The 56544-nt window shown below is 71.3% G+C and carries 51 protein-coding genes and 3 pseudogenes (1 of these 54 only partly in view); 34 read left to right on the top strand and 20 right to left on the bottom strand.

The window, feature by feature from the left end; genetic code table 11:
* Nucleotides 1-380, bottom strand: a pseudogene (locus JS521_RS01965) (hypothetical protein); the annotation flags it as partial.
* A 9-nt stretch (nt 381-389) separates the two neighbouring features.
* Entirely contained in the window at nt 390-899 is a 510-nt protein-coding gene (locus tag JS521_RS01970) for a SigE family RNA polymerase sigma factor (RefSeq protein ID WP_205081030.1), read from the bottom strand.
* Nucleotides 900-1293: 394 nt separating this feature from the next.
* Here JS521_RS01970 and JS521_RS01975 point away from each other — a divergent pair.
* From JS521_RS01975 to JS521_RS01985, 3 genes and pseudogenes are all read left to right on the top strand, one after another.
* A pseudogene (locus tag JS521_RS01975) lies at nt 1294-1482 on the top strand (ABC transporter ATP-binding protein); the annotation flags it as partial.
* A 32-nt stretch (nt 1483-1514) separates the two neighbouring features.
* The gene (locus JS521_RS01980) at nt 1515-2441 is read left to right on the top strand and encodes a TauD/TfdA dioxygenase family protein (protein ID WP_205080969.1); all 927 of its coding nucleotides are present in this window, start codon (nt 1515-1517) and stop codon (nt 2439-2441) included.
* Between the two features lie 30 nt (nt 2442-2471).
* Nucleotides 2472-3164, top strand: a complete 693-nt coding sequence (locus JS521_RS01985; RefSeq protein WP_205080970.1) for a demethylmenaquinone methyltransferase — start codon at nt 2472-2474, stop codon at nt 3162-3164.
* 15 nt (nt 3165-3179) lie between these two features.
* Here the strand turns inward: JS521_RS01985 and JS521_RS01990 are convergent, their stop codons facing one another.
* On the bottom strand, nt 3180-3707 hold the full coding sequence (locus JS521_RS01990) for a GNAT family N-acetyltransferase (protein WP_205080971.1): 528 nt from the start codon (nt 3705-3707) through the stop codon (nt 3180-3182).
* Between the two features lie 97 nt (nt 3708-3804).
* On the opposite strand from JS521_RS01990, the gene JS521_RS01995 reads away from it, so the two are divergent.
* Complete coding sequence (locus JS521_RS01995) at nt 3805-5088, top strand: geranylgeranyl reductase family protein (RefSeq protein WP_205080972.1); 1284 nt, start codon at nt 3805-3807, stop codon at nt 5086-5088.
* Nucleotides 5089-5112: 24 nt separating this feature from the next.
* On the opposite strand, the gene JS521_RS02000 is transcribed toward JS521_RS01995, so the two are convergent.
* Complete coding sequence (locus JS521_RS02000) at nt 5113-5733, bottom strand: CGNR zinc finger domain-containing protein (RefSeq protein WP_205080973.1); 621 nt, start codon at nt 5731-5733, stop codon at nt 5113-5115.
* A gap of 96 nt (nt 5734-5829) precedes the next feature.
* Here JS521_RS02000 and JS521_RS02005 point away from each other — a divergent pair, with 96 nt between their 5' ends.
* From JS521_RS02005 to JS521_RS02015, 3 genes are all read left to right on the top strand, one after another.
* Nucleotides 5830-6567, top strand: a complete 738-nt coding sequence (locus JS521_RS02005; RefSeq protein ID WP_205080974.1) for a metallophosphoesterase — start codon at nt 5830-5832, stop codon at nt 6565-6567.
* A gap of 251 nt (nt 6568-6818) precedes the next feature.
* Nucleotides 6819-6995: a hypothetical protein gene (locus JS521_RS02010; RefSeq protein ID WP_205080975.1), complete on the top strand. Its 177-nt coding sequence runs from the start codon at nt 6819-6821 to the stop codon at nt 6993-6995.
* Nucleotides 6996-7340: 345 nt separating this feature from the next.
* Nucleotides 7341-8585, top strand: a complete 1245-nt coding sequence (locus JS521_RS02015) for a Cmx/CmrA family chloramphenicol efflux MFS transporter (protein ID WP_205080976.1) — start codon at nt 7341-7343, stop codon at nt 8583-8585.
* Between the two features lies 1 nt (nt 8586).
* Here JS521_RS02015 and JS521_RS02020 read toward each other — a convergent pair whose 3' ends face one another.
* Nucleotides 8587-9447: a C40 family peptidase gene (locus JS521_RS02020; protein WP_205080977.1), complete on the bottom strand. Its 861-nt coding sequence runs from the start codon at nt 9445-9447 to the stop codon at nt 8587-8589.
* Between the two features lie 777 nt (nt 9448-10224).
* Here JS521_RS02020 and JS521_RS02025 point away from each other — a divergent pair.
* From JS521_RS02025 to recQ, 15 genes are all read left to right on the top strand, one after another.
* Nucleotides 10225-10584: an NADH-quinone oxidoreductase subunit A gene (locus JS521_RS02025; protein WP_003967084.1), complete on the top strand. Its 360-nt coding sequence runs from the start codon at nt 10225-10227 to the stop codon at nt 10582-10584.
* 18 nt (nt 10585-10602) lie between these two features.
* Nucleotides 10603-11157, top strand: a complete 555-nt coding sequence (locus tag JS521_RS02030; RefSeq protein ID WP_018490715.1) for a NuoB/complex I 20 kDa subunit family protein — start codon at nt 10603-10605, stop codon at nt 11155-11157.
* Nucleotides 11154-11885: an NADH-quinone oxidoreductase subunit C gene (locus JS521_RS02035; protein WP_205080978.1), complete on the top strand. Its 732-nt coding sequence runs from the start codon at nt 11154-11156 to the stop codon at nt 11883-11885. Before JS521_RS02030 ends, JS521_RS02035 begins: the two co-directional genes overlap by 4 nt.
* The gene (locus tag JS521_RS02040) at nt 11885-13207 is read left to right on the top strand and encodes an NADH-quinone oxidoreductase subunit D (RefSeq protein WP_205080979.1); all 1323 of its coding nucleotides are present in this window, start codon (nt 11885-11887) and stop codon (nt 13205-13207) included. The genes JS521_RS02035 and JS521_RS02040 overlap by 1 nt, the downstream gene beginning before the upstream one ends.
* A gap of 29 nt (nt 13208-13236) precedes the next feature.
* Nucleotides 13237-14091: an NADH-quinone oxidoreductase subunit NuoE gene (nuoE, locus tag JS521_RS02045; protein ID WP_205081031.1), complete on the top strand. Its 855-nt coding sequence runs from the start codon at nt 13237-13239 to the stop codon at nt 14089-14091.
* Nucleotides 14088-15470: an NADH-quinone oxidoreductase subunit NuoF gene (gene nuoF / locus JS521_RS02050; protein WP_205080980.1), complete on the top strand. Its 1383-nt coding sequence runs from the start codon at nt 14088-14090 to the stop codon at nt 15468-15470. The genes nuoE and nuoF overlap by 4 nt, the downstream gene beginning before the upstream one ends.
* The gene (locus JS521_RS02055) at nt 15467-17977 is read left to right on the top strand and encodes an NADH-quinone oxidoreductase subunit G (RefSeq protein WP_205080981.1); all 2511 of its coding nucleotides are present in this window, start codon (nt 15467-15469) and stop codon (nt 17975-17977) included. The genes nuoF and JS521_RS02055 overlap by 4 nt, the downstream gene beginning before the upstream one ends.
* Nucleotides 17974-19377, top strand: coding sequence for an NADH-quinone oxidoreductase subunit NuoH (gene nuoH / locus JS521_RS02060; protein ID WP_205080982.1), 1404 nt, complete (start codon nt 17974-17976; stop codon nt 19375-19377). The genes JS521_RS02055 and nuoH overlap by 4 nt, the downstream gene beginning before the upstream one ends.
* Nucleotides 19370-20059, top strand: coding sequence for an NADH-quinone oxidoreductase subunit NuoI (gene nuoI, locus JS521_RS02065; protein WP_205080983.1), 690 nt, complete (start codon nt 19370-19372; stop codon nt 20057-20059). The genes nuoH and nuoI overlap by 8 nt, the downstream gene beginning before the upstream one ends.
* Nucleotides 20056-20922: an NADH-quinone oxidoreductase subunit J gene (locus JS521_RS02070; protein WP_205080984.1), complete on the top strand. Its 867-nt coding sequence runs from the start codon at nt 20056-20058 to the stop codon at nt 20920-20922. Before nuoI ends, JS521_RS02070 begins: the two co-directional genes overlap by 4 nt.
* Nucleotides 20919-21218, top strand: coding sequence for an NADH-quinone oxidoreductase subunit NuoK (gene nuoK / locus JS521_RS02075; protein WP_205080985.1), 300 nt, complete (start codon nt 20919-20921; stop codon nt 21216-21218). Before JS521_RS02070 ends, nuoK begins: the two co-directional genes overlap by 4 nt.
* 12 nt (nt 21219-21230) lie before the next feature.
* On the top strand, nt 21231-23126 hold the full coding sequence (gene nuoL, locus JS521_RS02080; protein ID WP_205080986.1) for an NADH-quinone oxidoreductase subunit L: 1896 nt from the start codon (nt 21231-21233) through the stop codon (nt 23124-23126).
* A 4-nt stretch (nt 23127-23130) separates the two neighbouring features.
* The gene (locus JS521_RS02085; RefSeq protein WP_205080987.1) at nt 23131-24702 is read left to right on the top strand and encodes an NADH-quinone oxidoreductase subunit M; all 1572 of its coding nucleotides are present in this window, start codon (nt 23131-23133) and stop codon (nt 24700-24702) included.
* Nucleotides 24699-26363, top strand: a complete 1665-nt coding sequence (gene nuoN / locus JS521_RS02090; RefSeq protein WP_205080988.1) for an NADH-quinone oxidoreductase subunit NuoN — start codon at nt 24699-24701, stop codon at nt 26361-26363. The genes JS521_RS02085 and nuoN overlap by 4 nt, the downstream gene beginning before the upstream one ends.
* A gap of 179 nt (nt 26364-26542) precedes the next feature.
* Nucleotides 26543-28597 (top strand): DNA helicase RecQ, encoded by a 2055-nt coding sequence (gene recQ / locus JS521_RS02095; protein WP_205081032.1) that lies wholly within the window; start codon nt 26543-26545, stop codon nt 28595-28597.
* Nucleotides 28598-28637: 40 nt separating this feature from the next.
* On the opposite strand, the gene JS521_RS02100 is transcribed toward recQ, so the two are convergent.
* Together JS521_RS02100 and JS521_RS02105 are read right to left on the bottom strand one after the other, a co-directional pair.
* Nucleotides 28638-29249 carry a Uma2 family endonuclease gene (locus JS521_RS02100; RefSeq protein WP_205080989.1) on the bottom strand — a complete coding sequence of 204 codons (612 nt, stop codon included), beginning with the start codon at nt 29247-29249 and terminating at the stop codon, nt 28638-28640.
* 150 nt (nt 29250-29399) lie between these two features.
* Nucleotides 29400-30857 (bottom strand): alpha/beta hydrolase, encoded by a 1458-nt coding sequence (locus tag JS521_RS02105; protein WP_205080990.1) that lies wholly within the window; start codon nt 30855-30857, stop codon nt 29400-29402.
* A 307-nt stretch (nt 30858-31164) separates the two neighbouring features.
* Here JS521_RS02105 and JS521_RS02110 point away from each other — a divergent pair, with 307 nt between their 5' ends.
* Together JS521_RS02110 and JS521_RS02115 are read left to right on the top strand one after the other, a co-directional pair.
* A complete protein-coding gene (locus JS521_RS02110; protein ID WP_205080991.1) occupies nt 31165-32445 on the top strand; it encodes a sensor histidine kinase in 1281 nt (426 codons plus the stop codon).
* Between the two features lie 62 nt (nt 32446-32507).
* Nucleotides 32508-33140, top strand: coding sequence for a response regulator (locus JS521_RS02115; protein WP_239486680.1), 633 nt, complete (start codon nt 32508-32510; stop codon nt 33138-33140).
* Nucleotides 33141-33200: 60 nt separating this feature from the next.
* Here JS521_RS02115 and JS521_RS02120 read toward each other — a convergent pair whose 3' ends face one another.
* From JS521_RS02120 to JS521_RS02150, 7 genes are all read right to left on the bottom strand, one after another.
* The gene (locus tag JS521_RS02120) at nt 33201-33467 is read right to left on the bottom strand and encodes a DUF4235 domain-containing protein (RefSeq protein WP_205080993.1); all 267 of its coding nucleotides are present in this window, start codon (nt 33465-33467) and stop codon (nt 33201-33203) included.
* The gene (locus tag JS521_RS02125; RefSeq protein ID WP_205080994.1) at nt 33464-34084 is read right to left on the bottom strand and encodes a DUF3618 domain-containing protein; all 621 of its coding nucleotides are present in this window, start codon (nt 34082-34084) and stop codon (nt 33464-33466) included. The genes JS521_RS02120 and JS521_RS02125 overlap by 4 nt, the downstream gene beginning before the upstream one ends.
* Entirely contained in the window at nt 34081-34500 is a 420-nt protein-coding gene (locus JS521_RS02130) for a phage holin family protein (protein ID WP_205080995.1), read from the bottom strand. Before JS521_RS02130 ends, JS521_RS02125 begins: the two co-directional genes overlap by 4 nt.
* A gap of 178 nt (nt 34501-34678) precedes the next feature.
* Nucleotides 34679-35413 (bottom strand): GOLPH3/VPS74 family protein, encoded by a 735-nt coding sequence (locus tag JS521_RS02135; RefSeq protein WP_205080996.1) that lies wholly within the window; start codon nt 35411-35413, stop codon nt 34679-34681.
* Nucleotides 35410-36639, bottom strand: a complete 1230-nt coding sequence (fahA, locus tag JS521_RS02140; protein WP_205080997.1) for a fumarylacetoacetase — start codon at nt 36637-36639, stop codon at nt 35410-35412. The genes JS521_RS02135 and fahA overlap by 4 nt, the downstream gene beginning before the upstream one ends.
* Nucleotides 36640-36801: 162 nt before the next feature.
* Complete coding sequence (locus JS521_RS02145) at nt 36802-38796, bottom strand: CocE/NonD family hydrolase (protein WP_205080998.1); 1995 nt, start codon at nt 38794-38796, stop codon at nt 36802-36804.
* A 45-nt stretch (nt 38797-38841) separates the two neighbouring features.
* Complete coding sequence (locus tag JS521_RS02150) at nt 38842-40341, bottom strand: peptide MFS transporter (protein WP_205080999.1); 1500 nt, start codon at nt 40339-40341, stop codon at nt 38842-38844.
* Nucleotides 40342-40500: 159 nt separating this feature from the next.
* Between JS521_RS02150 and JS521_RS02155 the strand changes: the two genes are divergently transcribed.
* The 6 genes from JS521_RS02155 to JS521_RS02180 all read left to right on the top strand — a co-directional run bounded on the left by JS521_RS02155 (nt 40501) and on the right by JS521_RS02180 (nt 47384).
* Nucleotides 40501-41511, top strand: a complete 1011-nt coding sequence (locus JS521_RS02155) for a polyprenyl synthetase family protein (protein WP_205081000.1) — start codon at nt 40501-40503, stop codon at nt 41509-41511.
* 206 nt (nt 41512-41717) lie between these two features.
* Entirely contained in the window at nt 41718-42989 is a 1272-nt protein-coding gene (locus JS521_RS02160) for a LolA family protein (RefSeq protein WP_205081001.1), read from the top strand.
* 152 nt (nt 42990-43141) lie between these two features.
* Nucleotides 43142-44197, top strand: coding sequence for an ABC transporter ATP-binding protein (locus tag JS521_RS02165; protein WP_239486669.1), 1056 nt, complete (start codon nt 43142-43144; stop codon nt 44195-44197).
* Entirely contained in the window at nt 44184-45110 is a 927-nt protein-coding gene (locus tag JS521_RS02170; RefSeq protein ID WP_205081002.1) for an ABC transporter permease, read from the top strand. Before JS521_RS02165 ends, JS521_RS02170 begins: the two co-directional genes overlap by 14 nt.
* Before the next feature lie 236 nt (nt 45111-45346).
* Nucleotides 45347-45937 carry a TetR/AcrR family transcriptional regulator gene (locus JS521_RS02175; protein ID WP_205081003.1) on the top strand — a complete coding sequence of 197 codons (591 nt, stop codon included), beginning with the start codon at nt 45347-45349 and terminating at the stop codon, nt 45935-45937.
* 142 nt (nt 45938-46079) lie between these two features.
* Complete coding sequence (locus JS521_RS02180; RefSeq protein WP_205081004.1) at nt 46080-47384, top strand: tetratricopeptide repeat protein; 1305 nt, start codon at nt 46080-46082, stop codon at nt 47382-47384.
* Between the two features lie 38 nt (nt 47385-47422).
* On the opposite strand, the gene JS521_RS02185 is transcribed toward JS521_RS02180, so the two are convergent.
* The gene (locus JS521_RS02185) at nt 47423-48685 is read right to left on the bottom strand and encodes a serine/threonine-protein kinase (RefSeq protein ID WP_205081005.1); all 1263 of its coding nucleotides are present in this window, start codon (nt 48683-48685) and stop codon (nt 47423-47425) included.
* A 210-nt stretch (nt 48686-48895) separates the two neighbouring features.
* Between JS521_RS02185 and JS521_RS02190 the strand changes: the two genes are divergently transcribed.
* Both JS521_RS02190 and JS521_RS02195 read left to right on the top strand, forming a co-directional pair.
* The gene (locus JS521_RS02190) at nt 48896-51028 is read left to right on the top strand and encodes a SpoIIE family protein phosphatase (protein WP_205081006.1); all 2133 of its coding nucleotides are present in this window, start codon (nt 48896-48898) and stop codon (nt 51026-51028) included.
* 69 nt (nt 51029-51097) lie between these two features.
* A complete protein-coding gene (locus JS521_RS02195) occupies nt 51098-51847 on the top strand; it encodes a DUF1838 family protein (protein ID WP_205081007.1) in 750 nt (249 codons plus the stop codon).
* Nucleotides 51848-51854: 7 nt separating this feature from the next.
* On the opposite strand, the gene JS521_RS02200 is transcribed toward JS521_RS02195, so the two are convergent.
* The 5 genes and pseudogenes from JS521_RS02200 to JS521_RS02220 form a co-directional block, all read right to left on the bottom strand.
* Entirely contained in the window at nt 51855-52613 is a 759-nt protein-coding gene (locus JS521_RS02200; protein WP_205081034.1) for a calcium-binding protein, read from the bottom strand.
* Nucleotides 52614-52757: 144 nt separating this feature from the next.
* A complete protein-coding gene (locus tag JS521_RS02205; RefSeq protein ID WP_205081008.1) occupies nt 52758-53627 on the bottom strand; it encodes an HAD family hydrolase in 870 nt (289 codons plus the stop codon).
* A gap of 87 nt (nt 53628-53714) precedes the next feature.
* Nucleotides 53715-54012 (bottom strand): annotated as a pseudogene (locus tag JS521_RS02210) (winged helix DNA-binding protein); the annotation flags it as partial.
* A gap of 245 nt (nt 54013-54257) precedes the next feature.
* Nucleotides 54258-54482 carry a DUF397 domain-containing protein gene (locus JS521_RS02215; RefSeq protein ID WP_205081009.1) on the bottom strand — a complete coding sequence of 75 codons (225 nt, stop codon included), beginning with the start codon at nt 54480-54482 and terminating at the stop codon, nt 54258-54260.
* Between the two features lie 164 nt (nt 54483-54646).
* On the bottom strand, nt 54647-55189 hold the full coding sequence (locus JS521_RS02220) for a DUF5753 domain-containing protein (protein ID WP_307847743.1): 543 nt from the start codon (nt 55187-55189) through the stop codon (nt 54647-54649).
* Between the two features lie 336 nt (nt 55190-55525).
* Here JS521_RS02220 and JS521_RS02225 point away from each other — a divergent pair, with 336 nt between their 5' ends.
* A complete protein-coding gene (locus JS521_RS02225; protein ID WP_205081010.1) occupies nt 55526-55933 on the top strand; it encodes a peptidase inhibitor family I36 protein in 408 nt (135 codons plus the stop codon).
* 195 nt (nt 55934-56128) lie between these two features.
* Nucleotides 56129-56544, top strand: partial view of a hypothetical protein gene (locus JS521_RS02230; protein ID WP_205081011.1) — the beginning only. It continues 637 nt past the right edge of the window; 416 of the gene's 1053 nt are visible here — the first part of the coding sequence; its start codon is at nt 56129-56131; its stop codon lies beyond the right edge, outside the window.

Raw genomic sequence — 56544 nt, forward strand, 5'->3', positions numbered from 1 at the left:
GGCGCGGACTCCGTCGGCACGGGGGTGGACGTGGGGCTCGGCATGTCGGGGCGTGGCTCCGTACGTTGGGGAAACGGGGACGAGGTGGCGGCGGGCAGGGAGAGGGACGGTCCGGCGGGCGCGGCGGGTTCCGTGTCCGGCCCCGCCGACAGCCAGGGGCCGAGCACGGAGAGGCCCAGGGTGACGGCGGTGACCGCGACGAAGGCGCCCGCCACCGCGAACGCCCGGGTCCTGGCCCGCCGCCGGTGGCCCTCCCGTACGGCGTCGGGGACCAGATCCGGCTGGAGGGACAGCGGGCCGACGGCCCGGTGCAGGGCGTCCCGGAACAGTTCCTCGTCGGGGGTGCGGGGCGACAGGTGCTCGTGCGGTTCGGGGATCATGACCGGCCCTCAGCTTCCGGTGGAGTAGAGCTGGACGTCGCCCAGCCGGGCGCGCAGGCGGACGAGCGAACGCGAGCACTGGCTCTTCACCGTGGACTCGCTGCACCGCAGCAGCGACGCCACGGTCTCCACGCTCAGGTCGTCCCAGTAGCGCAGGACGACCATCGCCCGTGCTCGGGGCGGGAGTTCGGCGAGGAGGGCGAGCAGCGTGACCCGGAGGTCGGCACCCGGCGCGGGATTGGGGTGCGGGCGGGGCGCGTTGTGGTTGTGGGCGAGCAGATCCCGTACGGAGCGGCGGCGTTCGGCCACGAAGGTGCGTACCAGCACGGTCTTGGCGTAGGCATCGAGGTTGTCCGCCCGGCTCGCCCTGCGCCAGTGCTGGAACAGCTTGGCGAGCGTCGTCTGCGTCAGGTCCTGCGCGCCCTCGACGTCTCCGCACAGCAGGTAGGCCGTCCGGTACAGCCGGCGCTGCCCGGTCCGGGCGTACGCCTCGAACGCGGCGCGCTCGCCGTCCGCCATGGCGGACTGAGCCCCTGCCGGCATCCGCCCTCCTCTCTCCTCGACTCCCACCCCTTACAGAGCACCCGTGTGCCGAAAAGGTTGAAGAGAAGTGAAGATCAGTTCGAGGCGGTGTGCGCATCGGTCCACATGCCGGTCCACGCACCGGTCCGGGGGCGTCTCACCTGTCGGCGGATCCTGGTGCCCGCGCGAAGCGCTGTGCTAGAACAGCGCCCGTGACAGTCGATCGTTTTCTGGTGGAGTGCCTCCACATCGATCTCTGCCGCGTCTCCAGCGCATCCTGTTGATGCCGGCCGCGGCATCCTCGGCGATGCCCACGTGATGCCTGCGCGCGTCCCCGGTACCAGCATCTTGAGCGTATTCCGCGCCATCAGTGCCTGCTGCGCCTTCGGCGTCCGTGGACGAGGCGGTCTTCCTCGGCACCCGCGCGATCGTCCTCACCAACCGTCCGGGGACCGTCGCCCTGGACATCCCGATCGACCTGCCCCGCACCGGCGCCGACCCCGACGAACTGCGCGGGCTGCCCGCGTACGCCGCCCTGCGCGCCGAGATCGGCACGGCCGTGCGCAACGCGGCCCGCTGATCCCGGTCCGTACACCCGAGAGGAGAAGAACCATGACCGCCACCGCGACGACCCCCGTTCTGCGCGAGGCCCGCATCCCCGCCGACGGCCTGTACGAGGGCCCGCGCGAGCTGCGCCGGGTTCCGGAGGGCCGGCCCGACCGCCCGTACGAGCGCTTCCGGCTAATCCCGCTCGGCCGGGTCATCGGCGCGGAGATCCACGGCGTCGACCTGTCCCGCCCGCTGGAGGCGGCCGTGCGCGCCGAGCTGGACCGGGCGCTGCTGGAGTGGAAGGTGCTGTTCTTCCGGGACCAGCACCTCACTTCGCGGCAGCAGCGCGCGTTCGCCGGGCTCTGGGGCGAGCTGGAGACCAACCCGCTGCTCGCCACCGGCGACGACCCGGAGGTGGCCCGGCTCGACCGCACCGCCGTGCCCACCTTCGAGAACGTCTGGCACACCGACGTCACCTTCCGCGAGCGCCCCGCCCTCGGCGCGGTGCTCCAGCTGCGCGAGGTGCCTCCGGTGGGCGGCGACACGCTGTGGGCGGACATGGCGGCCGCGTACGACAATCTCGACCCGGAGGTGAAGGAGCGCATCGAGGGGGCGCGGGCGGTGCACGACTTCATCCCCGGCTTCGCCCGCTTCTACCCGCCGGAGCGGCTGGCGGCCCACCAGGAGGAGTTCCCGCCGGTCGAGCACCCGGTGGTGCGCCGCCACCCGGTCACCGGCCGCCGCACGATCTTCGTCAACGCCTCGTTCACCACCCGGATCGTGGGTTTCGCGCAGGAGGAGAGCGACCGGCTGCTGCGGCTGCTGTTCCAGCAGGCGCACGCCCCGGAGTTCCAGGTGCGGTTCTCCTGGCGGGCGGGCGACGTCGCGTTCTGGGACAACCGGGCCACCCAGCACTACGCGGTCAACGACTACGCCCCGCACCGCCGGGTCGCGGAGCGCGTGGCCATCGCGGGCGACCGCCCTCACTGATCCCGGGGGTGCGGCTGCTTGAATGGAAGGGTGACCCGAGCCTCCCTGGAAAAGCAGCCGCACGAAGTCGCCTCGATGTTCGACGGTGTGGCGGCCAACTACGACCTGACCAACGACGTGATCTCGCTCGGCCAGGCCCGGCTGTGGCGCAAGGCGGTCGCGGCGGCGGTCGACGCCCGCCCCGCGCAGAAGATCCTCGACCTGGCGGCGGGCACCGCGACCTCCTCGCAGCCCTTCGTGCAGGCGGGCGCCTACGTCGTGCCCTGCGACTTCTCGCTCGGCATGCTCAAGGTCGGCAAGGAGCGCCACCCGTGGATGCCGTTCACGGCGGGCGACGGGATGAAGCTGCCGTTCAAGGACGAGACGTTCGACACCGTCACGATCTCCTTCGGGCTGCGCAACATCCAGGACACCGAGGTCGCGCTCCGCGAGCTGTACCGGGTGACGAAGCCCGGCGGCCGCGTCGTGATCTGCGAGTTCTCCCAGCCGACCTGGACCCCGTTCCGCACGGTCTACACGGAGTACCTGATGCGGGCGATCCCGCCGGCCGCCCGCGCGGTGTCGTCCAACCCGGACGCGTACGTCTACCTCGCCGAGTCCATCCGCGACTGGCCCGACCAGCCCGCCCTCGCCGCACTGCTCCAGAAGGCGGGCTGGTCGAAGGTCGCGTGGCGCAACCTCACCGGCGGCGTGGTGGCCCTGCACCGGGCCACCCGCGCCTGAGTCATCTGCGGGGCCTCACAGCTCCAGCCGGAAGCAGACCGCCTCCTGGCCGCGCGGGGTGTCGTACGACTCGGCCCGCCGCATCCCGAGCCGCTCCGCCACCGCCATCGACCGGGCGTTACGGGAGTGGATCATCGCGACCACCTCGCCCACCCCGGCCGCCCGCACCCGCTCCAGCGTGGCGCGGGCGGCGGCGGTGGCGTACCCGCGCCCCCACGCCGTACGCCCCAGGCGCCAGCCGATCTCGATCGCGCCGACCGGCCCGTAGTGGGCGTGCGGCCACGGCTGCGCCCCGGTGAAGCCGAGGACGGTGTCCGCCTCGTCCGTGAGCGTCCACAGGCAATAGCCGAGCTCGGCGTCGTGGCGGCGCTGGCGGGCGGTGAGCTCCTCGTACACGGAGAAGTCGGCCCGGCGGCCGCCGAAGAACTCCATCACCTCGGGGTCGTCGAAGACCCGGTACCAGGTCAGGGCGTCCTCGTCGGTCGGAACACGGAGGCGTACGGCGGGGGCCGAAGCGTGGGGCGTGGCAGGCGCGATCGACATGAGGGAGCCCTTCGGAGGGTTGGTTCGCAGGCCCCCATAGACTGCACGGGACATGTGCCGCGCGGCACGCGAATTCGAGTCTTCGGGAGATCCGACCGTGACCGAGCCCCTCTCCGAGCACAGCGCGGATGTCATCGTCGTCGGAGCGGGCCCTGCCGGCTCCACGACCGCCTACTACCTCGCCAAGGCCGGACTCGACGTCCTGCTCCTGGAGAAGACGGCCTTCCCCCGTGAGAAGGTCTGCGGCGACGGGCTCACGCCCCGCGCCACGAAACAGCTCGTCTCCATGGGGATCGACATCTCCGAGGAGGCGGGCTGGCTGCGCAACAAGGGCCTGCGCATCATCGGCGGCGGCGTCCGCCTCCAGCTGGACTGGCCGGAGCTGGCCTCCTACCCGGACTACGGGCTGGTCCGTAAACGCGACGACTTCGACGAGCAGCTGGCCCGCCAGGCGCAGAAGGCCGGCGCCCGCCTCTACGAGCGCTGCAACGTGGGCGCGCCCATCCGCGACGAGCGCACCGGCCGCATCACCGGCGTCGAGGCGAAGGTCGGCGAGGAGAAGACCCCGCTCACCTTCCACGCCCCGCTCGTCGTCGCCGCCGACGGCAACTCCACCCGCCTCTCCCTGGCGATGGGCCTGCACCGCCGCGAGGACCGCCCGATGGGCGTCGCCGTGCGGACGTACTTCACCTCGCCCCGCCACGACGACGACTACCTGGAGTCCTGGCTGGAGCTGTGGGACAAGCGCGGCGCCGAGGACCGGCTGCTGCCCGGCTACGGCTGGATCTTCGGCATGGGCGACGGCACCTCCAACGTCGGCCTCGGCATCCTCAACTCCTCCTCCGCCTTCAAGGAGCTGGACTGGCGCGAGGTCCTCAAGGCCTGGTGCGCCTCGATGCCGGAGGACTGGGGCTACACCCCGGAGAACATGACGATGCCGATCCGCGGCGCGGCCCTCCCGATGGCCTTCAACCGCCAGCCGCACTACACCAAGGGCCTCCTGCTGGTCGGCGACGCGGGCGGCATGGTCAACCCGTTCAACGGCGAGGGCATCGCGTACGCCATGGAGTCCGGCCAGATCGCCGCCGACGTCATCGTCCAGGCCCACGCCCGCGCCACCCCCGCTCAGCGCGAACTGGCCCTGAACAACTACCCGAAGGTGCTCAAGGAGACCTACGGCGGCTACTACACGATGGGCCGCGCCTTCGTGAAGCTGATCGGCAACCCGAAGATCATGAAGATCGCCACGGAACGCGGCCTGACCCACCCGCTGCTGATGAAGTTCACGCTCAAGATGCTGGCCAACCTGACCGACCCGCAGGGCGGCGACGCGATGGACCGCATCATCAACGGGCTGTCGAAGGTGGCCCCGAAGGCCTGAGGCCGCCCGGGAAGCCCACGCGGCTCAGGAAGGGTCCGCCGCACGCGTACGTTCATAGTGGCGGGCCACCCGCGCCCGGTTGCCGCAGGACGGCTTGCACCACTCCTGGCGGCCGTGGCTCCTGATGAAGTACCGGACGCAGCGCGGCGCGTGACAGGCCCGCAGGTGCTCGCGCTGCGGTCCGCTCAGGAAGTCGACGGCGTCGCGTGCCAGGGCCGCGACCAGCCGTACGCCAGGGTCGCCCTCGGCCGACAACAGGCCTGCTGTGGGCGGCCCTTCGGCGGGCCAGTGCAGTTGGGGAGCCACCGGCTCCCGGGCCGCCGCCGCGTTGAGCAGTCGCATGGCCTCGTCGACGGGCAGCAGGCGGTGGGCGTCGGCCGGGCTCGGAGGGGCCGGGCTGACCACCCGCGCGAACAGGGCCCGGACGGCCCGCCGGACGTCGACGACCGCCTCTCTCAGCTCCTCGTCGAGGACCAGGTCCCCGGTGGCCGTGGCCGTGGCGGTGGCGGTGGCGGTGGCCAGGATGCCGGGGCGGCGCTGAAGCCAGCGACGCGCTCCCCGGACCGTGTCCAGATCGTCGAGGACCCCGCCGTCGCCGTCGTGGCGGATGGTGCTCGCCAGTTCCATCACAGGACGCTCGGTCATCGCCCTCTCCTTCCGGGTCTCTTGAACGTCTGCGCTCTCCAGCTTAGGGTTCTAATGGAATAAGGCGAATAAGCGTTAGTCGGGGGAGTGCTGCTCATGTTGCTTGCTCAGATCAGCGATCTGCACCTGGACGGCAGTGAACGCGCGACGCACCGGGCGGCCCGCGTGATGGAGTACCTGCGGGCCCTGCCCCGCCCGGTCGACGCGCTGCTGGTCACCGGGGACATCGCCGACCACGCGACCGAGGCCGAGTACGGGGAGGCCGTACGCCTGCTGGACGCGCCGTTCCCCGTGCTCGCCTGCCCGGGCAACCACGACGCCCGCCCCGCCTACCGCAAGGCCTTCCTCGGGGAGGCGCCGGACACCGCACCGGTCAACCGGGTGCACCGTGTCGCCGGGTGCGCCGTCCTGATGTGCGACTCCACGATCCCCGGCCGCGACGAGGGGCGCCTCGACGCGGAGACGCTGGCCTGGATCGACACCACGCTCACCGGACTGCCCGACGACGTCCCCGCGCTGATCGCCTTCCACCAGCCGCCCGTCGAGGTCCATCACCCGCTGCCGGACGCCGGGATGCTCCAGGAGCCCGAGCGGCTCGCCGCCCTGCTCGACGCCCAGCCCGGGGTCGTCGCCGTCCTCACCGGGCACGCCCACACGGCCGCCGCCTCGACCTTCGCCGGCCGCCCCCTGATCGTCGGCCCCGCCGTCACCTGGACCCTGCGCCTGCCCTGGGAGGGCGACCGGCCCGCGGACCGGGACCAGCCGCCCGGCCTGGCGTTTCACGTCCTGGGCGAGGACCGGCGGCTGACCACCCACTTCCGCGTCGTCCTCTGACCGCCCCGCACCCCGTCGCCGAATCCGGCACTCCGCTTCACGCCCGGGTTAATCCGCAGCCCGGCGGGTGATCGTGTGCGATGATTTGCGCGCCTGACGGGCCCAAGACCCGGACCGGCCGACGCCCGCCCACCCACGGTGGCGACGCGCGGCGCGTTTCACCTTCTTTGACGCACTCTCACATTGAACGCAGGCCGGCGGGGTACAGAAAAAGCCGCTACAGCGCTGCTCGACCCCAAGGACACACAGCCATGACCATCGCTTCCCTGCCCCAGCACCAGGACCTCTTCCTGGAGCCCCGGTTCACCGTGGACCTGACCACGCCGGACGAGGACGAGGACTTCGACGCCGCGTACGAAGCGCTCCCCGCGCCCACCACGTCGGCCCGCGAGCAGGAGCGGCCCAACCGCCGCCCACGCCGGCGGTAGGCTCTCCTCCATGGCCAGCCCCGAGTCGGACAGACTCCGGCCACCGGTGCGCCGGTGGCCGTGTCCGTGCTGAGCACCGCCGACTGACCCCTCCCGGGTCACCGGTCCCTCCGTGACGGTTCCACGCCCGCCAGGGATCACGGGACAGCCCTTACGGGCCGTTCCCTTTCGCGTACGCGCTGAAGCACCGCCGTACGCGGAATCCGTGCACCGGCCGATCACCGCCGGGCACTTCTTCGCGCCATGCCGCCGCCGGATCTCCGGCGCGGCCGTCCGCGCGGCCCGTATCCCCGCACACCGGTCTGTCTGTCCATCCGACGGTTCCGTCCAAGGGGCTACTCACCCATGCCATTCGCCGTCTACGTCCTCGGGCTCGCGGTCTTCGCCCAGGGCACTTCCGAGTTCATGCTGTCCGGGCTGCTCTCCGGCATCGCCGCCGACCTCGGCGTCTCCCTCTCCGCCGCCGGCCTCCTCACCTCCGCCTTCGCCATCGGGATGGTCGTCGGCGCACCCCTCATGGCGCTCGCCGGCCGGAACTGGCCGCGCCGCCGCGCCCTGCTGCTCTTCCTCGCGGTGTTCATCGCCGTTCATGTCGTCGGGGCTCTCACTCCGCACTACGGCGTGCTGCTCGCGACCCGTTTCGTCGGAGCCCTCGCCAACGCGGGCTTCTGGGCGGTCGCCCTGAGCACCGCCGTCGCGATGGTCCCCGACCGGCTCAAGGGCCGAGCCACCGCCGTGGTGGTCGGCGGCGTGACGATCGCCTGCGTGGTGGGCGTACCGGCCGGCGCGGTGCTGGGGGAGCGGTGGGGGTGGCGGTCGGCCTTCTGGGCGGTCGCGGTCGTCTCGCTGCCGGCCGTCCTCGCGGTCCTGCGCTCCATCCCGGGCGGGCGGGGTACGGGCGTGGCCGCCGTTCCCGTACCCGTACGGGACGAACTGCGCGCGCTGACCGGGCCCCTGCTGCGGCCGGTCCTGCTCACGATGGCCCTGGTGCAGGGGGCGACCTTCTGCGCGTTCTCCTACCTGGAGCCGCTCCTCACCCGGGAGGCGGGCCTCGGCGCGGGGTGGGTGCCGGTGGGCCTGGCGCTCTTCGGGGCGGGCGCGTTCGCCGGGGTCACGGTGGCGGGCCGGTTCGCCGACGCCCGCCCGGTGGCCGTCGTGGGCACGGGCATGGCCGCCCTCGCCCTCGGCTGGGCCGCGCTCGCCCTGGCGGCGGGCAGCCCGGTGTCCGCCCTGGTGCTGCTCGCGCTCCTCGGCCTCTTCGCCTGCGGTACGGGCACCGCGCTGATCACCCGGGTCCTGGGCCTCGCCCCCGGGGCCCCGACGCTGGCCGGGGCCTTCTCGACGACCGCGTTCAACCTGGGGGCGGCGGTGGGCCCGTGGGCGGGAGGCCTGGCCCTGGACGCCGGGTTCGGCTACCGGGCGCCGGTCTGGGTGAGCGCCCTGCTGATGGTCCTGGCGCTGCTCGTCGCCGCGACGACGACGGCGAAGGGGGGCCGCCCCCGAGCGGGGGAGCGGCGGCCCTCAGCCGTGCACCGGTGCGCCCGGAGGCGCGGCGGGTCGCCGGGCGGACACCCGGGGAACCGCTTGTGAATCAGAGAACGCGGACCGCGCCGGTCGGCCGGTCGTAGTCCATGGAGCGCTGCACCGTGCCGGTGCTGGAGTTCTGCGCACCGACGAACTCGCCGCCGCCGACGTAGATCGCCACGTGGTACGCGCTGCCCGCGCCGCCCCAGTACAGGATGTCGCCGGGCTGGAGGTTGTCCAGGGAGACCTGGGTGCCGGCGGTCGACTGCGACTGCGAGACGCGCGGCAGGTCGATGCCCGCCGTGCGGTAGGCGGCCTGGACCAGGCCCGAGCAGTCCCACGCGTTCGGGCCGGTGCCGCCGGAGACGTACGCGTCGCCGACCTGGGCCTTGGCGAACGCCACGATGGAGGCGGCGGAACCGCTCACGTTCGAGGAGGAGGAGGAGGAGGAGGAGGACGGGGCGGAGGCGGAGCTGCCGCAGCCCGAGGAGCCGGCGGAGCCGCTGAGCGTCGTGCGCTCGGAGGTCCGGGAGGCGCGCTCGGCGCGCTCCTCGGCCTCCGCCTCGGCCTTGGCCTTGGCGGCGGCTTCGGCCTTCTTCTTGGCCTCCGCCTTGCGAACGGCCTCGGCGTGGGCCTTCTTGGCCGCCTTGGCGGCCTTCTCGGCCGCGGCGTCCTCGTTGGCCTGCGTCTCCAGGTCGAGGGCGACCTGTTGCGTGGCCTGTGCGGAGGCGGCCACAGCGGTGGAGATGCCGGACGTGATGGTGGGCATCTCGATCGTCTGGGTCACCGGCTCGGCCTGGGCCGGACCGGCGGCACCCGCGACCGCGATGGTGCTGAGGACGCCACCGGCAACTCCGGCCCGCAGCGCCGACTTCGAGGCGCGCTGACGGGGCTTCCGGTGGCTGGGTATGTGAGCGGTGTGGGACATGGGTACTAGCGCTATCAGGGCTGTAGGGCTCCCATCAAGAAACGTGTGTTGCGACACAGTTACGTTCGGAATCTGTGAATCCGCTTTTTGGGCGCCTTTATTGACGCCGTAACGGGCAAAACGGGCAGCGGCGATCAGGCCCGTGATCACTGCCTTTCGGTAATACGCCCGAATTGCCCGTCGCTTACCATCCGTTCACACCGATGGCCAAGCCCGGTTCCCTGGGGTGCGGGACTCAGTGGCGCAGGTCACAGTGTGGGCACATCCGGACAGGCAACCCTCGCGGCCGCGTCGCGCGTGGGGGTGCGAGGCCGGACCGGAGTGCGGGGCGTCGCCGAGGCGCCCGATCCGGAAGTTCGTGAATGCGCGCACATGTCCCCATCGGTCCTCGCCGCCCCTCGTCCGGGTGACCGCCGAGGCCGGCCGACGCCCATATCACCTCGGGGGAGTCCACCGCCAATTTGCTTGTAGGGGCCTTCGATTGATACCGCCGCACGCCTTTGACCAGCGGTAACACCATCGAATGTCACGTCTCGTGATCACTCGGCCGCTTCGCGTGCGAAGATCACCGCTCATACGACTTCATGATCCTTCGTCAGGTGGTGGAGATCACAAAGACGTTGTCGTACCCCGTGTCGCAGATCACAGGGGACCAGGCATAGGATGCGGGGCAGTCGGGCTTGTGAACTGCCTCACATGTGCACGATCTTGGTGAGGTGGCGAGCCGGTCGCCCGATGCGGTCCAAAGGTCAAGGACGACTGGAAGGAGCGAGGAGCGTGAATGCCTACGCGCCCATCCTCGTGCTCGGCGCCCTCGGGGCAGGGTTTGCGATCTTCTCCGTGGTCATGGCCACGCTTATCGGCCCCAAGCGCTACAACCGGGCAAAGCTCGAAGCGTACGAGTGCGGTATCGAACCCACCCCGACTCCGGCCGGTGGCGGCCGCTTTCCCATCAAGTACTACCTGACGGCGATGCTGTTCATCGTCTTCGACATCGAGATCGTCTTCCTCTATCCCTGGGCGGTCTCCTTCGACGCCCTGGGGATCTTCGGGCTCGTGGAGATGCTGCTCTTCGTGCTCACCGTCTTCGTCGCCTACGCGTATGTATGGCGTCGCGGCGGCCTGGAATGGGACTGAGGGGCTGAGGGGCACACCATGGGACTCGAAGAAAAACTGCCGAGCGGCTTCGTTCTGACCACGGTCGAGCAGGCCGCGGGCTGGGTGCGGAAGTCCTCCGTCTTCCCGGCCACGTTCGGACTGGCCTGCTGCGCCATCGAGATGATGACGACCGGCGCGGGGCGCTACGACCTGGCCCGGTTCGGGATGGAGGTCTTCCGCGGATCGCCGCGGCAGGCGGACCTGATGATCGTCGCGGGCCGGGTGAGCCAGAAGATGGCGCCCGTCCTGCGGCAGGTCTACGACCAGATGCCGAATCCCAAGTGGGTCATTTCCATGGGGGTTTGCGCGTCATCGGGTGGAATGTTCAACAATTACGCCATTGTGCAGGGTGTTGATCACATTGTCCCGGTCGATATCTATTTGCCGGGTTGTCCGCCCCGCCCCGAGATGCTGCTGGACGCCATCCTCAAGCTCCACCAGAAGATCCAGGACGGCAAGCTCGGGGTCAACGCGGAGGAGGCCGCCCGCGAGGCGGAGGAAGCGGCCCTCAAGGCACTGCCCCTGATCGAGATGAAGGGGCTCCTGCGGTGACCGAGAACCCCAAGGCCAACGGCGGCGAGCAGAACGGCAACGCCGTACCCGCCCCGCGCGACACCGGCGGCGAGGTCATCCGCGTCCGCAAGGGCATGTTCGGCGCCAACAACGGCGGCGACACCTCCGGCTACGGCGGCCTCGTCCGCACCGTCACCCTGCCGGGAGCCGCCTCCCGGCCGTACGGCGGCTGGTTCGACGAGGTGGCCGACGAGCTCGAAGGGGCCCTGGAGGAACAGGACCTGCTCCCCTCCAACGCCATCGAGAAGACCGTCGTCGACCGCGACGAGCTGACCTTCCACATCGCCCGCGAGCACCTGGTCCAGGTCGCCCGCACCCTGCGCGACGACCCCGCCCTGCGCTTCGAACTCTGTACGGGCGTGAGCGGCGTCCACTTCCTCGGCGACAAGGGCCGCGAGCTGCACGCCGTCTACCACCTGCGCTCGCTCACCCACGGCCGGCTGATCCGGCTGGAGGTGTCCGCACCGGACAGCGACCCGCACATCCCGTCGCTCGTCGAGATCTACCCGACCAACGACTGGCACGAGCGCGAGGCGTACGACTTCTTCGGGCTCGTCTTCGACGGGCACCCGGCCCTGACCCGGATCATGATGCCGGACGACTGGCAGGGCTTCCCGCAGCGCAAGGACTACCCGCTCGGCGGCATCGCCGTCGAGTACAAGGGCGCCCAGATCCCGGCTCCGGACCAGCGGAGGTCGTACTCCTGATGACCACTCCCCACGCGACACCCCGAGCGACCACCGAGGGGACTGTATATACGGTCACCGGCGGCGACTGGGACGAGGTCGTCGAATCCGCCGTCAAGTCCGACGACGAACGCATCATCGTCAACATGGGCCCCCAGCACCCGTCCACGCACGGCGTGCTCCGCCTCATCCTGGAGATCGACGGCGAGACCGTCACCGAGGCCCGCTGCGGCATCGGCTACCTCCACACCGGCATCGAGAAGAACCTCGAATTCCGCAACTGGACACAGGGCACCACCTTCGTCACGCGCATGGACTACCTGACGCCGTTCTTCAACGAGACGGCGTACTGCCTGGGCGTCGAGAAGCTGCTCGGCATCGAGGACCAGGTCCCCGACCGGGCCACCGTCATCCGCGTCCTGCTGATGGAGCTCAACCGGCTCGCCTCGCACCTCGTGTGCATCGCCACCGGCGGCATGGAGCTCGGCGCGACCACGATCATGATCTACGGCTTCCGCGATCGTGAACTGGTTCTCGACCTCTTCGAGCTCTTCACCGGACTGCGCATGAACCACGCGTTCGTCCGCCCCGGCGGCCTCGCCCAGGACCTGCCCCCGGGCGCGGTCGACCAGCTGCGCGAGTTCATCAAGACCATGAAGAAGAACCTGCCGGAGTACGACAAGCTCGCCACCGGCAACCCCATCTTCAAGGCCCGGATGAAGGACGTCGGCTACCTCGACCTCACCGGCTGCATGGCGCTCGGCGCCACCGGCCCGGTGCTGCGCTCCGCCGGCCTCCCGCACGACCTGCGCAAGTCCGACCCGTACTGCGGCTACGAGACCTACGACTTCGAGGTCCCGACCGCCGACACCTGCGACTCCTACGGACGCTTCCTCATCCGGCTGGAGGAGATGCGCCAGTCGCTGCGGATCATCGAGCAGTGCATCGAGCGCCTGGAGCCGGGGCCGGTCATGGTGGCCGACAAGAAGATCGCCTGGCCCGCCCAGCTCGCGCTCGGTCCGGACGGACTCGGCAACTCGCTCGACCACATCCGCAACATCATGGGCACCTCCATGGAAGCCCTGATCCACCACTTCAAGCTGGTGACCGAGGGCTTCCGGGTGCCCGCCGGACAGACGTACACCGCCGTCGAGTCCCCCAAGGGCGAACTCGGCGTGCACGTCGTCTCCGACGGCGGCACCCGCCCCTACCGGGTCCACTTCCGCGACCCGTCCTTCACCAACCTGCAGGCCATGGCGGCGATGTGCGAAGGCGGCCAGGTCGCCGACGTCATCGTCGCCGTCGCGTCCATCGACCCCGTGATGGGAGGCGTCGACCGGTGACCACCTCACGCCAAGACGTCAGTCTGGGGATGCCGCAGCTCCCCGCCACCCCCTACCCGGCCGAGGTACGCGCCCGGCTCGACGCGGACGCCAAGGAGGTGGTCGCCCGCTACCCCGGCAGCCGCTCCGCCCTCCTGCCGCTGCTGCACCTCGTGCAGTCCGAGGAGGGATACGTCTCCCGTACGGGCATGGCCTTCTGCGCCGAGACGCTCGACCTCACCACCGCCGAGGTCACCGCCGTCGCCACCTTCTACTCCATGTACCGGCGCAGGCCGAGCGGGGACTACCAGGTCGGCGTCTGCACCAACACCCTGTGCGCGGTCATGGGCGGCGACGCCATCTTCGACACGCTCAAGGAGCACCTCGGCGTCGGCAACAACGAGACCACCGAGGACGGCAAGGTCACCCTCGAACACATCGAGTGCAACGCCGCCTGCGACTTCGCACCCGTCGTGATGGTCAACTGGGAGTTCTTCGACAACCAGACGCCCGAGAGCGCCACGCAACTCGTGGACGACCTGATCGCCGGCCGCACCGTCGAGCCCACCCGCGGCGCTCCCCTCTGCTCGTACAAGGACACCGCCCGCATCCTGGCCGGCTTCCCCGACGAGCGCCCCGGCGCCGTCGAGGCCACCGGCGGCGCGGGCCCCGCCTCGCTGATCGGGCTGAAGCTCGCCAAGGGCGAGGCGCTCCCGAAGGCGCGCGTGGTCTCCCCGCGTGCCGGACAGCCCGAGGACGCGCGACCCCAGGACGGGCAGCCGCACGACGCGCAGGTCCACGATCCTTCGCCGACCGAGCGCCTCAGCTCGCACGACGCACCGCAGCAGACCTCGGCCTCCGACCCGGAGCACCCGGCCGGGCCCGCAGCCGAGGAGGGGGAGTGATGACCTTGGCCGCCGAGATCGACCACAACGGGACGAGCCCCGAGAAGCTGCTCGCCCCCGTCCTCTCGTCCTTCTGGGACCAGCCCGAGTCCTGGACGCTGGACACCTACCGCCGCCACGAGGGCTACGAGGGCCTGCGCAAGGCGCTGGCCATGGACCCCGACGACCTCATCGCGTACGTCAAGGACTCCGGTCTGCGCGGCCGCGGTGGCGCGGGCTTCCCCACCGGGATGAAGTGGCAGTTCATCCCGCAGGGCGATGGCAAACCGCACTATCTGGTGGTCAACGCCGACGAGTCGGAGCCGGGGACCTGCAAGGACATCCCGCTCCTCTTCGCGAACCCGCACAGCCTCATCGAGGGCATCGTGATCGCCTGTTACGCGATCCGTTCGTCTCACGCGTTCATCTATCTGCGCGGTGAGGTCGTCCCCGTGCTGCGACGACTGCACGAGGCCGTACGAGAGGCGTACGAGGCGGGTTATCTGGGGACGAACATCCTGGGTTCAGGACTCGATCTGGAACTCACGGTGCACGCGGGCGCAGGTGCGTACATCTGTGGTGAGGAAACCGCGCTGCTCGACTCTCTCGAAGGACGGCGTGGCCAGCCCCGGCTGCGGCCCCCCTTCCCTGCGGTCGCCGGTCTGTACGCCTGTCCCACTGTGGTGAACAACGTCGAGTCCATCGCGTCGGTTCCCGCGATTCTGAACAAGGGCAAGGACTGGTTCAAGTCGATGGGCAGCGAGAAGTCCCCGGGCTTCACGCTCTACTCGCTCAGCGGCCACGTCACCAGCCCCGGCCAGTACGAGGCCCCGCTCGGCATCACGCTCCGCCAGCTCCTCGACATGAGCGGCGGCATGCGGGCAGGCCACCGGCTGAAGTTCTGGACGCCGGGCGGCTCCTCCACCCCGATGTTCACCGAGGAGCACCTCGACGTCCCCCTCGACTACGAGGGCGTCGGCGCCGCCGGATCCATGCTCGGCACCAAGGCGCTCCAGTGCTTCGACGAGACGACCTGCGTCGTGCGGGCCGTCACCCGCTGGACCGAGTTCTACGCCCACGAGTCCTGCGGCAAGTGCACACCCTGCCGCGAAGGCACGTACTGGCTGGTCCAGTTGCTCCGCGACATCGAGGCCGGCAAGGGCGAGATGGCCGACCTCGACAAGCTCAACGACATCGCCGACAACATCAACGGCAAGTCGTTCTGCGCGCTCGGCGACGGCGCGGCCTCGCCGATCTTCTCCTCGCTCAAGTACTTCCGCGAGGAGTACGAGCAGCACATCACCGGCAAGGGCTGCCCCTTCGACCCCGCCCGGTCCACGGCCTGGGCCGACGACAAGAACACCGACGGCAAGAACGCTCACCGGGGGGTGAACGCATGACAGTCACCACGAGTGCGCCCTCCGGGGGCGGCGAGGCGGCGGTTCCGCCCGAGGACCTGGTCACGCTGACCATCGACGGCATCGAGATCAGCGTCCCCAAGGGGACCTTGGTCATCCGGGCCGCCGAACTCCTCGGCATCGAGATCCCGCGCTTCTGCGACCACCCGCTCCTCGACCCGGCCGGCGCCTGCCGCCAGTGCATCGTCGAGGTCGAGGGCCAGCGCAAGCCGATGGCCTCCTGCACCATCACCTGCACCGACGGCATGGTCGTCAAGTCGCAGATCACCTCTCCTGTCGCCGAGAAGGCGCAGAAGGGCGTGATGGAGCTGCTGCTGATCAACCACCCGCTGGACTGCCCCGTCTGCGACAAGGGCGGCGAGTGCCCGCTCCAGAACCAGGCGATGTCGCACGGCGACGCCGACTCCCGCTTCGACGGCAAGAAGCGGACCTTCGAGAAGCCCGTCCCGATCTCCACCCAGGTGCTGCTGGACCGTGAGCGGTGCGTGCTCTGCGCGCGCTGCACCCGGTTCTCCAACCAGGTGGCGGGCGACCCGATGATCGAGCTGATCGAGCGCGGCGCGCTCCAGCAGGTCGGCACCGGCGAGGGCGACCCCTTCGAGTCGTACTTCTCCGGCAACACCATCCAGATCTGCCCGGTCGGCGCGCTGACCTCGGCGGCGTACCGGTTCCGCTCCCGCCCCTTCGACCTGGTCTCCACCCCCTCGGTGTGCGAGCAGTGCTCGGGCGGCTGCGGGACGCGCACCGACCACCGGCGCGGCAAGGTCATGCGGCGCCTCGCGGCCAACGAGCCCGAGGTCAACGAGGAGTGGATCTGCGACAAGGGGAGGTTCGGCTTCCGTTACGCCCAGCAGCGTGACCGGCTCACCACCCCGCTGGTCCGCAACGCCGACGGCGAGCTGGAGCCGGCGAGCTGGCCCGAGGCGCTGGAAGCCGCGGCGGCCGGACTCCTCGCCGCCCGCGGCCGTACCGGCGTCCTCACCGGTGGCCGGCTGACCGTCGAGGACTCCTACGCGTACAGCAAGTTCGCCCGGGTCGCCCTCGACACCAACGACATCGACTTCCGCTCCCGCGTCCACAGCGCCGAGGAGGCCGACTTCCTGGCCGCCCGCGTCGCCGGACGCGGCCGGGACCTCGACGGCGAGGGCGTCACGTACACCGCGCTGGAGAAGGCCCCCGCGGTCCTCCTCGTCGGGTTCGAGTCCGAGGAGGAGGCCCCCGGCGTCTTCCTCCGGCTGCGCAAGGCCCACCGCAAGAGCGGCCAGAAGACCTTCGCGCTCGCCTCGCACGCCACCCGGGGCCTGGTGAAGGCGGGCGGCACCCTGCTGCCCGCCGCCCCCGGCACCGAGACCGAATGGCTCGACGCGCTCGCGGGCGGCGTCGGCCTGGAAGCCGAAGGAGCCGCGGCCGCCGAGGCGTTGCGCGCCGAGCACTCCCTGATCATCGTCGGGGAACGGCTCGCGGGCGTGCCCGGAGCACTGTCCGCCGCGATCCGCACCGCCACCGCCACCGGCGCACGCCTGGTGTGGATTCCGCGCCGGGCGGGCGACCGGGGCGCGATCGAGGCGGGCGCGCTCCCCTCGCTGCTGCCCGGCGGCCGTCCGGCCACCGACCCGCGCGCCCGCGACGAGGTCGCGGAGCTGTGGCGGCTGGCCGAACTGCCCTCCCGGCACGGCCGCGACACCGGCCAGATCGTCGAGGCCGCGGCCACCGGCGAACTGGGCGCGCTGCTCGTCGCCGGGGTCGGCGTCGAGGACCTGCCCGACCCCGACCGTGCCCTCCAGGCGCTGAACGAGGTCGGCTTCCTGGTCTCCCTGGAGCTGCGGCCGAGCGCGGTCACCGCCCGTGCGGACGTGGTCTTCCCGGTCGCCGCCGTCGCGGAGAAGTCCGGCACCTTCCTCAACTGGGAGGGCCGGGTCCGGATGTTCCAGGCCGCGCTGAAGCCCGAGCAGATGCCCCGGACGCTCGCGCCGACCGACTCCCGGGTGCTGCACATGCTGGCCGACGCCATGGACGTGCACTTCGCGCTTCCGGACCTGACCGCCGCCCGCCGCGAGCTGGACCGGCTCGGCGGCTGGGAGGGCGGCCACGCGGAGGACCCGCGCGCGGGCGCACAGCCGCTGCCCCGGCCCGGCGACGGCGAGGCGGTCCTCGCGGGCCACCGCATGCTGCTCGACCTCGGCCGGCTCCAGGAGGGCGACACCGCCCTCGCCGGAACCCGGCACGCGGCCGTCGCCCGGCTCTCGGCGGTCACCGCCGCCGAGTCCGGCGTCAAGGACGGCGACCTGCTCGCCGTCACCGGACCCGCCGGCACCGTCGAACTGCCCCTCGCGGTCACCGACATGCCGGACCGGGTGGTCTGGGTGCCGCTGAACTCGGTGGGACGCGGCATCCCCGCCGACACCGGCGTGAACCCGGGCAGCCTGGTACGGATCGGCCCCGCCGCCCCACCGGGAGCACCCGTCGAACCATCGGAGGTACGAGCGTGACTGGCCTCGCCGCACTCACGACGGCGCCCGAGCGCGTCGTCCTCGCCGCCGAGGATCTCTCGATGTTCGGCACCGACCCCTGGTGGCTCGTCGTCATCAAGGCGGTCTTCTGCTTCGCGTTCCTGATGCTGATCGTGCTGTTCTCCATCGTGTGGGAACGCAAGGTCGTCGCCTGGATGCAGCTGCGCATCGGCCCCAACCGGCACGGGCCCTGGGGCCTGCTCCAGTCGCTGGCCGACGGCATCAAGCTGATGCTGAAGGAAGACGTGATCGTCAAGCGCGCGGACAAGGCGGTCTACGTCCTCGCGCCGATCCTCGCCGCGATCCCCGCCTTCATGGCGATCGCCGTGATCCCCTTCGGCCCGGCGGGCAACGAGGTCTCCATCTTCGGGCAGCGCACCACGATGCAGCTCACCGACCTCCCGATCGCCGCGCTCTACATCCTGGCCGTCGGCGCGGTCGGGGTGTACGGATTCGTCCTCGGCGGCTGGTCCTCGGGCTCGACGTACCCCCTGCTCGGCGGAATCCGTTCGTCCGCCCAGATGATCTCGTACGAGATCGCCATGGGCGCCGCCTTCGCCTCGGTCTTCCTCTACTCCGGGTCGATGTCCACCTCGACGATCGTGGAGGCGCAGGCGGACCGCTGGTACATCATGCTGCTGCCGGTCTCCTTCATCATCTACATGGTGACGATGGTCGGTGAGGCCAGCCGGGCCCCGTTCGACATGCCGGAGTCCGAAGGCGACCTGGTCGGCGGCTTCAACACCGAGTACAGCTCCATCAAGTTCGCGATGTTCATGCTCGCCGAGTACATCCACATGGTCACCGTGTCGATGATCGCGGTGACGCTGTTCCTCGGCGGCTGGCGCGCCCCGTACCCGATCTCCGCGTTCTGGGAGGGGGCGAACCACGGCTGGTGGCCGATGCTCTGGTTCTTCCTGAAGCTCCAGTGCCTGATCTTCTTCTTCATCTGGCTGCGCGGCACGCTTCCCCGCGTGCGCTACGACCAGTTGATGAAGCTCGGCTGGAAGGTCCTCATCCCGGTCTCGATCGTCTGGCTGATGCTCGTGGCCACCGTCCGCGCCCTGCGCAACGAGGGTTACGACTTCTCCCGGATCGTGCTGTACGTGGGCGCCGCCGTGATCGCGATCCTGCTGATCTCCTTCGTCGTCGACATGTTCCGCGACCGCAGGAACCGGGCCGAGGCGGAAGCGGCCGAACCGGAACCCGCCTTCGACCCGATGGCGGGCGGGTTCCCGGTGCCTCCGCTGCCCGGACAGACACTGCCGCCCGTGCCCAGGCGCCGGCCACGACGGGAGCGCGAGCTCGTCGTCAGTGGCGGGGCGGATACTCAGAGTGACGACAGCGCGAGTGACGGAAAGGAGGCCGGCGGTGTCTGAGAAACCAGAACTCACGGGCTCATCGGGATCCGCCGAGCCCTCGGGGGGCTCGGGCGAGAAGTTCCAGAACCCCGTGGCCGGCTTCGGCGTGACCTTCAAGGCCATGTTCAAGAAGCGGCTCACCGAGCAGTATCCGGAGACGCCGAAGGTGACGGCGCCCCGCTTCCACGGCCGCCACCAGCTCAACCGGCACCCGGACGGCCTGGAGAAGTGCGTCGGCTGCGAGCTGTGCGCCTGGGCCTGTCCGGCGGACGCGATCTACGTGGAGGGCGCGGACAACACCGAGGAGGAGCGCTACTCCCCGGGCGAGCGCTACGGCCGCGTCTACCAGATCAACTACGCGCGCTGCATCCTGTGCGGACTCTGCATCGAGGCCTGCCCCACCCGGGCACTGACGATGACGAACGAGTTCGAGCTGGCCAACACCACCCGCGAGAGCCTCATCTACACCAAGGACGAGCTGCTCGCGGGCCTGGAGGAAGGCATGGTCGACAGCCCGCACGCGATCTTCCCCGGCATGGACGAACAGGACTACTACCGGGGCGTGGTCACCGAGGCCGCCCCCGGCACCGTCCGGCAGACGGCCGTCTCCAAGGGCGAGGGCGACAAGCCCGACGAGGACCCCATCGAGTCCACCCGGGCCGCCGACGCCACCCGGCACGACAAGGGGGTGGACGCGTGAACGCGCTGGCCGCAGCCACCACCACCTCGACCGGCGAGGCCATCCAGTTCTGGATCCTGGGCACCGTCGCCGTGATCGGCGCGCTCGCCACGGTGCTGATGAAGAAGTCCGTGCACAGCGCCCTTTCGCTCGCCGGGACCATGATCATCCTGGCGGTCTTCTACCTCGCCAACGGCGCGTACTTCCTCGGCATCGTCCAGATCGTCGTCTACACCGGCGCGATCATGATGCTGTTCCTCTTCGTCGTCATGCTCGTCGGCGTCACCGCGGCGGACTCCCTCAAGGAGACCCTCAAGGGCCAGCGCTGGCTGGCCCTCGGATGCGCCCTCGGCTTCGCCGTGCTGCTGATCGCGGGCATCGGCAACGCCTCGCTGAGCACCTTCAACGGGCTCGGCGCGGCCAACACCCGGCACGGCGGCAACGTCGAGGGAATCGCCAACCTCATCTTCACCAAGTACGTCTTCGCCTTCGAGATCACCGGCGCCCTGCTGATCACCGCGACGGTCGGCGCGATGGTGCTCACCCACCGCGAGCGCACCGAACGGGCCAAGACCCAGCGGGAGATGTCGGAGGAGCGCGTACGCGGCAAGCACCTCCCGCCGCTCCCCGCCCCCGGCGTCTACGCCCGGCACAACGCGGTCGACATCCCCGGTCTGCTCCCGGACGGCACGCCGTCCGAGCTCACCGTCATGCAGACGCTGCGTCAGCGCGGCCAGATCCGGGACGTCTCGCAGGAGTCCCTCGCCGATCTCAAGGCCCTGGAGCAGCGCTCCGGGGAGCGGCTCGGACGTGAGGACGCGGACGCCGTGGCGCGCGGAGCCGATCCCGCGTCCGCGGCGGAGAATTCGGAGGCCGCCAAGTGAACCCGGTCAACTACCTCTACCTCGCGGCCCTGCTGTTCGCGATCGGTGCCTCCGGGGTGCTGATCCGGCGGAACGCGATCGTGTTGTTCATGTGCGTCGAGCTGATGCTCAACGCCTGCAATCTGGCGCTCGTGACGTTCTCCCGGATGCACGGCAACCTCGACGGGCAGATCGTCGCGTTCTTCACGATGGTCGTCGCCGCCGCGGAAGTCGTCGTCGGACTCGCGATCATCGTGTCGTTGTTCCGCTCCCGCCACTCGGCCTCGGTCGACGACGCCAGCCTGATGAAGCTGTAAGGGGTCGGAAACGTGGAGAACCTGATTGCGCTGCTCGTCGCGGCGCCCCTGCTCGGAGCAGCGGTCCTGCTCTGCGGCGGACGCCGGCTGGACAAGACGGGCCACTGGCTCGGCACCGCGCTCGCCGGCGCCTCGTTCGTCGTCGGACTGATCCTGTTCACCGACATGCTGGGGAAGGGCGCCGAGGACCGGGCCCTGCACCAGCACCTGTTCAGCTGGATTCCGGTGGAGGGCTTCCAGGCCGACATCGCCTTCCAGCTCGACCAGTTGTCGATGACGTTCGTCCTGCTCATCACCGGTGTGGGCACGCTGATCCACATCTACTCCATCGGCTACATGGAGCACGACGAGCGCAGGCGCCGCTTCTTCGGCTATCTGAACCTGTTCCTCGCGGCGATGCTCATCCTGGTCATCGCCGACAACTACCTGCTGCTGTACGTCGGGTGGGAGGGCGTCGGTCTGGCGTCGTTCCTGCTCATCGGCTTCTGGCAGCACAAGCCCACCGCGGCCACCGCCGCGAAGAAGGCCTTCCTGGTCAACCGGGTCGGCGACATGGGTCTGTCGATCGCCATCATGCTGATGTTCACCACCTTCGGCACCTTCGCCTTCGGGCCGGTGCTGGAGTCGGCGGACGAGACGAGCCAGGGCAAGCTGACGGCCATCGGGCTGATGCTGCTGCTGGCCGCCTGTGGCAAGTCGGCCCAGGTGCCGCTGCAGTCCTGGCTCGGTGACGCGATGGAGGGCCCGACCCCGGTCTCGGCCCTCATCCACGCCGCGACCATGGTCACCGCCGGTGTCTATCTGATCGTCCGCTCCGGCGCGATCTTCAACGCCGCCCCGGACGCCCAGTTGGTCGTCGTCATCGTCGGCGCGGTCACGCTGATCTTCGGTGCGATCGTCGGTTGCGCGAAGGACGACATCAAGAAGGCGCTCGCCGGCTCCACGATGTCGCAGATCGGCTACATGATCCTGGCCGCGGGCCTCGGCCCCATCGGCTACATCTTCGCGATCATGCACCTGGTGACGCACGGCTTCTTCAAGGCCGGGCTGTTCCTCGGCGCGGGCTCCGTCATGCACGGCATGAACGACGAGGTCGACATGCGCAAGTACGGCGGCCTGCGGAAGTACATGCCGGTCACCTTCGTCACCTTCGGCCTCGGCTATCTGGCCATCATCGGCTTCCCCGGCCTGTCCGGCTTCTTCTCCAAGGACAAGATCATCGAGGCGGCCTTCGCCAAGGGCGGTGCCGAGGGCTGGATCCTCGGCTCGGTCGCCCTGCTGGGCGCCGCGATCACCGCGTTCTACATGACGCGCGTGATGCTGATGACGTTCTTCGGCGAGAAGCGCTGGCAGCCGGACGCGGAAGGCCACGAGCCGCATCCGCACGAGTCCCCGAAGTCGATGACCATCCCGATGATCGTGCTGGCCTTCGGCTCGGTCTTCGCGGGCGGGTTCTTCGCGATCGGCGACCGGTTCGTCAACTGGCTGGAGCCGGTCACCGGTTACGACCACGGGCACTCCCCGCTGAGCGCGGCCACGGTCACCGGAGCCACCGTGGTGGCCCTGGTCATCGGCGTCGGCATCGCCTGGGGGATGTACGGCCGCAAGCCGGTCCCCGTGCTCGCCCCGCGCGGCTCGGTCCTCACCCGGGCCGCCCGCCGCGATCTCCTCCAGGACGACTTCAACCACGTGGTCCTGGTCCGCGGCGGCGAGCACCTCACCCGCTCGCTGGTCTACGTGGACCACTCCCTGGTCGACGGCGTCGTCAACGGCACGGCCGCTTCGGTCGGCGGGCTCTCCGGCCGGCTGCGCAAGCTCCAGAACGGCTACGCCCGCACCTACGCGGTCTCGATGTTCGGCGGTACGGCGGTCGTCATCGCCGCGACCCTGCTGATGAGGGCGGTCTGATCACATGTCCTTTCCCCTCCTGACCGCGACGGCGGCGCTCCCGGCGATCGGCGCGATCGCCACCGCCGCCGTCCCCGCCGCGCGGCGCACCGCGGCCAAATGGCTCGCGCTGCTCTTCTCGCTCGGCACGCTCGTCCTGGCGGCGGTCGTCTTCCTCCGCTTCGAGCCGGGCGGCGACCGCTACCAGCTCACCGAGTCCCGGGCCTGGATCGCCGACTTCGGCGTCCGCTACGAACTGGGTGTCGACGGCATCGGGGTGGCGCTCCTCGGCCTCACCGCGCTGCTGATCCCGTTCGTCATCGCCGCAGGCTGGCACGACGCGGACCCCCTGGAGACGAAGTCCTCGCGCTGGCGTCCGACGCAGGGCTTCTTCGCCCTGATCCTCATGGTCGAGGCCATGGTGATCCTGTCGTTCGTCGCGACGGACGTCTTCCTCTTCTACATCCTGTTCGAAGCCATGCTCATCCCGATGTACTTCCTCATCGGCGGCTTCGGCGACCGGGCCCACGCGGGCACCGACGAGAACGCCGCGGCCCAGCGTTCCTACGCGGCGGTCAAGTTCCTCCTCTACAACCTGGCCGGCGGCCTGATCATGCTGGCCGCCGTCATCGGCCTGTACGTGGTCGCGGGCAGCTTCTCGCTCTCCGAGATCGCCGAGGCACGCGCCAACGGCTCCCTGGAGATGGCGACCAGCACCGAGCGGTGGCTGTTCCTCGGGTTCTTCCTCGCCTTCGCGATCAAGGCCCCGCTGTGGCCGCTGCACACCTGGCTGCCCAACGCCATGGGTGAGGCCACCGCCCCGGTCGCCGTGCTGATCACCGCGATCGTCGACAAGGTCGGCACCTTCGCGATGCTCCGCTTCTGCCTCGGGCTCTTCCCGGAGGCCAGCAAGTGGGCGACGCCGGTGGTCATCACCCTGGCGCTGGTCTCCATCGTGTACGGGGCGCTCCTCGCGGTCGGCCAGCGCGACATCAAGCGGCTCATCGCCTACGCCTCGATCTCGCACTTCGGCTTCATCATCCTGGGCATCTTCGCGATGACCAGCCAGGGCCAGTCGGGCGCCACGCTCTACATGGTCAACCACGGCATCTCGACGGCCGCACTGCTGCTGGTCGCCGGCTTCCTGATCACCCGGCGCGGCTCGCGGCTCATCGCGGACTACGGCGGGGTGCAGAAGGTCGCCCCGGTGCTGGCCGGGACGTTCCTCATCGGCGGGCTCGCCACCCTGTCGCTGCCCGGACTCGCCCCGTTCGTCAGCGAGTTCCTGGTCCTGGTCGGCACGTTCAGCGCCTATCCGGTGGCCGGGATCATCGCCACCTCCGGCATCGTGCTCGCCGCGCTCTACGTCCTGGTCCTCTATCAGCGCACGATGACCGGACCAGTGCAGGAATCGGTCCGCTCCATGCCGGATCTCAAGGCCCGTGAGCTGGCGGTCGCGGTTCCGCTGATCGCCGTGCTGATCTTCCTGGGCGTCTTCCCGAAGCCGCTCACCGAGGTCGTCAACCCGGCGGTGGAGCACACCATGTCCGACGTACAGAAGAAGGACCCCCAGCCCGAGGTGGAGGCCGCCAAGTGAGCGCAACAGCTGTCCACAGTCTGTGGACGACGGCGAGCGGGGTGACATCGGCGGCACCGGGCGACTCGTTCACCATGCCGAAGATCGAGTACACCCAGCTGATGCCGGTCCTGATCATCCTGGTCGCCGCCGTGCTGGGCATCCTGGTCGAGGCCTTCGTGCCGCGCCGGGCCCGCTACCACACCCAGCTCTTCCTGACCGTGGTGGCGGCCGCCGCCTCGTTCGCCGCGATCGTCGGCCTCGCGGCCGGCGGATACGGCACCACGAAGGCCATGATCGCGGCCGAGGGCGCCATTGCGGTCGACGGCCCCACCCTGTTCCTCCAGGGCACCATTCTCCTGGTCGCCATGGTGGCGGTGTTCACGTTTGCCGAGCGGCGCCTCGACCCCACCGCCCACGGCAACCGGGTCGACTCCTTCGCCGCCCAGGCCGGAGCCGTACCGGGCGGCGAGGGCGAGAAGGCCGCCGTGCGGGCCGGGTTCACCACCACCGAGGTCTTTCCGCTGCTCCTCTTCTCGGTGGCGGGGCTGCTGGTCTTCCCGGCCGCCAACGACCTGCTGACCCTGTTCATCGCGCTGGAGGTCTTCTCCCTCCCGCTCTACCTCCTGTGCGCCGTGGCCCGCCGCAAGCGGCTGCTGTCGCAGGAAGCGGCCGTGAAGTACTTCCTGCTCGGCGCGTTCTCCTCGGCGTTCTTCCTCTTCGGGATCGCCCTCCTCTACGGCTACGCGGGCTCCCTGTCGTACGCCGACATCGCCAACGTCGTCGACGGCTCGGTCCTGGAGATCGACCCGGCCCTCGCCGACACCATGGGCAACGACGCGCTGCTGCTCATCGGCGGCGCGATGATCCTGGTCGGCCTGCTCTTCAAGGTCGGCGCGATCCCGTTCCACATGTGGACCCCGGACGTCTACCAGGGCGCGCCGACCCCGGTGACCGGCTTCATGGCCGCCGCCACGAAGGTCGCCGCGTTCGGCGCGATGCTGCGCCTGCTGTACGTGGCACTCCCGGGGCTCACCTGGGACCTGCGGCCGGTCATGTGGGCGGTCGCCATCATCACGATGCTGGGCGGCGCGATCGTCGCGATCACCCAGACCGACATCAAGCGGCTGCTGGCCTACTCCTCGATCGCGCACGCGGGCTTCATCCTCGCCGGCGTCGTCGCGGCCAGCCCGGAGGGCATCTCCTCGGTCCTCTTCTACCTGCTGGCCTACTCCTTCGTGACGGTCGGAGCGTTCGCCGTCGTCACGCTGGTGCGGGACGCGGGCGGCGAGGCCACCCACCTGTCGAAGTGGGCCGGGCTCGGCCGCCGCTCGCCGCTGGTCGCCGCGGTCTTCGCGGTGTTCCTGCTGGCCTTCGCGGGCATCCCGCTGACCTCCGGGTTCTCCGGGAAGTTCGCGGTGTTCAAGGCGGCCGCCGAGGGCGGGGCCGGCGCGCTGGTGGTCGTCGGTGTGCTCTCCTCGGCCGTCGCGGCGTTCTTCTACATCCGCGTGATCGTCCTGATGTTCTTCAGCGAGCCGAAGGCGGACGGCCCCACGGTCGCCGTCCCGTCCCCGCTGACCATGACCACGATCGCGGTCGGCGTCGCCGTCACCCTGGTGCTGGGCCTGGCCCCGCAGTATTTCCTGGACCTGGCGAGCCAGGCGGGAGTCTTCGTGCGGTAGCCCGCGCGGAAGCTCCGCAGTATGCACGTCGGCAGCGCCGGACGGTCGGTTATCCACAGACCGTCCGGCGTTGTCGTTGCCTCCGCCTATCGTGGACGGGGACGAGAGCAGGACGGGACAGGGCCGGGCGAGCGGACACCCTCGGCGGACCCTCGGGGGACAGAGCATTGGGCGTGACCATGGATGAGACCACCGGGACGGTGACCGGCACCGACACCGACACGGGCGGCGAGAGCGAGGCGCGGCGGACGCTGCACCGCGTCTTCGGGTACGAGTCGTTCCGCGGCGAGCAGGGCGCGATCATCGAGCATGTGGTGGCGGGCGGCGACGCGGTCGTGCTCATGCCCACCGGCGGCGGAAAGTCCCTCTGCTACCAGATCCCGTCCCTGGTCCGGCGCGGCACCGGCGTCGTCGTCTCCCCGCTGATCGCCCTCATGCAGGACCAGGTCGACGCCCTGCGGGCGCTCGGCGTCCGGGCCGGCTTCATGAACTCCACGCAGGACTTCGACGAGCGCCGCTCGATGGAGGCGCAGTTCCTAGCGGGCGAGCTGGACATCCTCTACCTGGCCCCCGAGCGGCTGCGCCTGGACTCCACGCTCTCCCTGCTGGCCCGGGGCGAGATCTCCGTCTTCGCGATCGACGAGGCGCACTGCGTCGCCCAGTGGGGCCACGACTTCCGCCCGGACTATCTGGCGCTGTCCGTGCTCGGCGAGCGCTGGCCGGACGTGCCGCGCATCGCCCTGACGGCGACCGCGACGAACGCCACCCACGAGGAGATCACCCGTCGGCTCTCCATGCCGGACGCGAAGCACTTCGTGGCGAGCTTCGACCGGCCGAACATCCAGTACCGGATCGTCCCGAAGTCCGAGCCCAAGAAGCAGCTCCTGACCTTCCTCAAGGAGGAGCACGCCGGGGACGCGGGCATCGTCTACTGCCTCTCGCGCAACTCCACCGAGAAGATCGCGGAGTATCTAAGCGGCAATGGCGTGCAGGCCGTTCCGTACCACGCGGGCCTGGACGCCTCCACGCGCGCCGCCCACCAGTCGCGGTTCCTCCGTGAGGAGGGGCTCGTCGTCGTCGCGACGATCGCGTTCGGCATGGGCATCGACAAGCCGGACGTCCGCTTCGTCGCCCACGTCGACCTCCCCAAGTCCGTCGAGGGCTACTACCAGGAGACCGGCCGCGCGGGCCGTGACGGGGAGCCGTCGACGGCCTGGATGGCGTACGGACTCCAGGACGTCGTCCAGCAGCGCAAGCTCATCCAGGGCGGGGACGGCGACGAGGCCCACCGCCGCCGGGCCGCCGCCCACCTCGACTCGATGCTGGCGCTCTGCGAGACGGTCCAGTGCCGCCGGTCCCAGCTCCTCACCTACTTCGGCCAGGAGCCCACGGCCGCCGCCTGCGGCAACTGCGACACCTGCCTGACCCCGCCGGAGACCTGGGACGGCACGGTCGTCTCGCAGAAGCTGCTCTCCACGGTGGTGCGGCTGAAGCGCGAGCGGAACCAGAAGTTCGGCGCGGGCCAGATCATCGACATCCTGCTCGGCCGCAAGACCGCCAAGGTCATCCAGTTCGACCACGACCAGCTCTCGGTCTTCGGCATCGGCGAGGAGCTGGCCGAGGCGGAGTGGCGCGGCGTGGTCCGCCAGCTGCTGGCCCAGGGCCTGCTGGCGGTCGAGGGGGAGTACGGCACGCTCGTCCTGACCGACGAGAGCGCGACGGTGCTCGGCCGGGAGCGGGAGGTGCTGCTCCGCAAGGAGCCGAAGAAGCCGACGTCCCGCTCGTCGTCCTCGGCGGGCGGCGGCAGGGGCGGCAAGGGCAAGGCGGCCGCCGCCGACCTCCCCGAGTCCGCCGTCCCGGTCTTCGAGGCGCTGCGCGCCTGGCGCGGGGCGACGGCGAAGGAGCAGGGCGTCCCGGCGTACGTGATCTTCCACGACGCGACGCTGAGGGAGATCGCGACCGTCCACCCGACGACGGTCGGGGAGCTGGGAGGCATCAGCGGCCTGGGCGAGAAGAAGCTCGCGACGTACGGGGAGGGCGTGCTGGAGGTCCTGGCCGAGGTGTCCCCGGGAGCGGCCCCGGAGACACCGGCGGCCCCGGAGACACCGGCGGCCCCGGCGCCCGCACCCCGTGCGGCGGCCCCGGCTCCGGCTCGTACGCAAGCTCCGGCCGCGGCCTCGCAGCACAGCGACCCCGAGTTCGGCTGGGACGAGGAACCGCCCGAGTACGAGTGAGGGACGTACCGGGCGGGTGAGAGTGACCGGGCGGTGGGGCCTACTCCGGGTCCGCCGCCCGGCTGCGGCGGGCCGTGATCGCCGTGAGGTCCAGGTCCACGGTGAACGGCACCGACACCTTCATCCGGTCGTGGAAGATCCCGGTCGAGGTGTACGCGCCGGTGGCCGGCTCCCGCTCGAAGACGTACACCACGGCGCGCCCGTCGTGGTTCTCCACCCGCCAGTAGTGGGGGATGGTCGCGCGGGCGTACTTCACGGGCTTGGTCTCCCGGTCGCGCGCCCGGGACTCGGGCGAGACCACCTCGATGGCCAGTCGGACGGCCTCGGCGGGGAACCGGGTCTGATTCGGGTCATCGACGACATCGCCGTCGATGACGATCACATCAGGCTCGGGCCGGTTGTAGCGGTCGATGTCGATGGTGAACTCGCGCACGACCTCCAGCTCGGGCGGCACCAAGGACTGCAGCTGCCACTCGAAGAAGCTGACCGCTCGCGAATGGAAAAGGGTCTGCGGACTCACGAAAACGAGGCTCCCGTCGATCAGCTCCGTGTGCGGAGGCAGATTCGGGAGTGTGTCCAGGTCATCGGCGGTCCAGCCGCCCTCGGGCGGGACCGCCCACCGCGGCTCGGAGGCCTCGGGTTCGATGCTCATCATTGCTCCCATGGGGAGGAGTCTCGCGGGCCCGACCAGCGTATCCGCCGGGAACCGGATCCGGATGACCCGAACGTGGGAACGCCTGCCGCGAGGCTGACCGAGGCTGCGACGGTCCAGGCGTTCCCACGTTCGGGGACGTCCCGCCGGTTACTCCGCGGCGCAGCGCAGATCGCGGACCGGGCGCTTGCCCGTGGTGAGGAACGTGGTCGTCACCTCGTTGGCGCAGGTGTTGGTGCCGAAGGGGTAGACGCCGTGGCCGCCCTGGTCGGCGGTGACCATCCTGGCCCGCTGGCCCAGTGCCTGCCGGAGCTTCAGGGCTCCCGCCAGCGGGGTGCCCGGGTCGCGTTCGTTCTGGACCAGCAGGATGTTCGACGGGCCCCGGTCGCCGATGCGCACCGGCCGCTCGCGGTGCTCGGACGGCCAGAACGCGCAGGGGGTGATGCCCGCCGTCGAGGCGCCGAGCTTCGGATACCGCGCGCGGTCGACCGCGACGTTCAGCTGGTAGGCGAGCTGGTGGCGGGGCCAGCGGGAGTCCGCGCACAGGACGTGGAGGCGGGAGGCGGCGGAGTTCTCCTGGTCCGGAGTCGGCTCGAAGGGGTAGGGGTTCCCCGCCTTCAGGGTCTGCCACATCTTCGCCAGCTCCGGAAGCTGTGTGTCCGCGTAGAGCAGTTCCAGGGTCAGCCCGCGGAACAGGGTTCCGGTGATGTTGCCTTGCGGCTCGGCGTCCAGGCGGCGGGCGAGGGCGGCGTACGTGGCCTCCACCTCTGCGGGGGTGGTGCCGAGGCCGTACTCGGGGTGGGCGGACGCGTAGGCCGCGAAGTCGGGGAAGCGGTCCTCCATGCCGCGTGCCAGCAGCCGGAACGCGGTGACGTCGTAGCCGCGCGGGCCGAGGGCGCTGTCGAGAACGATCCGGTCGCCGCGCTCGGGGAACAGCTGGGCGTAGGCGGCGCCGAGCTGGGTGCCGTACGAGGCGCCGAGGTAGGAGATCTTGGACTCGCCGATGGCGGCCCGGAGGCGGTCCATGTCCCGTGCGGTGTTCGCCGTCGTGGTGTGCGGCAGCATCCACGCGGTGTCCGACGCGGCGCACTGCCGGGCGATGGTGCGCGCGTACCGCGCCTCGCGCACCACGTCGCCCGGGTTGTGGGCGTACGTGGGGTACGCGCCGCGCTTCAGCTGGGCCGGCGTCAGGTCGCAGGTCACCGGGGTGCTGCGGCCCACCCCGCGCGGGTCCATGCCGATGATGTCGTAGGTGTCCAGCACCTGTTGGGGCAGTTGCGCCGCGAGACCCAACGGGTAGCCGAGGCCGGCGCCACCGGGCCCGCCCGGGTTGGTGAGCAGCGCACCGCGGCGCTGCGCGGGCTTCTGGCTCGGCAGCCGGGAGACCGCGATCTTGATCTGGCGGCCCTCGGGATCGCGGTAGTCCAGCGGAACCTTCAGCGTGCCGCACTGGAGCTGTTTCGGGGGGTTCGCCCCCGGACAGGGCCCCCACTTCAGCGGTGCCGGTGCGGTGGCCGCCGCGTCCGGTGTCGCGCCCGAGGCCGGGGCGACCCAGGTCGCGACGACTGCGGTGGCGGCAAGAGCCAGGGCCAGGGGTTTCCGGCGCATACGAAGCCTCCTCGTCGTCCGTGAGAAGCCGTCAGTCTCGCCGCGGCGCGGCCCCTCGCACATCGCCCGCTCGGGCCGTCGTGCCCGGGACCGGGGACGGGTGCGCCGACGCGGACCTTCGACCGGAGTCGAAGGCGGTCCCCTCCCCAGGGCGGACGTCCCGGCCGGGCCGCGTCGCGATAATGAACCGATGGAGACGGACGCCGTGCCACCTCTGAGGGCCGTGTCACCTGGAAGTGCCGTGTCACCCCACGCGCCCGCGCCGCCAGCGGGGACCGCGCCTCCCCGAGGTCCCTGGCGGGAGGCGGTGCGGCTCGGCGCGGCCGCCCTGGTGGGGGTGCTGCTCTGGATGCTCACCGGCGCGATGCTGCCGCGTGGCTGTGCGGCGGACTCCTGCTCCTGGTTCGTCACCGGCGACCCGGTCGTCGCCCTCGGCTGCCTGACGGCGGTGGCCTGGCGGCGGCGGTTCCCCGTCCCCGTGGCGCTCGCCGTCGCCGTCGCGTCCGCCGCCTCCACCCTGGCGTCCGGCGCGGCACTGCTGGCGATCGGCTCCCTGGCGGCCCGTCGGCGGCCGGCTGAGATCGCGCCGGTGGTGGCCGCGTTCGTCGTCGCGCCGCTGTTCACCACGGGCCTGTACCCGGTGGAGCGGCCGCCCGGCGCCCCCTGGATCCAACTCAGCCTGCAGCTGCTGACGGCGGGGTTCGCCGTCGCCACGGGATGGGCCGTGGGAGCCCGCCGCGCCGAAGTCCTCTCGCTCCGGGAACGGGCCCGGAGCGCGGAACGAGAACAGGCAGCCCTGGCGGACCGGGCCCGGGTTCTGGAGCGCAACCGGATCGCCTCCGAGATGCACGACAGCCTCGCCCACCGGATCTCCCTGGTAGCCCTGCAGGCCGGGGCGCTGGACCACCGCCCCGATCTGCCGGACGAGGAGCGGGCCGTGCTGGTACGGGGGATCGCGGACGGTTCGTACCGGGCCCTGGAGGATCTGCGCGATGTGCTCGGCGTGCTCCGGGCCGAGCAGCCGGACCGCCCGGAGCCGCCCCGCCCCTCCTACGGCAGCGTCCCGGCCCTGGTGGACGACGCACGCGCCTCCGGCATGGACGTGACGCTCACCGTCGACACGACCGGCGAACCCCCGGGCGAGGTGGGCGAGGTCTGCTACCGCGTCGTCCGGGAAGCGCTGACCAACGCCGCGAAGCACGCCCCCGGTGCCCCGGTCCTGATCGCCCTGGACGGGGAGCCGGGCGGCACGCTCGGTGTCGCCGTCCGCAACGGTCCGGCCGCCCGGAGGAGGACCGGGCCGCCGGCCTCCGGGTACGGTCTGCAGGGTCTCGCCGAGCGGGTCCGGGCCGTGGGCGGGACCGTCGGCCACGCCCCGGCGCCCGACGGCGGGTTCGCCCTCACCGCCAGGCTGCCCTGGCCGGACGAGGCCGAGCGGCGGGCCGGGCCGGACGAGCCCGAGCGGCAGGTCTGGACGGACGAGCCCGATCGCACGGCCGGGCCGGATGAGCCCGCCCGGCCGCCCCGGCCTGACGGCGAGCCCACCGAACCACCCCGGCCCGAAGACCAGCCCGAGCGGAGGCTCTGAGCGTGGAGTCCGGGAAGCCGCCGGTGCGGGTGGTCGTGGTCGACGACGAGCAGCTGATCCGGATGGCGGTGCGTCTCGTCGTCGACGGCGAGAGCGACCTCACCGTGGTGGGCGAGGCCGCCGACGGGGAGGAGGCTCTCGCGCTCGTACGCGAGGAGACGCCGGACGTCGTGCTCATGGACGTACGGATGCCCGGGCGGGACGGCGTGAGCTGGACCCGGGAACTCCTGGCGCTGGACCGGCCGCCGCGGGTCATCGTCCTGACCGCCTTCGACTCCGACGCGCTGGTCCTCGACGCGCTGCGCGCGGGGGCACTCGGCTTCGTCCTCAAGCACACCCCGCCCGGCCGGATCATCGACGCCGTGCGGACGGTCGCGAACGGCGAACCCGCCCTGTCTCCTCAGGCCACGGCACGGCTCATCGCAGCGGCCACGGCGGTCGAGGGCCCGGCCGTTCGCGGGGCTGTCCGCGATGCCGCCCGAAGGCGGCTGTCCGTCCTGACCCGGCGCGAACTCGACACCGCGCGGGCCATCGCGGACGGGCTCGGCAACCGGGAGATCGCCGAGCGGCTCGGCATCACCGTCGCCACCGTCAAGGCCCACACGAGCAGCCTGTTCAGCAAGCTGGAGGTGGACAACCGGGTGCGGATCGCCCTGCTCGTCCGGGACGCCGAACACCCGGGGCCGGGGAGCTGAGCCGGGGACACCGGGGCGGTTCCGGCCGGCCTGCCGGGCCCGGCCGGAACCGCCCCCGGGTCAGGCCGGCCAGACGCCCGTGACGCGCCGGGTCGCTTTCGCGCCCGAGCGTTCGACGGTGGCCTTGACCACGGCGAAGATCGCGCCCTGTACGGCGGCGGCGAGAAGGATCTGCCGCCACGGACGGTCCTCGTCGAGGGCATCGGGGGCGTCGCCCTCGCCTTCGATGACCTTCCACGTCTGCTTGAAGACGGCGCTCGCGATCATGCCGCTGAGCGCGCCGAGGGCGAACCCCATCGGCTTGTAGGCGATCTTCGAAGCCTTCACTTGTTACGCCCCCGGCTGCGGCGTATCAGCAGGAAGGCGACCAGCACCGCGCCGCCCGCGAGGAGCGGGGTGCGGTTGGCGCGGGCGGCCTTCGCGGCCCGGTCCGCCTTCTCCAGCAGCGGGTCGGGGGTCCGGTCCACCGCGAACTGCCCGGCCCGGGCCGCGCTCTCCCGCACCTGCGTGGCGGCCTGTGCCGCCTTCTCCTGCACGGAGTCCGGCGTCTTGTCCTTCACCGTCTGCGCGGCCTGCGCGCTCTTCTCCCGGATCTGGGCGGTGGCCGTTGCGGCCTGCTCCTTGACCGCCGCCGTCTTCTCGGCCGCCTGCTCCTTCGCGGCCGAGGCCTTCTCGGCCGCCTGCCCCTTCAACTCGGCAGACTTTTCGGCGGCCTGTTCCTTCACCGCCGTCGCCTTCTCCGCGGCCTGTTCCCTCGCCGCCGCCGTCTTCTCGGCGGCTTGTTCCTTGGCCGCCGCGGTCTTCGCCTTCGCCTGTGCCTTGACGTCGGCCTTGCCCGCCAATGCCTCGACGGTCTGGCCGAGTTCGTCACGCGTGCGCTCGACCTGTTGGCGCAGTTCCTCGGGGGTGGGCGAACCCATCTTGTTCTGCGACTCGTCGTTCATCGGTGAGCCCTCTCCTTGACCTCGGCCAGATCGGCCTTGACGCTGTCGATGGTCTGCTCCGGGGCGGGGGTTCCGGCGCGGGCGATCTGCTTCTTCCCCGCGAGGGCGGCTGCTCCCGCCACCGCGGCCAGCACCGCCGTGACGATGAGGGCCGCCGCCCACAGGGGCAGGGCCAGCGCGAGTGCGGCGATGCAGGTCGCCACCAGGGCCTGAGAGGCCAGGATGCCGACGAACCCCGCAGCGCCGAACAGGCCGCCGCCCTTACCGAAGCGCCTGCCCTTCTCCGCCATCTCCGAACGTGCCAGCTGCATTTCCTCGCGGACCAGCTCCGAGATCTGCTGCGAGGCACGTGAGACGAGAACGCCCACCGGTTCATCGCCGGTGGCGGTGGGGGTCTGCCGTCCTGCTGTACTCATGACGCGGTCACCTGGCTCTTCCCTGTCGGTCCCTGTCGGCGTCGGCACGTTCATACGGAGTGCCACGACGGAACCGCCGCATCCGGATGTGTGCTGCTGCCGCCCGGGTACCCGCCAACCGCGTTCGCACCCGTCTCCACCGCGAGGAGCGTGTCCGCCGACAGACGCAGACCCGCCCTCAGTCCCCGCCGCCTCCGCAGCCGCCGCCCCCGCCCCCGTCGCCCCAGCTGCTGCCGCCGTCACTGCTTCCGCCGCCGCTGGACTGGTTCTGGCGGACGTTGTGGTGCACCGCTGCGGCGAACCAGTGGGCGCGGCGCAGGGTCTTCATCGCCGAGCGGCCCTCGCGGCCCGCGGTGGTGAGGGTGCCGGCGAGGCCGGTCGCCGAGACGAGGCCCGCCAGAGCGCGGCTGCGCTGGTCCGGGAAGCCCCGGGCCTCCGCCTGGCCGAAGCGCCACCGGGTCGCGCCGGTCAGGTCGGGGTCGCCCGGGAAGTGCCGCTGGTAGGGGAGCACGCCGAGGAAGCGGCGGGTCTCGCGGCGCAGGAGGCCGCGCTCCACCAGGTGGTCCAGGTGGCGTTCCTCGGCGTTGCGGCCGTACAGCCGGATCCAGCTCTTGGCGCTGGTCCCCGGGCGGAATCGCTTCTTCTTGGCGGACGGCGGGTCGAGCGTGCCCAGCAGCGAGGCGAGCAGCGGGTGGGCCGGGTCCAGGGGGTTGACCACCTGGACCCGGCCGCGCTCCTCGCGTATCCGGCCCTGGAGCTCCAGTTCGGCGAGGACCGCGCCGGCCGTGCCGTACCGCAGATACGTGCGGGCGCAGAGCGGTTTGCCGCGCTCCGGGTCCAGCGTCAGCAGGAGCAGTTCCTCGGGCAGGGTCAGGGCGGACGCCTCGGGGCCGGAAGGCGCGGGAGTCGTCATGGCGCGGTGACGATCCTTCCGGTGACGTCGCCGAGGCCCACGCGGGTGCCGTGCGGGCCGGGCGCCCAGGCGGTCAGCGTGACCGTGTCGCCGTCCTCCAGGAACGTCCGCTTGCCCTCGGTCAGTTCGAGGGCGTCGCGGCCGTTCCAGGTCAGCTCCAGGAGCGAGCCGCGCTGGTGCGTCTCGGGGCCGCTGACCGTGCCGGATCCGTACAGGTCACCGGTGCGCAGCGACGCGCCGTTGACCGTCATGTGGGCGAGCTGCTGGGCCGCCGTCCAGTACATCGAGGCGAACGGGGGCTCGGCGACGGTCTGGCCGTTGATCTCGACGGTGATCCGGATGTCGAAGCCGCCCGGCTCCTCGTCCTCGACGTCGTCGAGGTAGGGGAGGAGGGGGAGGTCCCGGGCCGGGGGTGCGGTGCGGGCGGCCTCCAGGGCCTCCAGCGGGGTGACCCACGCCGATACGGAGGTGGCGAAGGACTTGCCGAGGAACGGGCCGAGCGGCACGTACTCCCAGGCCTGGAGGTCGCGCGCGGACCAGTCGTTGAGGAGCGAGAGCCCGAAGACGTGCTCGCGGAAGTCGGCCAGCGGGACCGGGGCGCCGTGCGCGGAGGGGACGCCGACGACGAAGCCGACCTCGGCCTCGATGTCGAGCTTCACCGAGGGCCCGAAGACGGGGGCCGGGTCGGTGGGGGCCTTGCGCTGGCCGCTGGGGCGCACCACGTCGGTGCCGGAGACCACGACGGTGCCGGAGCGGCCGTGGTAACCGATCGGCAGGTGCTTCCAGTTGGGGGTGAGCGCGTCGCCGTCCGGCCGGAAGATCTTTCCGACGTTGGTGGCGTGGTGCTCGCTGGCGTAGAAGTCGACGTAGTCCGCCACCTCGTACGGCAGGTGCAGGGTGACCGCGTCCACCGGGTGCAGCAGCGGTTCGATGTCCGCGCGGTGGGCGGGGACGGTCAGCCAGGCGGTGAGCGCGCGGCGCACATCGCTCCAGGCGGTGCGGCCCGCCGCGAGCAGCGGTGTCAGGCTCGGCTGCGCCAGCAGCCCCGCGTACGGGGAGCCCAGTGCGTGGGCGGCGGCCCCGGCGTCCAGGACGTGGTTGCCGATGCGGACGCCGACCCGGCGGTCGTCGGGGTGGTCGGGGGTGGAGAACACACCGTACGGAAGGTTGTGCGGGCCGAAGGGGTCGCCCTCGGCCAGATCGAGCGGGCTGCTCTGCTCGGGCATGTGGTGCTGCCTCGCTTTCCAGGTCGCGTTGGGGACACGTTACGTCGGGGCTCCTACCCAGCGGCAGTGCCCTGACCATCCCCAACTGTGCGTATTGCCCGGAAAGTTCACCGGTTACCGGCGGTTCCCCCGGAAACCCGGGGGACCCGCGCCGGAAACACCTCAGCCCGCGGTGCGCGGGATGCGCTTCTCCCAGGTGCGGTGGAAGACGACTTCCTCGCCGTCCTTGCAGACCACCTCGTTGGAGGTGATGAAGTCGTGCTCGTCGGCGGCGATCTCCGAGCGGGTCTCGATCTCCACGTCCCAGGCCGCCTCCGGGCGGTGCAGCCGGATCCGCCAGTCGGAGCGGGTCCGCGCGGAGAGCGGGTCGTCCTGCTGGATCGTGTACGTCTCCAGGGCGTCCTCGGTGAATTCGAGACCGTCCGGGTAGACGCGCGTACCGCCGTAACGGGGGTCGACCTCCAGCCGCCATTCGCCCTTGGCCACATCGCGGACGACGAGGCGTTCGGGGCGCGGCTCCTCCAGGGTGACCGGGTAGACCACGCCGAGCGGTTCGGACTGTTCCGGTTCGCCGAAGGTGATCGCCGGGTCCTCGGTGTGGCGGCGCACCGGCAGTTCGACGAAGCTGCCGTCCGCGTCGAGCGTGAAGCCCGCCGAGCCGGCCTGCGGCCAGATCCAGGGCCAGTACGAGGAGGAGACGGCGAGCCGGATGCGGTGGCCGGGCGGGAAGGTGTGGCCGATGCCGTTGAGGTCGAAGACGACGTCCTCGGTCTCGCCGGGCGGCCAGTCCTCGGTGCGGTCGCGGCCGTGCCGGGCGGCGAGGTTGAGGACGCCCCGGGTGACCAGGGTGGAGGAGCCGTCCGGTGCTACGTCGCAGAGCCGGGCGATGGCCTGGCCGCGCGGGACGTCCATCCGGAGGCGGAGCTTCACCCGGGGGCGGCCCAGGATCTCGATCGGCGCCTCCTCGACGGGGAATTCGAACGACACCGACTTGGCGTCCTCGTCCCGCTGGTCCGGCGGCAGGTCCGCCTCGTTGCCGAACGGGAAGAACCGCCCCGCGTCCAGCCCGGTCTGCTGCGGCGAGGCGACGATCCGCTCACCGCCCTGAAGGGCGTACGCCACCGGGGAGACGTTCTCCGACGGCCAGGACGCGTCCCCGACCCAGCGGCCGGGCAGCGTCTCGTACACCGTGGCGGGCGGGTGCGAACCGCTGATCCAGGACCGCAGCAGCGGCTCCCGCATCACGCCCGTCTCCTTGCCCTTGAGGTGCTGGTCCCACCAGCGCAGCGTCTCCTGGAGGAAGCCGATCGCGGGCCCCGGCGGCAGCCCCCGGTCCGGGTACTGGTGCGACCACGGGCCGATGATCCCGCGCACCTGCGCCGGGTCCAGGTGCTCCACGAGCCGCAGGACGGTGTCGCGGTACGGGTCGTGCCAGCCGCCGACCGCCAGCACGTTCGCCTTGATCGCGCCGTAGTCCTCGCAGACGCTGCCGTGCTTCCAGTAGGCGTCGCGGCTCTGGTGGGCCAGCCAGGTGTGGATGAAGGGGTCGACGGCCTCCAGCCGCTTCAGCCACATCTCCTTCCAGTCGTCGCCGACCTGCGCCGGGTCCGGCGGGCGGCAGACGAAGGCGAGCATGGTGGCCGCCCAGGCGTGCATGTCCACCGCGAGGACCGAGCCGCCCATGTAGTGGACGTCGTTGTCGTAGCGGTCGTCGGCCGAGCAGACCGTGACGATCGCCTTCAGCGGCTCGGGGGCGAGCGCGGCGATCTGGAGCGAGTTGAAGCCGCCCCAGGAGATCCCGAACATCCCGACCCGGCCGGAGCACCACTCCTGCTGGGCCAGCCAGTGGATGACGGCGACCCCGTCCTCCAGCTCCTGCGCGTCGTACTCGTCGCCCGGCAGCCCCTCGCTGTTGCCGTGGCCCCGGACGTCGACCCGTACGGACGCGTAGCCGTGGCCCGCGTACCAGGGGTGGCGCTGCCAGTCGCGCGGCGCGGTCCAGTCGCTCAGCCGGTAGGGCAGGTACTCCAGCAGGGCGGGGACCGGTTCGTCGGTCAGCGGCCGCCAGATCCGGGCGTAGAGCAGGGTGCCGTCGGGCAGCGGGATGCGGACGTCCTCGCGGGTGGTCTCGTACGGGAACTCGGTCGTGATGTTCATGGGTCACCTCGGTGGGGGGCGGGGTGCTTCGAGCGGGCGTACGGGTCAGTGGACGGGGTGCATCGTGCGCTTCAGCCAGGGCGCGGCGAGGATCATCGCCACACCGGCCGCCACCGCGATCGCCCCGTTGACGCCGAAGTACGCGGGGTTGGAGACCTCGCCGTACAGCTTCACGGTCTGGGCCTGGATGCCGTTGGCGACGGCCAGGGAGAGGAACCACAGGGCCATGGTCTGGCTGGCGAACGCCTTCGGGGCGAGCTTGCTGCTGGCCGAGAGGCCGGAGGTCTCCAGCAGGACGTCGCCCAGGCCGAGCAGCAGGTAGGAGCCGACGATCCACCAGACGGCCATCTTGTAGGTGTCGTCCGCGTGCCCGGAGGTCGGCAGCACCATCAGCAGGAACGACAGACCGCCGAGGATCACACCGAAGGCGATCTTGTTGGAGGCGTGCGGCTGGCGGCGGCCCATCCGCACCCAGGTGGCGGCCACCAGCGGCGCGAGCGCCACCTCGAAGGCGCCGAGCGCGGAGGCGTACCAGCTGGCCGGGAAGGTGAAGCCGAAGATCTCGGTCCGGGCGTTGGTCGACGCCAGCAGGATCATCGTCGAGTAGGCCTGGAAGAGGATGAAGTTGAAGAAGACCGAACCCAGGAAGAGCACGACGTACGGCCGCAGCCTGCCGCGCTCCTCGGCGGTGACCCGGGGGCTCCTGAACATCACCACGAAGTAGGTGATCGGGGCGATGATCGAGATCACCGTCAGCACGTCCACGAACCGGTCGATGGTCAGCCATCCCACCAGCGCCAGAACGGTGGCTACGAGGGCTGTCGCGACGGCTCCGCCGATGATCAGGCGCACCGCCCGCCGCATGGCGTCCGGGGCCAGCGCGAATTCCGCGCCCTCCTTGCGGCCGACCAGGTGACGGCGGCCCACGACGTACTGGATCAGGCCGAAGGTCATGCCGATCGCGGCCGCCGAGAAACCCCAGTGCCAGCTCCAGTGCTCGCCGAGCCAGCCGGTGATCAGCGGTCCGGCGAACGCTCCGATGTTGATGCCCATGTAGTAGAGGGCGAAGCCGGCGTCGCGCCGCTCGTCGTCGGTGCGGTAGAGCTTGCCGACCATGGAGGCCACATTGGGTTTGAGCAGGCCCGTTCCGGCGCTGATCAGGCCGAGGCCCACCCAGGTCATGGCGTCGGTGGGGACGGCCATGGAGTAGTGGCCGCAGGCGATGAGGATGCCGCCGTACAGCACCGCCCGGTACGAGCCGAGGATCCGGTCGGCCAGCCAGCCGCCGGCCACGGAGACCAGATAGACCAACGTCCCGTACGCGGCGGAGACGGATGCGGCGGTGCCGGGGTCCATGGCCATGCCGCCGTTCGCCACCGTGTCGGCGAAGAACAGCACCAGGATGGCCTGCATGCCCAGGAACGAGAACCGCTCCCAGACCTCCAGGCCGGACAGGGTCATCAGGCCCCGTGGCTGTCCGAAGAAGGCGTGGTCGTCCTCGGGCGGGGGCTGGGCCGGCTCGGTGGCGGCGGGGCTGTGGGACAAAGCGGAGACTCCTGATCGTATGAGCTGATCCCGAACATACCGGCGGTCATGGGAAGCCGCCCACGGTGATCCATAGCGGACCGGATACGCTGAAGTTGATTCGAGAGACAGCGACACATCGACATTGCGTGTGATCGTCAGCAGACAGGAGATGTCCCCGTGACCGTCGTCGGGCCGTTCGGACTGCACGTGCGGGACCAGGCTCTTGAGGCCGATGTCCAGTCGGGCCTGGCCGCTGTCGAGGCAGGGCTGCTCGAAGCCACCAAGAGCGACGTCCCCTTCATCACGGACGCCGCCCAGCACCTGGTGCGTGCGGGGGGCAAGCGGTTCCGTCCCTTGCTGGTCATGCTCGCGTCACAGTTCGGCGATCCCGACGCCCCGGGAGTCGTCCCCTCGGCCGTTGTCGTCGAGCTGACCCATCTGGCCACGCTGTACCACGACGACGTGATGGACGAGGCCGACGTGCGGCGCGGGGTGCCCAGCGCCAACACCCGCTGGGGCAACTCGGTGGCCGTCCTCACCGGCGACTTCCTCTTCGCCCGCGCCTCCCACATCCTGGCCGACCTCGGCCCCGAGGCCGTCCGCATCCAGGCCGAGGCCTTCGAGCGGCTCGTCACCGGCCAGATCCTGGAGACGGCGGGCCCGCGCGACGGCCGTGACCCGGTCGACCACTACCTGGACGTGCTCAGCGGCAAGACCGGCTCGCTGGTCGCCGTCTCCGGCCGGTTCGGGGCGATGATGTCCGGCGCGGACGAGCGGACCGTGGATGTTCTCACCCAGTACGGGGAACGGCTCGGCATCGCCTTCCAGCTCGCCGACGACGTCCTCGACATCGCCTCCGACTCCCACGAGTCCGGCAAGACCCCCGGCACCGACCTGCGCGAGGGCATCCCGACGCTCCCGGTCCTGCGGCTGCGCGCCCAGGCGGCGGCCGACGGCAAGCCCGACGACCTGGAGCTCGTCGAGCTGCTCGACTCCGACCTGAGCAGCGACGACGCGCTGAACGAGGTGCTGCGCCGGCTGCGCGCCCACCCGGCGCTGGAGCAGGCCCGCCAGGACACCGTGCACTACGCCCAGGCGGCGCGCGCCACGCTCGCCCCGCTGCCCGAGGGGTACGCGAAGGCCGCACTGGAGGAGCTGTGCGACGCGGTGGTGCACCGCGCGGGCTGAGGTCCGGGAGGCCCCCGGTGTGCGGGGGCGGTGACGGTGTGTCACCCGGACGGGGGCGATACCCCTACTGGTTGGCGTACACGCCCCTTCCGGTTGTCATACCGGAGCAGTAGGCGGAGTTGATTCCCCGGGCTGACGCTTCGAACCGCCCGATTTGGTCAGATGGTTAACAACGGAAGCCGCCGACCACGGAGGTAGGGCACACCATGGCACCGAACGACAGCGCAGAGACCACCGGCGAGGCCACGAGCACTGTCGTGGGCCGCCGGAAGGCGGCGCGCTACATCGTCCCCGTCGCGGTCGCGGGGGTGGCGGCCGCGACCATCGGGCTCGTCCCGGCGCTCGCGAGTTCCGGCGACCCGGACCTGCCGAAGATCAGCGCACAGGAACTCGTCGAGAAGATCGCCGCTTCCGACGAGGAGCAGCTCTCCGGCACGTTCAAGATCAGCACCGACCTGGGCCTGCCCCTCGACGGCCTCGCGGGCTCGCTCGCGCCCGGCGGCGAGGGCAAGGACGGGGGCAAGGACGGCGGCGCGGCGGCCCCGCAGGACAAGCTCATGGAGCTGACGTCCGGCACGCACACGCTGCGGGGGGCCGCCGACGGCCCGGAGCGGCAGAAGCTCTCCATCCTCGGGGACGCGTCCGAGTACAGCGTCATCCACAACCAGGGCGAGGTCTGGGCGTACGACAGCAAGTCCGACGAGGTCTACCACGCCGAGGCTCCCGAGGGCCGGGAGGACGGCGGCCACGCGGAGAAGGCCCCCAAGGCCCCCAAGGCTCCGAAGGGCGCCCCGGCCACCCCGAAGGACTTCGCCGAGCAGGCGCTCGCGGCGGTGGGCGACACCACCTCGGTCACCGTGGACGGCACGGCGCAGGTCGCCGGGCGGGACGCGTACCAGCTGCTGATCAAGCCCAAGCAGTCCGGTTCGACGATCGGCTCGGTCCGGATCGCCGTGGACGCCGAGAACGGCGTACCGCTGAAGTTCACCCTGTCCGCGGCGAGCGGCGGCAAGGCCGTCGTCGACGCCGGGTTCACCAAGGTCGACTTCGCCAAGCCGGCCGCGTCCACGTTCGCCTTCACCCCGCCCAAGGGCGCCAAGGTGACCGAGGCCGACGAGCCGGCGACCGGCAAGGACGAGCACGGCGCGGCGCAGAAGGCGCTGCCCGGGCAGCTGGCCGAGCTGGACGGCCTCGCGGGCGAGGGCGGCTTCAACGTCATCGGGAAGGGCTGGACCTCGATCGCCGAGATCAAGTCCCCCGGCGGCAAGGGCCTCCCCGAGGCCGGCTCGGACGAGATGCCGGCCGAGGCGCAGGGCTTCATCGACGCGCTCGGCGACAAGGTCACCGGGAAGTTCGGCTCGGGCACGGTCTTCAAGACGCGCCTGGTCAACGCCCTGCTGACGGACGACGGCTCGGTGTACGTCGGAGCGGTGACGAAGGACGCGCTGGTGCGTGCGGCCGACGCCGCCGCGAAGTAGAACCTTCCCAGGGGCACCTGGACACCCGGCCGCCGTGGCCTCCGCGCACCCGCGTGGAGGCCACGGCGCCCCCGCGCTTGACGACCGGTGCTCGACGAACCTTGCTGACGACCCGTGCTCACTGACCGTGCTCACTGAGAGGTGCGACCGCCATGACGGACACAGCGGCCGAGTCCGAGGCCGGGGACGCGGTGGCGGAGGACGCGCGGGAGGGGCATGCGGCGGTCACGGGGGCCGGGTCCGGGAACCCTGCCCCGGTCCCGGCCACCGGCGCCCCCGTCATCCGCACCCGCGGCCTGACCAAGCGTTACCGGGGCGGTCAGCTCGCCGTGGACGGCCTCGACCTGACCGTGGCCGCCGGCAGCGTCTTCGGCTTCCTCGGCCCGAACGGCTCCGGGAAGACCACCACGATCCGCATGCTGATGGGCCTCATCGACCCGACGTCCGGCACCGCCGAGGTGCTCGGCCGCCCGATGCCGGCGGCCGCCCGTACGGTGCTGCCGGAGGTCGGCGCGCTGATCGAGGGGCCCGCGCTGTACGGCTTCCTGAACGGCCGGGACAACCTCCTGCGGTACGACCGGGCCGACCCCACCGCCGACCCGCGCACCCGCCGGGCCCGCGTCGACGAAGCCCTGGCACGGGTCGGGCTCGCCGCCGCGTCGGCCAAGAAGGCCAAGGCGTACTCACTCGGCATGAAGCAGCGCCTCGGGCTCGCCGCCGCCCTGCTGCGGCCGCGCCGGCTGCTGGTCCTGGACGAGCCGACCAACGGCCTCGACCCGCAGGGCATGCGCGAGATCCGTTCCCTGGTCCGGGAGCTGGCGGCCGAGGGCACCACGGTGTTCCTCTCCTCCCACCTGCTGGACGAGATCGAGCAGGTCTGCACGCACGCCGCGGTGATGGCCCGGGGCCGGCTGATCGTCCAGGGCCCGGTCGCCGACCTCGCCGCGAGCGCCCGGGGCCGGCTCGCCGTCACCACCCCCGACCCCGGGGACGCCGCCCGCATCCTCAAGGAGCACGGACTCACCGGCCTGAGCGCCGACGGCGACCGGCTGACCGCCGACGCCCCGCCCGCCGCCGTGGACCTCGCCGACCTCAACGCGGCGCTGGTGGGCGGCGGGGTGCGGGTGCGGTTCTTCGGCGTCGAGCGGGGTTCGCTGGAGGACGCCTTCGTCGCACTCACCGGAGAGGGATTCGATGTCGCAGGCTGAGAAGTCCCAAGCTGAGAAGTCGCAGGCCGAACGGGCGCTTTCCTCCGATCCGCGCGGCTCCCGCAATCCGCTGTGGACGCTGGGCCTACTCCGGTCCGAGATCACCACGCTGCTCCGCCGCCACCGCACCTACGCCTTGCTCGGCGTCCTGGCCGCCGTCCCCGTACTCATCGGGATCGCGGTCCGGATCGAGACCGGCGGCGGGGGCAGTGGCGGGGCGGGCGGCCCGGACGGCGGGGCCGGTCCGGCGTTCCTCGCCCAGGTCACCAACAACGGCGTCTTCCTCGTCTTCGCCGCCCTCGCCGCGACGCTGCCGGTCTTCCTGCCGATGGCCGTCGGCGTCGTCGCGGGCGACGCGATCGCGGGCGAGGCGAGCAGCGGCACGCTGCGCTATCTGCTGGTGGCCCCGGCGGGCCGGACCCGGCTGCTGCTCGTGAAGTACGCCTCCGTCCTCGCCTTCTGCCTGATCGCGACCCTGGTCGTGGCGGCGTCGGCGCTGGCGGTGGGGGCGCTGCTGTTCCCGGTCGGGGAGGTCACCACGATCTCCGGCACCCGGATCGGTATCGGCGAGGGGCTGGTGCGGGCGGGACTGACGGCGCTGGTCGTGGCGGTCTCCCTGACCGGGTTCGCCGCGCTCGGGCTGTTCGTCTCGACGCTGACCGGCAGCGGGATCGGGGCGATGGCGGCCACCGTCGGACTGCTGATCACGGTGCAGATCCTGGACAGCATTCCGCAGCTGAGTGGTGTGCACCCGTATCTGTTCGCGCACTACTGGATGTCGTTCGCCGATGTCCTGCGCGAACCCGTCCACTGGGACGACCTGGTCAAGAACTTCCAGTTGCAGGGGCTGTACGTCGCGGTGTTCGGCTCGGCGGCCTGGGCGCGCTTCACGGCCAAGGACGTCACGGCCTGAGAGAGCGCCCGGGAGCGGGTGCAAGGGGCCTGGCTTGATCGGATCGGCGGGGGCCGCACGCGCCGTCGGCCGGGCGAGCCGTCCCCCGATCGGCTCGTCGCGGCACGAACGGCACGAACGGTGCGGACCACCGGAACGACACGACACGGTACGTTCCGTTTCCGCCTGGGTATGGTGCGGTCTTTGGCGACGAGATGTCAACAAGAGATTGGCTGGAACCCCCCTATGCTCACCGAATGATCACATCGCCGAGCAGTGTGCGACGTAGCGAACGATCACGCCGCGCGATCCTGCGGTCCGCTCTCGACCTGTGTACGGAGCGGGGGTACGGGCACGTCACGATAGAGGCCATCGCGGCCGACGCCGGGGTCAGCAAGAAGACGATCTACCGCTGGTGGCCGTCGAAGGGCGCGGTCCTGCTGGAGGCGTTCACGGACGCCCTGATCGACGCCACCCCGTTCACGGACACCGGCGACATCGGCGCCGACCTGCGCTCCCACGTCGCCGGCGCGGTGAAACTGCTCTCGGTCCCGCCGTTCGGCCCGGCCTACGCGGGCATCCTCTCCGAGCTGCACCACGACGACCTGCTGGCCCAGCAACTGCGGGAGCAGCTGGTCGACCCCCGCGTCGAGGAAGCGATCGGCCGGCTCCGCAGCGCCCAGGACCAGGGCCAGATCCCGCCCGGCGCGGACCTCCCGCTGGCCGTGGAGATGCTGTACGGCCCGGTCTACTACCGCCATGTGCTGCGCAAGCCCGTCCAGGACGAGGAGACGATCGCCACGCTGGTCGACCACGTCCTGCGCTCCCTGCGCGCGCCGGGTTACTAGGACTGTCCGCGAACAGGTACCGGAGGAGCCTCGACGGGCGGTGTCAGATCCATCATGACAGGTCAGACGGCGTTCTCGTAGGAGCAACGGCACAGCTGCACAGCCTTGTTGGGCCTTCTCCGGGGCACGCAGAATCTCCGTCATGGATCACTGGGGGAAAGTCGATCAGGACGACATCGTGCGAGCGCGGAACGTGCTGCTCGCGTCGGGACGCCGCACGCCGGGCGAGGAAGTGGACGCCTACCGGGTGCTCGCCCAGGTCAGCCCCGCCTCGTATCTCCCGCTCCTGGCCGGGGCGCTTCGGCGTCTCGCCTACGACGCCGGCTCCGGCACCCGGCACGCGTGCGCCCTGGAGCTGTGCGAGGAAGCGGTGGCCGTCGCGCGGCGCATCGATCCGGCCGAACCCGCCCGTGCGGATGTCCTGTACCGGGCACTCGACGGCTACCGGGGCGAGCTGTACCGCCTGGACCGGCACACGGAGGCCCTGACCCTGTGTGCCGAGATGCTGGACATCAGCCGCGCCCGGACCGGACCGGCCGGAGTCCCGGTGGTCAAGGGGCTGCGTGAGTGGGCGGCCGGACTCTCCGAGGCAGGCCGGTACGCCGAGGCCGCCGACGCCATGGACGAGTTGGTCGCGGCGCTCCTGCCCGACGGGCCCCGCAGCGGGGCGCTCGCCTGGACGCTCCTGGACTGGATCGCCGCTCTCCACGACGCCGGCCGGTTCGGCGAAGCGCTCGCCGCGTTCGAGAGGCTCGTCACCATGGAAGCGGCCGAAGCCGCGGCGGACCGGGGCCCGATGGTCTGCCACCTCCACGCGCTCATCGGGTACGCCCGGATGCTCGACACCCACGGCCGGGACGAGCGGGCGGCCCTGGCACGGCAGGAAGCACTGGCCGTGCTGGGGGAGTTGGCCGAGACCGGTGAGCGGAAGACCTGGAGCGGCTACCAACGGAGTCTCTGGGCGGAGCTGCTGACCCTCTCCGGTGCCTACGGTGATGAGTCCGCGGCCGATGAACCGCGTACGCCGTCGGGCCTGGCGCCGATGCGAGGGTCTCCCCGTGCCCGGTGGCGTAACGCCGACAGCCGTCTCGCCCTGCGCGCTGAGGTGGACGCCCTCGCTCCCCGCGCCGCCGAGGATCCGGACCGGCACCTGGCCGAACTGGTCCGCCTGCACCGGTCCCTCACCCTCCGCTCCGCCGTCTTCTGGGAGAAGCGCACCCGTCTGTTCGCGGAGCAGGCGCGCCCGCTGTTCGACGAGGGGGTGGACCTGGCCCGTCGACTGTCCGGGCACGACCCGGCGGAGGGAACACGCGCACTGGCCAGGATCCTGACCGACCGATCGGGCCTGCACGCCGCCGCCCACGACTTCGGCCCCGCCCTCGACGACTTCCGCCAGGCCCTGACGCACCTGGGAGAGCCCGCCCAGGGCCTGGTGGAGCCCGCCTAGGACACGGCCGGGGTGGCGAGGACCGGCCCGCCGGCCCGCTACAGGAAGCACTCCAGGATCAGCGGCAGGTCCTGCAGCCACTCCTGGAGGCGGCCCCGCCTGCGGGCGGCGAGGAGGCACGGGTGCGCCGTGCCGTGGTGCGGGTGGACGACGACCCCGAGGTGCTTGGGGCCCTCGGCCGCGTACGTCACTGTCCGGATCTCGGCCCAGGTGTACTGCGTCTCCGCACCCTCCGGGCCCAGCGTGACGCCCGTCGCGTCGATGAGGAGGGAGCTTCCCGGGCCGACCGCCACGAACGCGAGGTCGGTGCCGACGTCGGCGTCGTCCGGTGCGCCGCCCGTCGCCGCGGGCCAGGTCGGGGCCTGGTGCGGCAGGAGGCCGTGGTGCGGGGCCTGGTGCCCGTACGCCGGCGGAACGGCGTTGGACGGGGCGTACGACGGTGGCGGCGGGAGCACCGCCACCGTGGGGGCGTACGCCGCGGCGGGCGGGGGTGTCACGGTGTCCGGTACGAACAGGTCCAGCAGGCCCGCCGGCGTGGGCCGCTCCTCCGGTTCCTTGGCCAGGCACGCCGCGAGGACCGGCCGCAGCCCCTCCGGCACGGCGGCCAGGTCCGGCGGCTCGTGCACCGACCGGTACATCAGGCCCATCGGCGTACCCGCCCCGAACGCGCTGCCGCCCGCCGCCGCGACGAGCACCGCACCCAGCGCGAACACGTCGGCCGCCCCGCCGACCTCCAGCCCCTGCGCCTGCTCGGGCGCCAGGAACCCCGGGGTGCCGAAGGCCACGCCGGTGGCGGTGAGCCGGGTCGACTCCAGGGCCCGGGCGATGCCGAAGTCCAGGACCCGGGGGCCGTCCGGAGCCATGATGATGTTGCCGGGCTTCAGATCGCGGTGCACAAGACCGCAGCCGTGGATCGCCGCCAGCGCCTCGGCGAGCGCCGCGCCGAGACCCCGCAGCCGCGCCTCGTCCATCGCCCCCTCGGCCTCCAGGAGCGCGGAGAGGGTGGGCCCGGGGATGTACGCCGTGGCCAGCCAGGGCGCCGCCGCGTCCGGGTCCGCGTCCACCACGGGGGCCGTGTGGAAGCCGCCCACGCTGCGGGCGGCGGCGACCTCGGCGCGGAACCGCTCCCGGAAGTGCGGGTCGCCGGCGAGCTCCGACCGGGCCACCTTCACGGCCACCGCCCGCCCGCCGCGGGAGCGCGCCAGATAGACGGTGCCCATCCCACCGGCGCCCAACTCCCGCTCCACGGCGTACCCGCCGATCCGCTCCGGCAGCCCGCCGCCGTCCGCCCCGTGCTCCATGCGCTGAACGCCCCCCTGTGCTCCGGCGTGCTCCGGCGGTTCAGTATGACGCAGGGCCCGACACTCCTGGCGCGGTGTCACGCCCGCGTCCGCGTCCGCCCGTCACACCCCTGCCGCCCACCGGTGGCCGCCCCCGGCGCGGCGGGTGATGCTGGTCCGGCGCGTGCCGGCCCGGCTCCGGTGCGCCGGAGCCGGAGGGTGGGTGGAGCCGTGGCGGACAGCGAGAACCCGGCCGGGCCCGGGCGGGCCGCGAGGACGGACGGCGGCTTCGACGAGGCGCTCCTCGCGGCGCTGTTCACCCAGTCCGCCGTCGGCCTCCTCGTGCTCGACCCGCAGCTCAGGCTCGTACGCGCCAACTCCCTCGTCGAGGGCGTGGGGACCGGGGAGTACACCGGCCGCCCGTTCACCGAGGTCTTCCGGCTCGACGACCCGGACGGCTCCGAGCAGCTCATGAAGCGGGTGCTGGCCGGTGAGGGCCCCGTGCGCGACCATCTCGTGCGGGGGCGGCTGCGCCGGATTCCCGGCGACCGGCAGTTCCTGACCTCCTTGTACCGCCTGCACGGTCCGGGCGGCCCCGACGCCCCCGCCCTCGGCCTGGTGGTCGCGGTCGTCGACGTCACCGAGCGGGAACGGGGCCGGGCCAGGGAGGCCGCGCTCACCGCCGTGCGGGACGCGGTCGGCGGCTCCCTCGACGTCGCCACCGCCTGCCGCGCCTTCGCCGACGCACTGGCGCCCGGGTTCGCCGATCTCGCCGTCGTGGAGGTGGTGGACGACGTCCTGCGCGGCGCCGAGCCGCCGGTGGGCCCGATGCCTCCCGGAACCCCGCTGCGCCGTGCCGCCAGCGGCCGGTGCGACTCCGTGCGGGACGCGGTGGAGAGCGGGAACGGGGCCCGGGGCCGGGCGCCTGGCACGACCCGCCACCTTCCCGCACGGACGCCGTACGCGCTCGCCGCCGCCGACCTGCGGGCCCGGCTCGTCCCGCTCGGGCCCGACACCCCGTGGCTCGGCACCGACCAGGACGGGGCGCGCGCCGTCGCGGAGACCGGCGCGCACTCCCTGGTCGTCGCGCCCCTCTCCCTGCGGGGCGCGGTCCTCGGACTGGTCAGCCTCTACCGCTGCGGGGCCTCCGAACCCTTCGACGAGGACGACGTCTCCCTGGCCGTCACGGCGGCCACCCGCGCGAGCCTCGCCATCGACAACGCCCGCCGCTACGAGCGCGAGCACGTCATCGCCTCGACGGTCCAGAGGCGGCTGCTCCCGCAGGCCGAGCGGCGCCAGGCCGCCGTCGACACCGCGCACGTCCTGCTGCCCGGCCGGGACAGCGGCTGCTGGTTCGACACCATCGCCCTGTCCGGCGCCCGTACCGCGCTCGTCGTCGGCGGCGTCGCGGGCGAGGGCCTCCAATCGGCCATCGCCATGGGCCAGTTGCGCACCGTCATCCAGGCGCTGGCCGGTCTCGACCTGGAGCCGGAGGAGGTCCTCGCCCGGCTCAAGGACACCGCCGACCGCCTCGCCGACGAACGCGCCTCCCTGCCGCCCGCCGACGGCCTCCACGGCGAACCCCTGAGCGCGGGCTGCGTGTACGGGGTGTACGACCCGTTCACCCGCACCTGCACCGTCGCGCGCGCCGGGCACCCCGCGCCGCTGATCGTCGGCCCCGACGGGCGGGCGGTCGCCCTCGACGTACCGGAGGGGCCCGGGCTCTTCTCCGCCGACAGCGCCCTCTTCGCCCCCGCCACGGTCACCCTGGAGGAGGGCAGCCTCCTCGCGTTCTGCAGCGCCGACCTGCTCTCCGGCGACCGTGCCGCCGAACGCATCACCCGGGCCCTCGCCCGGCCGGGCCGCAGCCTCCAGCAGCTCGGCGACGACATCGTGTACGCGCTGGCGGACGACACCCGCGCCGCCGGCGCCGCCCTGCTCCTGGCCCGTACGGGTACGGTCTCCGACCACCTCGTCGCCACCTGGGACCTCGCCCAGGACCCCACGACGCCCGCCACCGCCCGGGTGCTGGTGCGCGACCGGCTCCAGGGCTGGGGGCTGGACGCGGACACCGTGGAGGCGACCGAGCTGATCGTCAGCGAACTCGTCACCAACGCCGTCCGCTACGGCACCCCGCCGCTGCGGCTGCGCCTGCTGCTGGACTCCACGCTCACCTGCGAGGTCCACGACGGCTCCACGGCCGCCCCGCACCTGCGGCACGCCCGGACCGTCGACGAGGGGGGCCGGGGCCTGTTCATCGTCTCCCGCCTCGCCTCCCACTGGGGAGCCCGCCACGGTCCTGACGGCAAGGTGCTGTGGACCGAGCAGGAGCTGCCGGACGGCCCGCCCGACCCGGTGGGCTGAATCGCGCCGACCGTGGCCGACGCGCCCGCCGATCGCGCAGGGCGGCCCGTATCGCGCACAGTGGTCCGTATGACGAGCCCCGCAGAGCTGCTCCGTTCCTTCGCCCGCACCCGCGCCTCCCTCGACGGCGAGGAGGTGACGTACTGGTGGTCCGGAGACGTCTACTCCTGGGCCCCCGACGAGCCCTACCAGCGGATCTTCGGCTTCGAGGGCCTGAACGTCGCCCGCCTGGTCCAGGACCCGGACGCCGGGCCGGACGCGTACCAACTGCTCACCCGTGAGGCCGCGTTCTATCTGGATCCGGTCAGCCGCGAGATCCTGGAGACCTGGCAGGACCTGCCGGTGGTGCACGTCTGGAACGACCCGGCGAACCAGAAGTGGCGTCCCTTCCCGATCCCGACGACCGACCTCGGGGATCAGGCCTGCTTCAGCCTGGAGATCCCGCTCGCCTACCCCTCGCCGCTGCCGGTGGCCCAGTACCCGGTCCACTCGGCCGGGGACACCTACAAGGCCCTGGAACTCTTCCAGTTCTTCGCGGACCGCGCCGACCTGGCGGGCCCGGCCCCCAGTGTTCCGGCCACGATGTCGTGGAGCCGGATGTCCCCCTGGCTCCCGTGGATGGCCCGGGGGCAGCGGCCCGGCGGTCTCACCTTCCACTGCCGGGGCCGCAAGCTCGGCGCGTACACCGAGGTCCCCGAACGCACCCGGGCCTACATCGCCGCCCACCACCCGGAGTTCGCCCACGCCCCGGAGAAGTGGAGCGAGCCGAACGAGACCAGCTGGACCTATTTCCGTAAGCTGCACCCGCCCCAGGTGTAAGGGGGGTTCAGGGGAGTGTGATGTTCCGGCCCGGGCCGCCCTCGACCGTGTCCTTCCCGGTGCCGCCGACGATCACGTCGTCGCCGTTCTCGCCGTGCAGCATGTCGTCCCCGGAGCCGCCGAGCAGGATGTCGTCGCCGTCCCCGCCCATGACGTGGTCGTCGCCCGGACCCGCGTACACGACGTCCTTGCCGTCGTACGCCTCGATCATGTCGTCGCCCCGGCCGCCGAACAGCCACTGGTCGCCTTCGACGGCCATCAGGTGGTCCATGCCGTCGCCGCCGTCGAGGACGACGCGTCCCATGACCATGTCGTCGCCCTCGTCGCCCCGGACCGTGTGCGCGGTGTGGGCGTGCAGCATGTCGTCGCCGGGGCCGCCGCTGACGGTGGCCACCCCGGGGTCGCTGGTGGCTATCTCGTCGTCGCCGTCGCCGAGGAAGACGTCGATCCGGTCCGGCCGGGCGCTGTCCGTGGGCAGTTCGCAGACGACGTACGTCTCGACCCCCGGTTCCAGGTACGTGCAGTGGTCGCCGGGCTGGAGCGGGACCGCGTCCCGGAAGCCGATCCGCCGGACCCCGTCGCCCTGGTCCATCGGGACCACGTGGAGGTCGTTGACCTGGCCCGGGGCGGCGGTGAAGGTGATCGACTGCTTCGCCCAGTCGGCGCCGATACGGGCCTTCGCCTCGGTGGCGGCGGTGGCGGCGGGTGCCGCGATCACCGGGCCCGCGGCGAGGCCGGTGGCGAGCAGGGTCACGACGGCCGGCATCCTCTTGCGCTTCACGACAGCTCCTCGGTGGGTCCGTGGGGGTTTCCCGCCCGCCCGCGCGGAGCAGGCTGAGGCAGGTGCATGTCAAGCGGTACGCGCGGCGGTGGGGCGCCACGATCGTGACGGCAGCCTACCTGTCTTGGTCTAGACCAAGCTAGGGTCCGGTGCGATCCCCGTGCCGACCGGTGCGCCCCCGGTGCCGAACAGCCGCTCCAGGACCACCGCGACGCCGTCCTCCGCGTTCGACAGCGTCACCTCGTCGGCCGCCGCGCGCAGCTCCGGGTGCGCGTTGCCCATGGCCACCCGGTGGCCCGAACCGGCGAACATCGGCAGGTCGTTGGGCATGTCGCCGAACGCGACGGTTCGCCCGGCCCCGATGCCGAGCAGCTCGGCGGCCGCCGCCAGCCCCGTGCCCTTGTCCACCCCGTGCGGAGCCAGCTCCACCGTGCCCGGCCCCGCCATGGTCACCGTCGCCAGATCGCCCACGGCCCCGCGTGCGACGGCGGCCAACTCGTCGTCGCCCAGCTCCGGATGGCGTACCAGCACCTTGATGACGGGCCGCTCCCACAACGCCTCGCGGGAGGTGGCGCGTTGGGCGGGAAGTGTCGGGTTCGGCATCCGGTACCCGGCCTCGATCAGGGTCACCCCGTCCACGCCGTCCTGGTCCACGGCGGCGAAGACGGCCCCGGCCTCCGCCTCGATCTTGCCGAGCGCGGTGTCGGCGGCCTCCCGGTCCAGGGCGACGGACCACAGCAGCCGCCCGTTCCCGCCCTCAACCTCGGCCTCGTACAGCTGGGTGCCCTGGCCGCAGACGACGAGCCCGGTGTACGCCAGGTCCGCGAGCAGCGCCCGTATCCCGGGGACGGGCCGCCCGGTGACGATCAGATGCCGGGCGCCCGCGGCGGCGGCGAGGGCGAGCGCGGCGCGGGACCGGGCGCTGACGCTGTTGTCCGGGCGCAGCAGGGTGCCGTCCAGGTCCGTGGCGACGAGGGCGTATGCGGGGGGCGTGGGCATGGGCCCCAGCCTAGAAGGGCCCGAACAGCCGTTTGCCCGGCAGGGGTGGGTGGGCCGGGCCGGTCCATGACCTGGGCGGTGCCGTTGTCAGTCCACTGCCCCGCCGGCGTTGCGGATGAGCTGCCGCAGCACCTTCACCGTGGTGACGTAGTCCGCGTCGGAGATTCCTTCGTGGGAGCGCGGCGCGGATGGCGGGAGCATTGCGCTTGAGGTCGAGGCGCGCCTGCTCCCCCGCCTCCGTGATCCACAGCCTGTCTTCCCCGCCACGTCGCAGCCATCCGCGCTCCACGAGCCCCTCGGCCTCGACCGCCAGGTCGTCCTCGGGCCGGATGTACGAGGCCATAGCCTGCTGGAGCTCGGGGAGGGTCATCCTTGCGCCGTCGGGATGCTCCCTCGGTGGTGCGATCCGAGGCCCGCGCGGTGGTGCGGGCCTTACGGGCCACGACCGTAGGACCTCAAGCGTGGTGAAGGGCAAGGGTGTTGCTTCCGGGTCATCGGCGGGGTGCTTCTCGTGCTGGGCAGGGCAGACCGGGAGCGGCGCGGTTGGGGGAGCAGGTCACCAGGGCGACGGAGTGGAAGGCCGTGCCGTTTCTTCCCGAGCCAGGCGTAACCGTGGTGGTGCACGGCGGCTCAGGCGGAGAGGTCGAAGCGGGCGGGGCCGATGCCCGCCGCGTCCAGCGCGTCCGTCGTGAACCGCAACAGCTCGGCGTCGGGGCGCTTGCTGTCGCCCAGGGCCCAGGCGTCCGGCCCTATCCGCGCGAGGGCCACGCAGGATTCGCCGTCGGGGTGCGTATTGCCGCCGCAGGACTTGGAGAACGTGACTTCTTCGATGGGGAGTTCGTACAGGTCCGTCATGTGGGCGAGCCCTTCTGATGGGCCGACGGGAACTGACCGATCGGCTCGCGGACGTCTGCGTCGCCCCTGCTCCGCCCGATGCCAGGCGCTGGTTCGGCGACATGAGTAATAATCCGTCGGCCGCGCAGGAAGCCGGTGAGTTATTCGCGGTTGCCGGGTAGAAATCATGAACGGAAACGAAGGGCCCAGTGCGTCAAGAGGTTTCTCGCGACGTCGCCGAAGAGCGCCAGGTGTTCGTATGTATCGAACACTCTGAGGTGTTCCGCGATATCTCGGCTGTCCTGGAAAACTATGCGTCCGGTAAACGTCTCCACCGTGGTCAGGCGGTGGTCGTAGACGGTGAACATATTCATGGGTCCGCGACATGTCACGGAACTTGTGGGAAGTAATCCGATGCGCACGTTGGGCGGATGGGACAGAGAGATAAGGCGGTCCGCCTGCACTGCCATTCCGGCCCGGTGAAGCAAGGGCCGGCGCACAGCCTCTTCTGTCAGCAGGAACGTGAGCGACTTGGTGGTGTCGTAGAGAACGGCTTGTCTTTCCAGCTTCCTCGCCAACGTCACCGACTTGTCGCCCGGCGATCCGCTCAGGCCGGCGCTCATGTATTCAGGGGTCGCGAGGAGGCCCGTCACCATGGCGGGCAAGAAGTAACGCAGAACCGTAGCCTCCGATTCCAGGCAAGCCAGCTCTGCTTGGCGCTTCTCCAGGCCCCTCCTGCGTGACGTCCGCTCGGCGCCTTCGTCTCCCTGGCCTGCAGCCTGATCTGCTGGAGACGCCTCAAGAAGACCCGCACATGATCGTGTTGCGAGCTCATAGGCGAATCAGGCTGATTCCGATCCGCGATGGCTTGTTCTGCACCCCGAACTTCCTGCACGTCAACAAGATGAGGGTTGCTGAACATTCTCGCTCTCGGCAGAGTTGCCGCGAACCACACGCACCAACAACCACGGCGAGTCCGAGAATGGTTGGCCGAAATTTTCACCGACCGATCCTTCGCAGAACTGACCAAAGGAACTCGCCTTCATCGCATAGAGAGGTTCCGCATGAACTGGAAGAAGAAGTCCGCAGCCGCTCTGTCCGTTCTCGCACTCGCGGGCAGCGGGATGATCATGTCTGCAGCACCCGCCTCGGCCGCGCCGGCTGCCTCCGCCCCGGCCGCAGGGGACTGCCCGAGCGCCCGCCTGTGCATCTACGATGACACCAACTTCAACGGGGACCGCATCACCAGCGCCAGCACCAACGCCTGCTTCACCCCCTGGAACACCATTCCCTTCGGCAGCATCCGGTCGTATGTGAGCAATTCCCCTGTCACGGCCAAGGTGTGGAGATACGGCGCCAGTGGTTACACGGCGGTTCGCACTCTGCCGGCAGGCGGATTCAGCAGCGACATCGGAGCACCGGTCGGGGGAGGCCCGAACGACAAGGTCTGCCTGGGTTCCGCTACCCCCTGAACCACACATCACCAGCGCCACGAATTTCCCGGGCCACGGAAAGTGCAGCGGAATATCTGACCCGTAGCGCGATCGCGTGATACCCGCTCCAGTGCCCGGCCCTGAGCACCTCGCCACTCCGGCAGCTCAGGGCCGGGCTTCAGCATGCCGACGCCTCATAGCCCCTCACCGAATCAAACAGGAGACAGCGCCCGCATGCCCTTCATAGCGAGACTTGCCCGCACGGCACTCATCGCCGTTCTCGCACTGACCCTGGTACCCCTGTGGTCCGCGCCGGCAGCCGCGGGCTCCGGTAGCGTCACCCGTCTCACCCTGGCCGCCGACACCGACATCCCGCGAGGTGTCACGGTGGACCTGCTGCGGAGGACGATGACCTTGACCGCAGGGGAAAAGCGTCACCTTCGCGGCCGACTGGAAGCGACGAGCACCACGACCGGCATCGTCGGCCTCACCCAGCGCATCCGGTGCCTCAACGCCTCCGGAAGCACGGTGCCCGTCGTCGCTGCTTCGGCTCGCAACCACGAGGGCAGCGACACCACTTCCTACGCGAAACCCGGCCATCTCCCGCTCTACGCCGACCTGCTCTTCACGGCACCCGCCACAGGTGTCTA

Origin of the sequence: Streptomyces durocortorensis (assembly GCF_016901035.1) — a bacterium.
Taxonomy (GTDB): domain Bacteria; phylum Actinomycetota; class Actinomycetes; order Streptomycetales; family Streptomycetaceae; genus Streptomyces; species Streptomyces durocortorensis.

What these genes read in the sequence shown, in the direction of transcription:
- JS521_RS01970 (WP_205081030.1), bottom strand. Translation starts at nt 899, where the DNA reads ATGGCGGACGGCGAGCGCGCCGCGTTCGAGGCGTACGCCCGGACCGGG.
- JS521_RS01980 (WP_205080969.1), top strand. Translation starts at nt 1,515, where the DNA reads ATGACCGCCACCGCGACGACCCCCGTTCTGCGCGAGGCCCGCATCCCC.
- JS521_RS01990 (WP_205080971.1), bottom strand. Translation starts at nt 3,707, where the DNA reads ATGTCGATCGCGCCTGCCACGCCCCACGCTTCGGCCCCCGCCGTACGC.
- JS521_RS02000 (WP_205080973.1), bottom strand. Translation starts at nt 5,733, where the DNA reads ATGACCGAGCGTCCTGTGATGGAACTGGCGAGCACCATCCGCCACGAC.
- JS521_RS02005 (WP_205080974.1), top strand. Translation starts at nt 5,830, where the DNA reads ATGTTGCTTGCTCAGATCAGCGATCTGCACCTGGACGGCAGTGAACGC.
- JS521_RS02010 (WP_205080975.1), top strand. Translation starts at nt 6,819, where the DNA reads ATGACCATCGCTTCCCTGCCCCAGCACCAGGACCTCTTCCTGGAGCCC.
- JS521_RS02015 (WP_205080976.1), top strand. Translation starts at nt 7,341, where the DNA reads ATGCCATTCGCCGTCTACGTCCTCGGGCTCGCGGTCTTCGCCCAGGGC.
- JS521_RS02020 (WP_205080977.1), bottom strand. Translation starts at nt 9,447, where the DNA reads ATGTCCCACACCGCTCACATACCCAGCCACCGGAAGCCCCGTCAGCGC.
- JS521_RS02030 (WP_018490715.1), top strand. Translation starts at nt 10,603, where the DNA reads ATGGGACTCGAAGAAAAACTGCCGAGCGGCTTCGTTCTGACCACGGTC.
- JS521_RS02040 (WP_205080979.1), top strand. Translation starts at nt 11,885, where the DNA reads ATGACCACTCCCCACGCGACACCCCGAGCGACCACCGAGGGGACTGTA.
- nuoE (WP_205081031.1), top strand. Translation starts at nt 13,237, where the DNA reads ATGCCGCAGCTCCCCGCCACCCCCTACCCGGCCGAGGTACGCGCCCGG.
- JS521_RS02055 (WP_205080981.1), top strand. Translation starts at nt 15,467, where the DNA reads ATGACAGTCACCACGAGTGCGCCCTCCGGGGGCGGCGAGGCGGCGGTT.
- JS521_RS02085 (WP_205080987.1), top strand. Translation starts at nt 23,131, where the DNA reads ATGTCCTTTCCCCTCCTGACCGCGACGGCGGCGCTCCCGGCGATCGGC.
- recQ (WP_205081032.1), top strand. Translation starts at nt 26,543, where the DNA reads ATGGATGAGACCACCGGGACGGTGACCGGCACCGACACCGACACGGGC.
- JS521_RS02100 (WP_205080989.1), bottom strand. Translation starts at nt 29,249, where the DNA reads ATGAGCATCGAACCCGAGGCCTCCGAGCCGCGGTGGGCGGTCCCGCCC.
- JS521_RS02105 (WP_205080990.1), bottom strand. Translation starts at nt 30,857, where the DNA reads ATGCGCCGGAAACCCCTGGCCCTGGCTCTTGCCGCCACCGCAGTCGTC.
- JS521_RS02115 (WP_239486680.1), top strand. Translation starts at nt 32,508, where the DNA reads ATGGCGGTGCGTCTCGTCGTCGACGGCGAGAGCGACCTCACCGTGGTG.
- JS521_RS02125 (WP_205080994.1), bottom strand. Translation starts at nt 34,084, where the DNA reads ATGAACGACGAGTCGCAGAACAAGATGGGTTCGCCCACCCCCGAGGAA.
- JS521_RS02130 (WP_205080995.1), bottom strand. Translation starts at nt 34,500, where the DNA reads ATGAGTACAGCAGGACGGCAGACCCCCACCGCCACCGGCGATGAACCG.
- JS521_RS02135 (WP_205080996.1), bottom strand. Translation starts at nt 35,413, where the DNA reads ATGACGACTCCCGCGCCTTCCGGCCCCGAGGCGTCCGCCCTGACCCTG.
- fahA (WP_205080997.1), bottom strand. Translation starts at nt 36,639, where the DNA reads ATGCCCGAGCAGAGCAGCCCGCTCGATCTGGCCGAGGGCGACCCCTTC.
- JS521_RS02145 (WP_205080998.1), bottom strand. Translation starts at nt 38,796, where the DNA reads ATGAACATCACGACCGAGTTCCCGTACGAGACCACCCGCGAGGACGTC.
- JS521_RS02160 (WP_205081001.1), top strand. Translation starts at nt 41,718, where the DNA reads ATGGCACCGAACGACAGCGCAGAGACCACCGGCGAGGCCACGAGCACT.
- JS521_RS02165 (WP_239486669.1), top strand. Translation starts at nt 43,142, where the DNA reads ATGACGGACACAGCGGCCGAGTCCGAGGCCGGGGACGCGGTGGCGGAG.
- JS521_RS02170 (WP_205081002.1), top strand. Translation starts at nt 44,184, where the DNA reads ATGTCGCAGGCTGAGAAGTCCCAAGCTGAGAAGTCGCAGGCCGAACGG.
- JS521_RS02175 (WP_205081003.1), top strand. Translation starts at nt 45,347, where the DNA reads ATGATCACATCGCCGAGCAGTGTGCGACGTAGCGAACGATCACGCCGC.
- JS521_RS02180 (WP_205081004.1), top strand. Translation starts at nt 46,080, where the DNA reads ATGGATCACTGGGGGAAAGTCGATCAGGACGACATCGTGCGAGCGCGG.
- JS521_RS02185 (WP_205081005.1), bottom strand. Translation starts at nt 48,685, where the DNA reads ATGGAGCACGGGGCGGACGGCGGCGGGCTGCCGGAGCGGATCGGCGGG.
- JS521_RS02195 (WP_205081007.1), top strand. Translation starts at nt 51,098, where the DNA reads ATGACGAGCCCCGCAGAGCTGCTCCGTTCCTTCGCCCGCACCCGCGCC.
- JS521_RS02200 (WP_205081034.1), bottom strand. Translation starts at nt 52,613, where the DNA reads ATGCCGGCCGTCGTGACCCTGCTCGCCACCGGCCTCGCCGCGGGCCCG.
- JS521_RS02205 (WP_205081008.1), bottom strand. Translation starts at nt 53,627, where the DNA reads ATGCCCACGCCCCCCGCATACGCCCTCGTCGCCACGGACCTGGACGGC.
- JS521_RS02215 (WP_205081009.1), bottom strand. Translation starts at nt 54,482, where the DNA reads ATGACGGACCTGTACGAACTCCCCATCGAAGAAGTCACGTTCTCCAAG.
- JS521_RS02225 (WP_205081010.1), top strand. Translation starts at nt 55,526, where the DNA reads ATGAACTGGAAGAAGAAGTCCGCAGCCGCTCTGTCCGTTCTCGCACTC.